Source organism: Niveispirillum irakense DSM 11586, from assembly GCF_000429645.1.
Lineage (GTDB): Bacteria > Pseudomonadota > Alphaproteobacteria > Azospirillales > Azospirillaceae > Niveispirillum > Niveispirillum irakense.
The window spans coordinates 1-57671 of sequence record NZ_AUCG01000022.1; the positions used below are offsets into that span (position 1 = coordinate 1).

The 57671-nt window shown below is 63.7% G+C and carries 32 protein-coding genes; 5 read left to right on the top strand and 27 right to left on the bottom strand.

Going from position 1 to position 57671, the window contains the following annotated elements; all coding sequences use genetic code 11:
* From G473_RS0110740 to G473_RS0110760, 5 genes are all read right to left on the bottom strand, one after another.
* A partial coding sequence (locus G473_RS0110740) for a two-partner secretion domain-containing protein (RefSeq protein ID WP_029013097.1) occupies positions 1-5912 on the bottom strand: 5912 nt, incomplete at its 3' end.
* Positions 5913-5926: 14 nt separating this feature from the next.
* Complete coding sequence (locus G473_RS26350; RefSeq protein WP_051330146.1) at positions 5927-7435, bottom strand: ShlB/FhaC/HecB family hemolysin secretion/activation protein; 1509 nt, start codon at positions 7433-7435, stop codon at positions 5927-5929.
* Between the two features lie 948 nt (positions 7436-8383).
* A complete protein-coding gene (locus G473_RS0110750) occupies positions 8384-8830 on the bottom strand; it encodes a thiol-disulfide oxidoreductase DCC family protein (protein ID WP_035706712.1) in 447 nt (148 codons plus the stop codon).
* On the bottom strand, positions 8827-10194 hold the full coding sequence (locus G473_RS0110755; protein ID WP_029013099.1) for a sigma-54-dependent transcriptional regulator: 1368 nt from the start codon (positions 10192-10194) through the stop codon (positions 8827-8829). Before G473_RS0110755 ends, G473_RS0110750 begins: the two co-directional genes overlap by 4 nt.
* On the bottom strand, positions 10191-12023 hold the full coding sequence (locus G473_RS0110760; RefSeq protein WP_210163284.1) for a sensor histidine kinase: 1833 nt from the start codon (positions 12021-12023) through the stop codon (positions 10191-10193). The genes G473_RS0110755 and G473_RS0110760 overlap by 4 nt, the downstream gene beginning before the upstream one ends.
* Before the next feature lie 180 nt (positions 12024-12203).
* Between G473_RS0110760 and G473_RS0110765 the strand changes: the two genes are divergently transcribed.
* From G473_RS0110765 to G473_RS0110775, 3 genes are read left to right on the top strand one after another with little or no spacing between them, the layout of a single operon-like run.
* Complete coding sequence (locus tag G473_RS0110765) at positions 12204-12548, top strand: hypothetical protein (RefSeq protein ID WP_035706713.1); 345 nt, start codon at positions 12204-12206, stop codon at positions 12546-12548.
* Positions 12548-13846: an SDR family oxidoreductase gene (locus G473_RS0110770; RefSeq protein WP_029013102.1), complete on the top strand. Its 1299-nt coding sequence runs from the start codon at positions 12548-12550 to the stop codon at positions 13844-13846. Before G473_RS0110765 ends, G473_RS0110770 begins: the two co-directional genes overlap by 1 nt.
* The gene (locus tag G473_RS0110775; RefSeq protein ID WP_029013103.1) at positions 13839-14306 is read left to right on the top strand and encodes a DUF2269 family protein; all 468 of its coding nucleotides are present in this window, start codon (positions 13839-13841) and stop codon (positions 14304-14306) included. Before G473_RS0110770 ends, G473_RS0110775 begins: the two co-directional genes overlap by 8 nt.
* A 222-nt stretch (positions 14307-14528) precedes the next feature.
* Here the strand turns inward: G473_RS0110775 and G473_RS0110780 are convergent, their stop codons facing one another.
* The 6 genes from G473_RS0110780 to G473_RS31180 all read right to left on the bottom strand — a co-directional run bounded on the left by G473_RS0110780 (position 14529) and on the right by G473_RS31180 (position 24208).
* Positions 14529-17201 (bottom strand): glycoside hydrolase family 2 TIM barrel-domain containing protein, encoded by a 2673-nt coding sequence (locus tag G473_RS0110780; protein WP_029013104.1) that lies wholly within the window; start codon positions 17199-17201, stop codon positions 14529-14531.
* A gap of 48 nt (positions 17202-17249) precedes the next feature.
* Positions 17250-19529 (bottom strand): TonB-dependent receptor, encoded by a 2280-nt coding sequence (locus G473_RS26355; RefSeq protein WP_051330147.1) that lies wholly within the window; start codon positions 19527-19529, stop codon positions 17250-17252.
* A gap of 987 nt (positions 19530-20516) precedes the next feature.
* Positions 20517-21557 (bottom strand): SGNH/GDSL hydrolase family protein, encoded by a 1041-nt coding sequence (locus G473_RS0110790; RefSeq protein WP_029013105.1) that lies wholly within the window; start codon positions 21555-21557, stop codon positions 20517-20519.
* A gap of 31 nt (positions 21558-21588) precedes the next feature.
* Positions 21589-22953 carry an MBOAT family O-acyltransferase gene (locus tag G473_RS26360; RefSeq protein ID WP_051330148.1) on the bottom strand — a complete coding sequence of 455 codons (1365 nt, stop codon included), beginning with the start codon at positions 22951-22953 and terminating at the stop codon, positions 21589-21591.
* Positions 22954-22964: 11 nt separating this feature from the next.
* Positions 22965-23963, bottom strand: a complete 999-nt coding sequence (locus tag G473_RS0110800) for an SGNH/GDSL hydrolase family protein (protein WP_154667365.1) — start codon at positions 23961-23963, stop codon at positions 22965-22967.
* 92 nt (positions 23964-24055) lie between these two features.
* Positions 24056-24208 (bottom strand): DUF5989 family protein, encoded by a 153-nt coding sequence (locus G473_RS31180; RefSeq protein ID WP_425411571.1) that lies wholly within the window; start codon positions 24206-24208, stop codon positions 24056-24058.
* A 42-nt stretch (positions 24209-24250) separates the two neighbouring features.
* On the opposite strand from G473_RS31180, the gene G473_RS0110805 reads away from it, so the two are divergent.
* Both G473_RS0110805 and G473_RS0110810 read left to right on the top strand, forming a co-directional pair.
* Complete coding sequence (locus G473_RS0110805; protein ID WP_154667366.1) at positions 24251-24760, top strand: SxtJ family membrane protein; 510 nt, start codon at positions 24251-24253, stop codon at positions 24758-24760.
* Between the two features lie 39 nt (positions 24761-24799).
* Positions 24800-26653 (top strand): carbamoyltransferase family protein, encoded by a 1854-nt coding sequence (locus G473_RS0110810; protein ID WP_029013108.1) that lies wholly within the window; start codon positions 24800-24802, stop codon positions 26651-26653.
* Between the two features lie 12 nt (positions 26654-26665).
* Here G473_RS0110810 and G473_RS0110815 read toward each other — a convergent pair whose 3' ends face one another.
* The 16 genes from G473_RS0110815 to dksA all read right to left on the bottom strand — a co-directional run bounded on the left by G473_RS0110815 (position 26666) and on the right by dksA (position 57569).
* Entirely contained in the window at positions 26666-27403 is a 738-nt protein-coding gene (locus G473_RS0110815) for a thioesterase II family protein (protein WP_029013109.1), read from the bottom strand.
* Positions 27400-27735, bottom strand: a complete 336-nt coding sequence (locus G473_RS0110820; RefSeq protein WP_029013110.1) for an STAS domain-containing protein — start codon at positions 27733-27735, stop codon at positions 27400-27402. The genes G473_RS0110815 and G473_RS0110820 overlap by 4 nt, the downstream gene beginning before the upstream one ends.
* 48 nt (positions 27736-27783) lie before the next feature.
* Entirely contained in the window at positions 27784-29988 is a 2205-nt protein-coding gene (locus G473_RS26365) for an ABC transporter transmembrane domain-containing protein (protein WP_051330150.1), read from the bottom strand.
* 33 nt (positions 29989-30021) lie between these two features.
* On the bottom strand, positions 30022-30291 hold the full coding sequence (locus tag G473_RS0110830) for an acyl carrier protein (protein ID WP_029013111.1): 270 nt from the start codon (positions 30289-30291) through the stop codon (positions 30022-30024).
* Positions 30288-32120 carry a fatty acyl-AMP ligase gene (locus tag G473_RS0110835; protein ID WP_051330151.1) on the bottom strand — a complete coding sequence of 611 codons (1833 nt, stop codon included), beginning with the start codon at positions 32118-32120 and terminating at the stop codon, positions 30288-30290. Before G473_RS0110835 ends, G473_RS0110830 begins: the two co-directional genes overlap by 4 nt.
* Complete coding sequence (locus G473_RS0110840) at positions 32117-33115, bottom strand: LLM class flavin-dependent oxidoreductase (RefSeq protein WP_029013113.1); 999 nt, start codon at positions 33113-33115, stop codon at positions 32117-32119. The genes G473_RS0110835 and G473_RS0110840 overlap by 4 nt, the downstream gene beginning before the upstream one ends.
* Complete coding sequence (locus tag G473_RS26370) at positions 33112-34164, bottom strand: 1-aminocyclopropane-1-carboxylate deaminase/D-cysteine desulfhydrase (RefSeq protein ID WP_084437964.1); 1053 nt, start codon at positions 34162-34164, stop codon at positions 33112-33114. Before G473_RS26370 ends, G473_RS0110840 begins: the two co-directional genes overlap by 4 nt.
* Positions 34161-35345 carry a hypothetical protein gene (locus tag G473_RS26375; protein ID WP_210163285.1) on the bottom strand — a complete coding sequence of 395 codons (1185 nt, stop codon included), beginning with the start codon at positions 35343-35345 and terminating at the stop codon, positions 34161-34163. Before G473_RS26375 ends, G473_RS26370 begins: the two co-directional genes overlap by 4 nt.
* Positions 35342-40036, bottom strand: a complete 4695-nt coding sequence (locus G473_RS0110855) for a non-ribosomal peptide synthetase (protein WP_210163286.1) — start codon at positions 40034-40036, stop codon at positions 35342-35344. Before G473_RS0110855 ends, G473_RS26375 begins: the two co-directional genes overlap by 4 nt.
* A gap of 17 nt (positions 40037-40053) precedes the next feature.
* A complete protein-coding gene (locus G473_RS0110860; protein WP_029013115.1) occupies positions 40054-43965 on the bottom strand; it encodes a non-ribosomal peptide synthetase in 3912 nt (1303 codons plus the stop codon).
* Positions 43962-45023, bottom strand: coding sequence for a TauD/TfdA family dioxygenase (locus tag G473_RS0110865; RefSeq protein ID WP_035706718.1), 1062 nt, complete (start codon positions 45021-45023; stop codon positions 43962-43964). The genes G473_RS0110860 and G473_RS0110865 overlap by 4 nt, the downstream gene beginning before the upstream one ends.
* Before the next feature lie 26 nt (positions 45024-45049).
* A complete protein-coding gene (locus G473_RS0110870) occupies positions 45050-53938 on the bottom strand; it encodes a type I polyketide synthase (RefSeq protein ID WP_029013117.1) in 8889 nt (2962 codons plus the stop codon).
* 17 nt (positions 53939-53955) lie between these two features.
* On the bottom strand, positions 53956-54639 hold the full coding sequence (locus G473_RS0110875; protein WP_029013118.1) for a hypothetical protein: 684 nt from the start codon (positions 54637-54639) through the stop codon (positions 53956-53958).
* Positions 54640-54728: 89 nt separating this feature from the next.
* The gene (locus tag G473_RS0110880) at positions 54729-54956 is read right to left on the bottom strand and encodes a hypothetical protein (RefSeq protein ID WP_029013119.1); all 228 of its coding nucleotides are present in this window, start codon (positions 54954-54956) and stop codon (positions 54729-54731) included.
* Between the two features lie 164 nt (positions 54957-55120).
* On the bottom strand, positions 55121-56683 hold the full coding sequence (locus G473_RS0110885; RefSeq protein WP_161630971.1) for a peptide ABC transporter substrate-binding protein: 1563 nt from the start codon (positions 56681-56683) through the stop codon (positions 55121-55123).
* Positions 56684-57137: 454 nt separating this feature from the next.
* On the bottom strand, positions 57138-57569 hold the full coding sequence (gene dksA / locus G473_RS0110890) for an RNA polymerase-binding protein DksA (RefSeq protein ID WP_029013121.1): 432 nt from the start codon (positions 57567-57569) through the stop codon (positions 57138-57140).
* Between the last annotated feature and the right edge of the window lie 102 nt (positions 57570-57671).

Here is a 57671-nt window from a genome sequence, read left to right on the forward strand (position 1 = left end):
TGCGCCGTGCCGCCATAGGCCAGCGTACCGCCGAGGACGGCGGCGGTTTCACCATTGACGAAACCAGTATAGGTAACGCCGTTGCCGCCGCTATAGGCCAAGCTGTCATAGGTCTTGGTCGCGTTATTGACGGCAACGGTGAGCGCGGTGCGGTCGATGGTCAGTGTGCCACCAATGGCCTGGATGTCATATCCAAACTGGGTCGAATAGAGCCCGACCAATGCCAGATTGGCCGCGTTATAGGTGCCGGCATTAGCGCTGTTCGCGATATAGCTGGCGGTGCCCAAGACCTGTGTGGCGTCATACAGGGTCACACTATAGGTGAGGGTGCCGACACCACTGTTATTGGCAGAGCCGTCATAGCTTTTGCTGGCCGTTCCGCCTGTTATGGACAGTGCGGTCATGAACCTGCGCAGCAGGGGAGCAGTATTGCCATCATAGATGCGCCAGGGTGAGGCGCTGCCGCCATTTGTCGCGACGGTCCAGCCCGCGGTGGTATAGCTGCTTGCCTTTGTCATGTCGGCGGCAGTGAGGCCGGTCACATCCGGAGAAGAGGGGGTGCTGCCGATCCCCGTGGATTGCCCGGTCCCCGCCAGCGCCCAGAAATTATTAGTGAGCAGACCGGAAACCTGATTGCCGAGCAAACCACCGATATTGGTACCGCCACCAGAAACCGTCCCGCTGGCATAGGTCTGAGAGACGGCACCCTCGTTCCAGCCGATCAACCCCCCGACATTATCGGCGGCGCCGGTCACGGTCCCGCTTGAATAGGCGTTCGTCACGGCGGCACTGCCACCCTGATTACGTCCCAGAAGCCCGCCGACCATATCGCCATCGCCGACGACAGTCGCGGTGCTAAAAGATTCGGTGACGCTACCCATATTGTCGCCGATCAACCCGCCGGTGACAGTGCCGCGTCCCGTCACGCTGCCCGTGACAGCAACCCCGGCAATGGTTCCGGAATTGGTCCCAGCGGCACCGCCAACATGGGTCCGGCCGATAATATTGGTATTGATCAGCCGAATGTCATTCAGACTGCCGCCCGCCGCCAGAACCCCGAACAGGCCGATATTATCCTGGGCCGGGCGATTGATGATAAGGCCGGTGATGCTGAAACTATTGCCGTTCAGGCCGCCGGAGAACGGGCTGGCATTCGTGCCGATGGGCTGGAAACCGGCCCCGCCATTCCAGGTGCCCGCGCCAGAGGCATCGATATCATTGGCCAGCTTGAATTGCGAAGTCAGCAAGCCAGCGGACCCCAGCCCCTGCAGCCCGGCCACATCATAGATAAGATAGGGGCTGATCGTGCTGCCCGCCCCGCTTGCGGCCCGCAGGAAGCTGGTGCCGGCATCCAGTACCAGATCGCTGATCTTGAAAACCGGACGGGCCGCATCCACCTGCTGCCAGGTTCCCGCCTTTAACTGGAACCGGTTCACCTCAATCATGCTGCTGCTGGTGGAGATATCGCCAGACAGGGTCAGGGTTCCGCCCGTCGCCGTAATATTATTGTTGAGAGCAATATTCTTGTTCGCCGTGACAAGGTTAAGGCTGTGCGCGCCGTTCCAGGCCAGCGGCGCGTTGATGGTCATGACGCCGCCGCTGGCGGTCAATGTCCGGTCGGCGTTGATCGCCAGGGCAGCAGTGCTGTCCAGCACCATGCCCCCGCCTGAGGTAAGATTGGTATCCAGCATCATCCCGCCCGACCCGGTGGCGGTCAGCCGGACATCGAAGCTGCCCGTCGTCAGGGCATCAAACCCGGTTCGGGACAGGAAATTGATGTCGCCATCGGTATAGCTGCCAAGGGCTGCCAGATAATTTGTCTGCAAGCCCGTCAACGTGCTGCCAGCCGTCGTCAGGCGGATGACGGAACCGTTTATATCCAGGCCCTGCACACCGTTGACACCAGCACTATCGCTGAAACTTGCCCCATCGGTAGCATTGTCATTGATATAGGCAATTGTGCCGCTTGCCGCGAGCGATCCGCCCGGTGCCAGGATATAGTAATAGCCATTGTCGCCGGTAATGGCGCTGCCCAACGTCACCCCGTTGGACAGGGCCGTGATGGTGACGTTCTGCAGCGCGCTGACGCCGGTTTGATTGCGGACGATGCCGCTGATCGCCACCGGCGTGGTGGCGTAATTCCAGGTAAAATAGGGATAGAGATTGGTGCCCGTTCCCCAGTTTGTGGAGGAGAAGCCGACGGGCAGGGACCCTTGCAGCTGCGCCGTGGTCCGCCCCGTAATGCTGCCGGCAGCCCCGCCACCCTGGCCCAGCGACTGGCCGCTGGTCTGTGTGTCCCAATAGGAACTGGTGATGGCGGAACCAACGGCATTGTTATAACCGAGAAACCCGCCAAAACTGGTACTGCCGGTTACCCGGCCGGTGGAATAGGCACTGGTGATTGTGCCGTTGATAAAATTAACCCCGACGAGGCCGCCGATATTGGTGGCGGTGCCCGTTCCCGTGACAGAGCCTGTGGCATAGGCGTTGGTGATCGAACCTTCATTATGGCCCACCAACCCCCCGACGGGGCCGCCGGCGCCCGTAACATTGCCTGTCGCATAAGAGAGAGAGATGGAGCCGCCATCGTTGCCGGTATAGCCATTGCCGCCAACCAGCCCGCCGACATAACCATTGCTGGAATTCGTGCCGGTGACATTACCGGTGGCATAGGAGCGAGTGATGGAACCGCCGCTGGCCAGATAGCCGACCAGCCCGCCGACCTGATATCCATCGCCCGTGACGGCGCCGCTGGCAGAAGAACCGCTGATCGCACCACCGGCGTTGGTCCCGACCAGCCCCCCGGCATTACTTTCCCCGGCGCTGGTGCTGTTGACGGTCGTACTGGCCGTGGACCCGGTGAGGGCGCCACCCAGCATATAACCGATCAGGGCGCCAACACTGCTGTTGGCACTCACGCTACCGCCGGACAGGTTGATATTGCTGACCGTCGCCCCGTTGGTATAGCCGAACAGGCCGATATAATTGCTGCCAGTGCGGTTGACGGTCAGTCCGGTAATCTTATGGTCTTGGCCATTGAAGGTGCCGGTGAACGGGGTGCTGTTATCCCCCAGGGACACGAAGCCGCCTGCTCCCCAGATACTGGCATAATTGCCGCTGGCATCGGCAGTGAAGGCTGAAGTCAGGTCAATATCCGCGCCTAATCTGTAACTGGCCGCGAGGTTGAGCCGGGCCAGTTGCAGGGAGGTCGGGGTATAAATGACCTTGGCATATTCGTTGCGCAGGACCGGCCGGGTCTGGCCGGCGATCATCGTCCAGTAATTGGTGAAATCGAAGCCGGCATAGGTGGCCTGGGTACGGGCGTTGGCCGTGCTGATCCCCGTACCGCCGCTGGCACTGACCGTCTGACCGGTGGTGTCGATATCCCAATAGGAGTTGGTGACGGTAATCGCGGTGGCATCCACCGCGCCGATGAGGCCGCCGATCCCGGCCCCCGGCCCCGTGACTTTGCCGCTGGCATAGCTGGTCTGGACATCGCTGCCCTGTACCGTAGTGCCGATGAGACCACCGATCCCCGTACCCGTTCCCGTTACGGCGCCCGTAGCATAGGCATTGGCGATATTTGCAGCGCGATTGCGGCCGACCAGTCCGCCAACCTCGCTGCCCCCGCTGACCGCGGCGGTGGAGGAGGAAAGGACAATGTTGCCCTGGTCGCTCCACCCCACCAGTCCGCCGATCAGGCCACCGGTGGAAGAGACACGACCGGTAACATGGGTGTTGATCAAAGCGGCGCTACTACCGCTGAGACGGGCGACCAGACCGCCGACCGTGCCGAAACCGGTCACATTGACGTTGGCGACCGTCAGGTCGCGGATGGTCCCCGACATCAGGCCGAACAACCCCACCGTTGCCTCACCCGGACGGTTGATCGTCAGGCCATTGATCGTATGGCCCATGCCGGCAAAGATGTTGCTGAACCCGTTGATGGGCGCAAAGCCTTGACCGCCGTTCCAGCCGGCCGTCGGCGCCGCGTCAATATCCGCCATCAGCGCGTAATTGCCATTGCTGCTTGTTACAGCCTGAAGCTCTGTCAGATTGCGGACCAGAGTGTAGGCAAGACCATTGATGGTCAGCCCAGCGGCCGATCCGGTAACAGACAGCCGGGCACCATTGCGCAATTCATAATTCAGAATGGTGTTATAATTCAGTGCCAGTTTTGCATTGGCACCGGTCAGGGAGATATCCTGGTTGATATTGATGCCAGCCGCCGCCAGCAGTTTGATATCGGCATTGGCGTTATTATCGACCAACGGTGCATCAATGGTTATGTAGCCGGATGTCGCGCGTAGCGTGGCGGCGCCATTGGTGGTCAGCGCCCCGGCCAGTGTCAGCGCCTTATTGCTGGTCAGCGCAAAGGAACCGGCCGCCGTGGATGCAGCCAGATTGCTGATGCTGTTGGTCGTGTTCGACAGGTCAACCGAACCGCCATTGCTCACCGTGGCCTTGATCGTCCCGACCGTGATGGCGGTGCCACCGGCCTGGGTGATACCACCGGCACCAGCCTCCAGCACCAGGCCGCTGCTCCCGTTGCTGCCGTTGATATCGGCATTGAAGATGATGCCGCCGGTCGTGGCATCTGCCTTCAATGTCAGCGTATTGGCTTGGTTCCAGCTTACAGCCGAATTGACGGTGATGTTGCCTGCCTCCGATCCGGCGCCAACGGTGGAGATGGTGACACTGGTGGAGTTCAGATAGGTGCTGATTTTGCTGCTGTCGATGGTGGCGCCAGTGCCGGTGGGGGTCAGAACAAAGGGATTGCCTGACGTATTCTCGCTTATGCCATTCTGCGTCGTGTTGGTGATGACCACATCATAAGGGTCGATCAGCCACTCACCAGACTTGCCACCGTCGACTGCCAGCGTCGACACTTCAAGGTCGTCCGCGAGGGTGACGGTGGCAGCCGAGGTCTCGATGAAGCCGCCATCGCCACCATTGGGGGCGGCAGCCGTCATGCTGCCACCGGCCTTCACCTGGCCGCCTTCCATGTCTGCCAGCAGCAGGATGCGGCCCGTCTCGGTGCCCATCGTGTTGGCTTCCAGCGTGCCGGTATTGGACACGACAGAGGAAATGGCGGCGTTCGCCGCTTCCGCCCGCAAGAGGATACGGCCGCCATCGGCGGCGATCAGGCCGCCATTTTCCACCAGGGTCGCGGTGGTTGCGCCATCGACCTCAATCTTCAGGTGACCATTGGCACCGGCATCCAGCAGCATTGTGGCGCCGGCTGCCAGGACGGCATCGCCGCCATCGGCGCGGATGCTGCCCTTGTTGGAAACGACCGTGCCGCCGATCAGCACGACGGCTCCACCATCCCGAGCCGTAATCTCCCCCTCGTTCACCACCAATCCGGTGGCGCCATCGCTGACGAAACGGTCGGTGCCGGCCAGGAAGTCCTGATCGGAAATCCCTGCGGTGGAGGCCACCAGCCCGCCGACGTCAACGCGGGCGCCCTTGCTGAAAAGGACGCCGTTGGGATTGATGATATAGACTTTGCCATTGGCGTTGACCGTGCCGGCAATCGTGCTGCCATTACCCCCGGTGACCCGGTTCAGGGTGACGGATGCTGCATCAGGCTGGCGAAAGGTGACACTGGCATCACTCCCGACATCAAAACTCTGCCAATTCACGATGCCGCGGGCCGTTGCCTGATCAATCACCATGGCATTGCCGCTGGTCCCGATCGTGATCTGTCCGCTGGCGACCTGCCCCCCCGAAGGCAGCGCGCCAGGATCTGCCGCCTGCGCGGCCCCAAACGGTGCCAGCAGGGCAAGGGCCGATACGGCCGTTACAGCCATGCCGCGCCCGCGTGCCCGTTCGGGCGCCACTGTCCAGCGGCCCTTGGCCCGGTTCCAGATCAGACGATAGGCCCTGTTGGTGCCGCCATGGTTGAACATCGCCTAACCCCTGATCAGAATTGCACGCTTGCGGAAAACCAGATCCGTGGATCGGACTTGCTGCCATCCTGGTTGAAACCGGACGGCGCGCCCTTGTTGGCCCCAAATGGGGCGGCCGCCACCAGACGGAGCCCCAGGCCATTCCCCATCACATAGCCGGCACCGACGCCGGCACCAAACAGGGGGTAACTGTTGGTATCATTGCTGCGGGCATTCCACCCGGTCCAGGGAACGGCATGGCGCCGCACCAGACCGGCATCAACAAAGCCGAAAAGATCCAGCCCCTGCGCCCAGCCGGCAGCGACCGGATAATGCAGTTCCAGGTTGGCCAGCAGCCCGCTGTCGCCGGAAGCTTCATTGACCGGGTACGCGCGCACACCGGCAGGGCCGCCGAGGGAGAATTGCTCGGAACTGTCCAGGTTCCGCCGGCTCCATTGGCCGGCCAGTAAGGCACGCAGGAACAGGGCGCGACCGACCGCCTGATCACGCTGCAATTCCCCGTAAAGCTTGGCGAAGGGGCCGTCCGTGCGTGCCGTGGCAACATCAAAGGCCGCATCGACCGCCAGACCGGAGAGATCCAGTTTACCGGCTGTCATGGCGAAGCTGTACCGGAGCATGCCGCCGCCGCCCCAGCCATCACTGCGGTTGCCTTCCAGGCTGATCGTACCCTTGTCCAGGCTTTTACGATGCAGTGCCTGTCCCAAGGCATCATCATCGTAGCGGCTATGTTCATAGGCCAGCCGGGTGCGGAGTGTATGCCGCTCCGCCCTCAGGATGGGATAGGAGAGATCCGCCCGCTGGGTGATCGCCGTACCTTCGGCGTCCAGCGCCTTGAAAGCGCCGACCAGATCATAATTCAGTCCGGTCAGCGAAAGACTGGCACGCAGCCCATCAACGCCCAATGGGAAATCCAGGCCAACCTGCCCGTAATTCAACCCCTCCGAGGCCAGCCCAAGCAGGGAAAGACGGTCCCCATAGCCGGTCAGCCCGTTCAGGGACAGCCCCGCTGTGCCGCGATACCGGCCAGAGGCGCGGGAACCGCCATTATCCCCATTGGCAAAGGCGCTCAGTAAGGGCGTGTCGCGTATTTCCAAAGCCAAGTCGCTGGTGCCGGTTTCATCACCCGCTTTCAGAATGCCGTCGACGGAAACACCGGGCAGATCATTTGCCAGCAACAGGCCACGTTCCAGATCATCAAGGGAGTAGGGGGCGCCGGGTCGCAGCCGCGATGACGCAACCCCGGTTACAAAATCACTATCAGCCCGGTTCGGGCCCGGCTGTTGGATCACCTTGCCGAAACGTCCTTCCACGATCCGTATGCGAACGATGCCTTCGCTAGCATCCTGGGCAGGCAAATAAACCCGGGCGAAATAGCCGCGCTGGCGGTAGGCCTCGCTGATAGTCAGGGTCAGACGTTGAAGATCATTGATGTTCAGTTCCTGACCGACCTTTTCACGTAAAAGGCTCTGCAGTTCCGCTTCCGGTATCAAAGCGGCCCCGTCCAGGATGAAGCCCCTGACCAATACGCGCGGCCCCTGTTCCTGGGGGCGGACCTGTGGCTGCGATAGAGGCGGGCGCTGCTGTTCAAGCCGGAACTCCGGTATCCCTTCACGTAACTGTCGTTGCAGGCTACCGGCGTCAGGAACAACCTGTGCCATAGCGGGGAGGGACGTCAAAGCGGTTGCGGCCAAGGCCAAACCCAGTAAGCGCCGCGCCAGATGACCCTTTTCCTTGGACTGATGGTAACGGCCCCCACGCCCCGGACGCTGCCGAGCACACCCCATCGACATCAAGAAACCCCTCATCCCGACACCCTGATACGGCTTCACGCCGTTTCCTGGCGGGAGAAATACAATACTGATAATATCTGGAACAGATTCTTTTGATCTGAGTCTGAGGTTTTTGGTAAAAAAATACTATGAATTTATATTCTATTGCCTATTTGGCCTGAAGAATTATGCCTTTCGTGTGTGTGCCAGTGGCGACATTTTCCTCTTTATCTAATTATAAAACGCTGGGCTGATACATACCCTATTAGTATTTGCATTGATATAATTTCCATAACACATCTTCTCAATCTAAAATCTGTGGGGCGATGTGTAAATGCCATGATGTGTAAATGCCATATAGAAATGTCACGCCTCTGCCGGACAGAAATGTCACCCAGCGGCAGATCACGGAATCCAGGCCGACCGGTACGATCACGTCACATTACGACATGGCCGCATCGTTGGGGCAATCGCTGCGCGCCTTCTCCCCAGAACGTAACAGAATGCCCGCTCCCGTGTCTGATTACCCTACGTAAAACGTACTTTCGTGTGGTGCCCCCCTAACGTCCGAAGCTGCTTAATTTGGACAGAAAGTCTTTATTTCCCCCGCCTGAAACAGAAAACCTGTGTTCCTCAGGGGTTTTGCCGCCCGCCCTCAACCCTTTGACCGTCTTGGCAGGAGGATCGGGTAGCCTCCTCTCTTCAACTGACAAAACGCTGCGACTGGCCAGGTGTTGGCACCAGGCACAACTCTCGCTTGCCGAACAGACGATAGCGATTGTCCGCAAGCCGATTATAAAGCCAATCCGTCAGCTTTGTCGGCAGAAGCTGGAACAGCCGCACCCACGACCAGGGCGCCCGTAATCGTCGGGCCAGACGGAATGCCGCCACCGAACGCAAGGAAGCCACACCCTCATCAATATAGACGAAGCTATTGGTCAGATCCGGCATACCGATGGCCTCTAATACCCGCCTGCCCGTCGGCGATTGTACAGCCACAAAAAGGATTTCATGGTCTTCCTCCGTCGCCAGGATGAAGCGGACCGACCCGTTACATAGGTTGCACACCCCATCGAACAGGCAGGTCGGCCCGAGCAACAACCGCTCCAGAACGGCGGGATCGGGCGTGTTATCATTCAGATCACTCATCGCAGTCCCATCCTGTCCATCTTCTTCAAAAGTCCCACGCGGGAGAGGCCCAGGAGTCTGGCCGCATGGGTGTGGTTATGCCCAACCTCATCCAGAGCCTGGGTAATCAATCGATGTTCCAGTATTGCTACCTCCTGCTCCAGCGTTCGGCGGCCGGTCGCGGCGACGTCGATAGCCGGCACCGCCATCCCTTCACCCGCTGCAAAAGCCAAATCCGCCGTGTCGAGCAACCGTTCTCCCGCCTGCTCCGGCCCCGCCAGGGCAGCGGCGCATTCCACCAAGGCCCGCAACTCGCGGACATTACCGCGCCAGTCACGGCCGCCCAGCCAGTCCAGCGCGTCGGCGGTGAAACCGGCCCCCCCACCCGTTGCCCGGCGCAGGAACAAGGTGGCCAGCACAGGCACGTCTTCCGGCCGTTCCGACAGGGATGGGGTACGCAACACCATGCCCTTCAGCCGATAATAGAGATCCTCGCGGAAGGTGCCCTCCCCCACCATCGCTTCCAGATCACGATGGGTGGCCGCGACGGTGCGGACATCGGCCTTGCGCATCTCCCGCCCACCCACCGGCTGATAGGTGCCTTCCTGCAGGAAGCGCAGCAGCTTCACCTGCATGGGTGCAGGCATCTCCCCCACCTCATCCAGGAACAGGGTACCGCGATGGGCGGTTTCGACCAGACCCGGCCGGTCGGCGTGGGCACCGGTGAAGCTGCCTTTCAGGTGGCCGAACAGTTCGCTTTCCAGCAATTCAGCGGGAATGGCGCCGCAATGGACGGTGACAAAGGGCTGGTCGCGCCGCGGCCCGCCATCGTGCAGGGCGCGGGCCACCAGTTCCTTGCCGGTACCGCTGGGGCCCAACACCAGGACCGGGATCTGCGTTGGCGCGATACGGCGCACCAGATCACGCAGGCGGGTCAGGGCAGGACTGGTCCCGACGATCCCCAGATCATCGGTCACCCCGGCCACCGCGCGCAGGCGCCGCAGTTCCGCCACTAATCTCCCGCGCTCCAGCCCCCGGGCGACCACGACGCGCAGCAGGTCGGGGTCCAACGGCTTGCCCAGAAAATCCCAGGCGCCGCGTTCCACCGCCTTCAGGGCAAGCGCATGGTCGGCATGGCCGGTGATCACCACCACGGGGGCCGGCGCGAAACCGGATATCAGCTCCAGTCCCGCCACGGGGTCATGGTGCGGCGGCATTGACAGGTCCAGCAGGACCAGATCGGCCGGCTGCCGACGGAACGCGGCTTGGGCCGCCTCCCCGTCACCCGCCACCTCCACCTCATGGCCGGCAGCGCGCAGCCAGGCGGCGCCCAGGCGCTGGAACGCCGGCTCGTCATCGACCAGCAGGATGCGCGACGGGTTCATATCCGGTTCTCCATACGATCAGGAAAGGTCAGGGTCAGGCAGGTGGACCAGCCCGACCGGTTGCCCAGGGCCACCGTTCCGCCATGGGCCTCCATGATGCGGGCAACGATGGCCAGGCCAAGGCCCGTGCCGCTAGGACGGCGCGATACGAAGGGTTGAAACAGCCTGTCACGGATATCGGTGGGGACGCCCGGGCCGTCATCGCAGATATGGATGCGCACCGCATCTCCCACCTCTTCCGCCATCACAGCCAGACGCTGGCCATGGGCGGCGGCATTTTCCAGCAGATTGACCAGCACCTGACGCAGCCGGCGGGAGTCCGCCCGAATGGACAGTTCCGGATCGATATCGGTCTCCACCCGCAACCCCGGCAGTCCCGACATGGCCAGCGCCACAGCGTCCGCAACCAACAGAGGGCTTAGTTCCAGCCGGGCAGTACCAGCATAATCCATGACATCGCGAACCAGCATTTCCATGCGGTTCACCTGCTCGGCGATCTCCGTCCGCACCTCCAGCGGAGCGCCCGTGGCGGCCATGGTGATGATATTCAGCGGGTTACGCAAATCGTGCGCCACGGTCGCTGCCAATTGGCCAAGCTCGGCCAGTCGCGCTTCCTGCTGGCGTTCCCGTTCTGCCCTGGCCAGCACTTCCGCCCGGTCCAACCGAGCGGCTGCCTCTGCCAGGCAACTGGCGAAAAGGCCAGCCGCGTAGCGGGGGCCGGGCGGGGCATCATCCCAGCCGACCAAATGGCAGCACCAACCCCGTACATCCCGCGACAGAACCAGGGCTGGCATCGGCCCCTCCGCCGCCTCCAGCCGCACATTGACCGGCAGCCCCAGACGCAAGCCGATCAGCGCGGAGGCCCGATCCAGCAACGCCGGCCAGTCGGCGGGCACTGCCAAATCCTCGCGCCAACGCTTCAGATCGGCCGCGGAAACCTCCCCGCCGGGAAAGACCAGACGATCGGCAATGAAACGCAAAGGCTTTAAAATAGCGAGCATGATGAAGGTCATGCCCATCATCAGCAGCCAGGTTTCCAGCCCGGCAAAGGGGGTGCCCGCCGCCAGCGGCCATGCCATCACCAGCGTCGCGGCAGCGGCCATCAAACCCATCAGCAGCAGCCAGACCAGCATCCGCCGCACCCACAAGTTCACATCCATCAACTGGTAGCGCAGGATGCCATAGACCAACGCCACCGAATAAAACGGCAGGCCCAGCACAGGCCAGGGATAGGCATCGATGCCCAGGGGCGGAAAGGCGAAACCCGTCAGGCTGATCAGACCGATCAGGCTGGAACAGCAGATGGCCGCCGCCTGCCGCCGCCGTAGCCCTGTCAGGTCCAGCCAGCCCTTGAACAGCCGCAGATGCCCGGCGACCGACAGCAATCCGCAGACGCCGATCACCACCCAGCCGGCAGTGCTGGGGATGAAGACACCACGGAAGCCGCGCCACGCCACCACCTGACCAGGATCGACAACCATGCCCAATATCGTCGCCGCCACCGCCAGCCCATAGGCAACACCAACCAGTGGCCCCGTGGCACCACAGCGCACGAAGGCCAGCACCAGATGCACGAACACAGCCGAGGGCAGCGGCGCGAGCGCCAGCAAGGTGCCGACCGCCCCGTCGCTGACCGGTCCGAACAGGGGTGGCAGGGCTTGCCCACCGCTCCAGATCGCTACACCGGCCAGAAACAAGGCCAACAGCCGCGCACCCGGCACCGGCGCGGCCTTCAACAACAGCAGCAGGGCCAACGCGATGCCGGCCAGCGCCGACAGCACCAAAGCGCCGACATAGAACAAGGGGGGGATCATGGCTTCTGTAAACATCGTTGACAGCATCCTATCAGGAACTGTTCACGCCGTTAACGCCGCTACCGCCCTGGATAGGGCGATAAGCGCCGGAAACCGGCCTGAACACTGCCGATACAGCACATGGCATGCCAATCGCAATGAAGGTCCCGGGCGCCCCGTTCGGTGGCGCTGATATGAACAGACAGGAGATTGGCCATGGCCTCGCTTTCCCTGACCCTGATGGGCTGGTTTATTACGCTTGCCCTTTCCTCTATCGCAGCCGCGGCCTTATGGCGGCCCCTGCTGGTGTTGCTGGGTGACCTGTGCGGCACCGAACAACGGTCGCGCTTCTGGACCATCTGGTCTGTGGCGATGGTGATCCTGGTCCCGCTGCTGGCAGTCTCAGCCGTCAATCTTAATGGCGACGTCGTGCAGGTACTGCGCGGCGTGGTGTTCTATGCCGTGGGTGGCATCGTTATGGCGTTATTGGGGATGGGGGGCGCCATCTGGACACGCACGCCCCGTGGGGAGGATCTGCCGCCCCGGCGGGAGGTGATGTGATGCGCATTCTGATCGTCGGTGCCGGCGGCTTCGTTGGCCGGCACCTGCTGGCAAGGTTGGCCGGTGGTGATGATGGGGTGATCGCGGCGGGCCGCAATTCCAACCGGTTGCGCCGCTTGTTTGCGGATCTCCCTGTCATGGAATGCGATCTGGTCCGCGACACGGCAGCCGAATGGCATCCAAGGCTGGCTGGCATTGATGCCGTTATCAACCTGGCGGGCTTGATCCGCGACGGGGCCGGCGGCTTCCATGCCGTGCATGAGCAGGGCGCCAACGCCCTGTTCGATGCCTGCCTAGCCACCGGCGTCCGCCGTGTCATCCAGTTGTCAGCCTTGGGTGCCGACGAAACGGGAACCAGCAGCTATCATCGCAGCAAGAAAGCAGCCGACGATCACTTGGCGGCTCTGGACCCCACGGGCCAGCGCCTGGATTGGGCCATCCTGCGCCCCTCGCTGATCATCGGGCGCGGCGGGGTCAGTACGGAGATGTTTGCAGCGCTCGCCGCCACCCCCCTGCCCCTGCGGTTGGGTCCCGGTAACTGGCAGGTACAACCAATCCATGTTGACGATGTCATTGACGTGATCCTGGGCCTGCTTCACCGCGCGGAGCCCTTCGCCCGACGGCTGAATCTGATGGGGCCGGCACCGATGACAACGGATGAGGTCACCTTGACTTTGCGCCGTTGGCTGGGCCTGCACTCCGCCCCCTTCATTGCCCTGCCCGCCGCATTCCTGACACTGGGTGCGTTGTTGGGGGACCGGTTCGGGCTGGGGCCGGCATCGCGTGACAGTCTGGTCATGCTGAAGGCCGGAAATGTCGGCGATGCCGGCCCGATGCGCGAAGTCCTGGGCCGGCCGGCGCGGGCCTTGCCTGTGGCGCTGGCCCGGCACCCGGCAATGGCGGCGGACCGCTGGCGGGCGAGGTTGCTGCCACTGGCAATGCCGCTGCGCCTGCTACTGGCCGCAATCTGGATCTGGACAGGCATCGTCTCGCTGGGGCTCTACCCCGTGGCGGACAGTTACGCGCTGCTGGCACCACTGGGGCTGACAGGACTGTCGGCTGGCATAGCACTCTACACGGGAGCGGTGCTGGACCTGGCGCTGGGGCTGGCCCTGCTTTGCCGATGGCGCCCGGTGGTGGTGGGGACCATGCAACTGGCCCTGATGGCCGGTTACACCGTCCTGATCAGCCTGTACCTGCCTGAATTGTGGCTGCATCCGTTCGGAGCGATCACCAAAAATCTGGCTGTCGCCGGCGCCACGCTGGTCATGATGGCGATGGAGACCGAAAATGGATGAGTATATCCTGCTGAAATATGTCCATATCCTCAGTTCGACGCTTCTGTTCGGCACGGGCCTGGGCACGGCCTTCCATGGCTGGATGGCCAACCGGTCGGGCAACCTCTCAGCGGCGGCTGTGGTCAACCGCAATGTCGTCTGGGCCGACTGGTTGTTCACAACGCCAGCCGTCATCGTGCAGCCGATAACGGGCATCTGGCTCGCCCGCATCACAGGATATCCGATGGATAGCGGCTGGCTGCTGGCAGCCATCCTGCTCTACCTGCTGGTAGGGGCCTGCTGGCTGCCCGTGGTCTGGCTGCAGATCCGGATGCGACGCCTGGCCGAGACCGCCCTGGCCGCCGGCACGGGCCTGCCGCCGCTCTACCACCGCTATGCCGCCATCTGGTTTGCCCTGGGATGGCCCGCCTTCATCGGCGTACTCGCCATTTTCTATCTGATGATCGCCAAGCCGGATTAGATGTCAGCGCAAACCGCAACAGTCGCCTTGAACCTTTTCTGAAACTTGCTGGCGACGGGGAAACCTGAGCGGCCTGCACCACCTTGGGTCAAAACTGGCGCATGCTATTGAAATTGCATTGAAGTTGCGTTGAGAGGGCGATTCCAAGGTGTTGACTTCTGACTTGAAGGATTAACTGCAACCAATCCAGACGGTCAGGACAGATGCGATGGCCGGCTGAACTTATAGTGCTTCCACCTCTACGGCCGATACGATGGCTTGGCCTTTGACCGGGACGAATTGCAGTGTCAGATTTCCGTCCTTGACCTTCACCTTGAATTCCCGCTTCACCATCGTCATGGGCGCCCCGGCAAGGGCGGCGACGTCCAGAGAACGGAGCTTCTTCTCACCATTGGCAATGACGTCGAACTGCCGTTCCCCCGCTGCGGCGGACGGTTCCACAAAGGACAGGGTGACGCGATAGGTGCCATCCGCCACTGGCAGGCGATAGGTAAAGTCGCCTTCGCGATAGGTGGAGATCAGGTTCGTGTCGGCTGTCCCATGCACCTCCTTGCGCGGACGCGGCGGACCATAGCCGCTGGGCGGCTGGACGCTGCCAGCGGTCCCACCGATGAAGAAGGCATCCGACCCGAACCGCCCACCAGCACTTTCCGCCGCCACCAGCGCGCCGCTATCGATCCGGAAGGCACGCGCGGAACCGGCCTCCAGGGTCCAGTTTACGCCATCTTTGACCGGCCCTTCTGCGAACAACCCGACGGCGGTCAGCGCATTGTTACCCTGGTCCAACTGCACATTCTCCCAGATGCAGATCTTCTGGGGGCAGTCCTTACGCATGCCCAGCGCACGCCCGTTCAACTGAAGCTCCGTCGCGGGCGCGTTGCTGTAGACGCGAATATGGGTGACCGGGTAGGCCCGGTTCACATAGCGGCGACCGGTAATATGCACGGTCGGGGCCGGGTTCCAGTTGGCCTTGTAGAAGAAGAACGCATCCTTCTTGACCTTCCGGTCATAGGTGACGAGGCCCTTGGTATTGATATCCTGCGCATCACCCTCCTTGCGGACCAGCGTCGCAAAGTCAAACGCATTCCACAGCCAGGTCGCCCAAAGGTCCGTGCGTGCACCCAGGATGGCCCAGCTTTCTTCATGAAAATAGCTGAGATATTCCTCCGGCTGGTCACGGCCACGGGCATCCACGGGGCCACCCATCACATCGTCCGTATGGATCGTCACCGCCCCGCCGGCCCCATATTCCGTGATGGAAAGCGGCTGGTCAGGCCGGGCGGCACGAAGGGCGGCAATGTTTGACCCCAGATCGGAGGGCTTGCCGTAATACCAGCCGAAATAGCGGTTGGCTCCGCCCAGATCGGCCTCCGTCGCGACGATGGGGATCTCCGCATCACCAAACATGCCGCCTTCACAGCAGGTGGCCAACACCGTGGGACGGCTTGGGTCGGTCGCGGTACTCAACGCGCGCAGTTCCCGCAACAAGGGTGCAGGGTCGGAACCGGACGTGATGCCAATGAAGGGCGCCACAGGCGTGGACCCGAAATCCACCTCATTGGCGATGCCCCAGGTGACGACGGCGGCATGGTTATGGTTCTGCCTGATCAATTCCTGCAATTGCTGGCGCGCGTTGGCAATCAGGCCGTCGGTCGCCACCATCTTGCCAGGCGGGGTCCAGGCGGACACCAGCGGGATTTCATCCCAAAGGATCAGCCCATATTTATCGGCCAGTTCATGGATGGTGGGACCATGCTGATAATGGGTCAACCGGATGGTATTCGCCCCCATCTCCCGGATGATCTCGACATCTTTTGCGATGTCCGCCTCATCCATGGCCCAGCCCTTGCCTTCCATATCCTGGTGCAGGCCGACACCATGCAGGCGAACCGGTTTGCCGTTCAGGATCAGGCCCTGGGCGGCATCGATGCGAACTTCACGAATACCGAATTTCTGTGTCACGCGGTCCAGGACGCGGCCCTGCGCGTCCTGAAACTCGACCACCAGATCATGCAGATAAGGATCGGCGGTGCCTTGCCATAGCCGGGCATTCTTCACCGATAGGGGCTGTTCCAGTGTAACGGTACTGCCAGGCGCGAGATTGGCGCTCTGCGTCCCCTCCGCCACCACCTGACCGTCTGCGTCAACCAGCTTCGTGACGATCTGGACCTTGGTCTTGCGGGCACCGCTGTTGCGCGCATGAATGGCGACCTGCACCTGGGCGCTGGTCCCATCTACGGCCCTGGTGGTCGCATAAATGCCGGGCCCGCCATGGTCCATCATCTCCGCATGGATATCACCGGTCGCGATCAGGGCCACCTTGCGATAGATACCGCCATGGACGAAGAAGTCACCAGCCAGGGGCAAAATGTCTGCGGTCGTGCTGCCGGGCGCCGGCTTGCTGTTATCGGCCTTCACGACCAGCAGGTTGACGGCACCCGGCTTCAAGGCCGCCGTCGCGTCCAGTCGGAAACGGGAGAAGCCCCCCTCATGGCGGCCAATATACTGGCCATTCAGCCAAATCTCCGCCCGCCGGCTGACCGCATCAAATTGCAACCATGCCCGCTTGCCCTTGAAATCACCCGAAGGCGTGAAGGACAGCCGATACCAGCCCGTCCCCTGGGTCTTGTTGATCGTGTCTGGCGTGTTCACACGATCGGGCGAGGGTGTCGTATAATAGCCGACCCTATTCCATGTATGGGGTACCGCGACCTGGGCCCAATCGCCGTCCGGGAAATCCACCCGTTCAGCGGACGGCGCCTCCCCCAGATGAAAGCGCCACCCATCCTTCAGATCCATCGTGATCCGCGGTTCCACCCCCTGGGCGAACGCCCCAGCTTGGGTGCCCAGGGCAAGGGACATGGCGACAGCAGTGGCGAGCAGGTGACGCTTCATGAGGAGAGCTTTCGTCAGTTTGGGTCCAGTCGCGGGAGACGGTACGGGTCAGTATTTCACGGAGAAACGGGCCCCCATATAGCGGCTGGCGTCCCGCGCTCGACGCCCGCGCAGATCAATCACCGTTGACGGGTTCGGATAGGGATTGGCGATCAATCCGTTGGTCAGGTCGTTCACACTGGAAAAATAGTGTTTGTCGAACAGGTTGCGGACAAACAGCGTCAGACGGTAGCGGCCCTGCTCCTTATCCTCGAAAGCCACGCTGACATTGGTGATGCCATAGGCATCCTGCACCGTGTTGGGATTGCCCCTGAGGTCGAAATTGACCTTGCTTTGCCAGCTATAACTAGCATTGACGAAACTGGTCACGGGCAGATCGCCCAACGGCACCTCCAGATCGGCGCCAACATTGAATTTCCATTCCGGCGAATTGGCCAGACGGTGGCCGGCGAGATCCTGGGCGCGGCCCCCCGTGGTGCGGAGCGTGCAGCCCAGTGCCGCCGTCTGCCCGAAATAGCATTCAGCATTGGGGAAGGAACGGATCGTTGCATCGGTATAGGCTACGCTGCCATTCAGGGTCAGCGTCTCGGTAGCCAGCAAGGAACCCTCGGCTTCCACACCCTTGGTCCGCAGTTTGCCGACATTGGCCAGGAACAGGCTGCCGCCGAACTCCGCTACCTGTGACTGCGCCTGGAAATCATCATAATCGGTCAGGAAGCCGGTCAGGCTCAGGCTGGCGCGGCGATCCAGAAACCGGCCCTTGAGACCCAGTTCGTAGCTGTTGGAGGTCTCCGGACGGACCGGATTGCGCGCCGGATTGGTGGGCGTGGAGAAGGAGGATGTCAGGTCGTAGGCCTGCCCCTTATACCCACGGGCATAGGTGGCGAACGCCATCACATCGTCAGCCAGTTCCTGCTGGATACCGGCCTTGCCCGTGACCACTGTATCGCTGGCAGATCCACTCGTATTGAAGGGCGGGTTGCCGCCGGCATTGTTATAGCGGTCATAGACGAAGCTGATATTCTCCCGGCCCCAGCGCAGCCCCCCGATGAGCTTGGTGCCCGGTACGATGGTGTAATCGGCCTGGCCGAACATGGCATAGGCTTCCGACCCAGCCTCGCCCCGCCAGTCACCGGGCTGCGCCGGACCGGTGCGGGTGAAGCGCCGGGTGAAGGTATTATCGGCATAGTAGAGGCCGGCAACATATTGCAGATCCCCCGATCCCGGCGAGGTCAGGCGCAGTTCATTGCTGAACGTATCGCCACGGAAGAACCCGAACTGCATCAGGCCGTTCGGCTGGCCGAGCAACGGACCCGTGGCACCATCGAAATCCGAACTGTCGGTCGCGAAATAATGGTTGCGGGCGGTGATGTTAGTGAGGGTGTGTTCCCCCAGGTAAACATTGACCTTCAGGCTGCCACCATAATCCTTGGCGTCCGACACAGGTTCAGGATCAACACGTGCAGTGAAATTATGGGTGCCGGGGGTAATGCCCTCCAACTGGGTATTGGTGGAAACGCCGAACAGGTTGCGGATACCGGGCGTTCTGCTGATCGCGACATACTCGCAGCAGTCAGCCTCAGTCTTCGCATAATGGCCTGACAGGGTCACATCAAAGCGGTCAGACGGTTCCCACAGGAATTTTGCCCGATAGTTCTCACTGTCGCGGCCATTGATCATGCGGCCAGTGGTCAGGTTGCGGATATTGCCGTCGTACCGGCCGATGGCGGCACTGGCCCGGAAACTCAACCCCTCGGCCAGCGGGCCGGACAGGCCGGCGGAATAACGCTGCTCATCATCATCGGTGACCATAACCTCCGCAGAACCGGTGAACCTGTCCGTCGGCGCCTTGGTGGTGATGTTGATAACGCCCGCCGACGCCGCCTTGCCAAACAAGGTGCTTTGCGGACCCCGCAGGATTTCGATCTGCTCGATATCCTGCAAATCGTTGAAACCCTGGCCAGGCAGACCGGCCGCCACATCATCAATGACAACCAGCACGCTGGCCTCAACCCCGATGGAGAAGGCGGACGTGCCGATACCGCGAAGGATGACGGCATTATTGTTCTGATCCGCCCCTTGCGTCACGGTCAGGCTCGGCGAAAGCTGTGTCAGGTCCTGCAGCCTGCTGCCGCCGACAGCGGCAAGGGCATCCGCGCCGATCACTGTCATCGCCACCGGCACATCCTGTGCGCTCTGCGCCCGTTTTTGGGCGGTAACGACAATCTCATCCAACACGAGTGCGGAACCAACCGTTGCTTCTTGCGCCACTACCGGTGTTGCAAACCCCAGAATGGCCAGCGCAGAGCACGTCATCGAACGGATCATCTTTTCACTCCCTAAGGTCTTTATTGTTGGAGGATGGCGATTGCATCCACGTTAGACACAGCACAGCCTTTGCATGCGCGTGACAGGGCAATGCGCCATTGACGACACGCCCACCCGCGCAAACATTGAATTTTTTGTGTGCGACTTTACGGCTGATCAGCCTGCAACGAGCATCCTTACTTCATCGCAGTGTTCTTGGAAACCATTAACTGGCATTACCAATAAGGCGCAAGACCCCTCAGCGTCAAGGATGTGAGATGAGCGGGAAGCAGCACCGGCGGTGCAAAATCATAAGTACGGAGCGATCGCTAAAAGCACGATAACTTATTGATACAAATCGATTTTTGCACAAAAATTTTTAAAATCACGGCTAATATCATTTTTACCGATAGAACGTATCAGAAATTAGGCGACATCAAAAGGTCTGACCTTTCTCAAGACTCCACTGTGGGAGGGCGCAAGAAGGGCTACAAGATGTTGGGATTTTGCTTCTGTGCCAGCCACTTCCGTAAAATTCTTATTTTCAGCAAAGTGGCCTTACCATTTAGGCTGATGGTTTGCCAAGATGGCAACTGAGATCATCAGGCGTCTCTTCCTCTGCCTGCTTCAGGATGCACGCGAGTTGCGACACTGTGAATTTCGACGTCTGCATGGGACTGTCCTTGCCCACCCTAGCCCCCCATCGCAACAGTACCTTTGACTGGGGCGCAGAGTTTGTGGGTCCCTGGCGCTCAGTTGGCTCTGCGATCCGTACAGCCCTGGCAGAAGAGCGTCATTGAGAATGCCAAAGAACGGGTTCGCTGCCGGTTACCGCTCATCAGTCCGGCAATGGTCGCGCAGATGAGCGCAGCACCCCGCAAGGGCTTAGGCTGGCAGAAGGAAGCGGCGCCAGTCCTGTCGAAGGAGGTTTGGCCTGGAAGAAATCTTCACCCCTTCATTTATATGAATATCAAGAAAGGGGAGCGGAACGAAGAAGCTTCCCTTCTTTTATTCCTTATTTTCCTTCAGCATTTCTGTCTTCCCCGCTCCAGGAACACCGTAGGACATGATCAGCGGGCCCAATTGATCAGCAATGGCACGGTGGGCGGCCGGGGAGAAATGAGATAACTCGTCAATAAAAGGCTTATCAACCGCATCCAGCGCGTTAGTGAGGTCAATAATACGATTTTCACCTCCCTCCGCGATCAGGCGGCGGAGAGCATCGTAAATAGGCCGGAAGGCCAAATAATGACTATCGCTGAACTGATCAATCGCCGATTGTTCCGCTGTAAGCTGCCGGCTGAACAGGGTTGGTGAAAGAACGACACGCGCCGGCAGATTGAGGCGGTCGGCGGTCGCCAGGGCGGCCAGCATCTCATCATATATAGCGTGAACAAGTGCGTTGGCGCGCTCTGGTTCTGTACAGGCGGCAATTCCCTCCAAATCCGCCGTTTCCGAGGTGGTGACTCGCCGTCCGATGGCCTCAAAAAGCCGCTCAAGTGCGGTTGTGGCTCTTGGCTTGGGGGCCGGTGGCGGTGTCATGCAACGGTCCGCAATTTCCAATATGCTGGCCATAATCAATACTTGGTCGGGAGCAAGACCGCGCGCCGTCAGAAAGGAAAGGCGGATGCGGTTGTTGAACAGAGTCTCACCCGGTACCGCATAATTCATGACCTCCCACTCCGGGTGATCGTGTTCTATCAAGGTTGACAGAATCTGATCATCTGTCACTCCCATCCCGAAAGTCTGCGAAGCACCAAGCAGAAGAATCCGACGATTTGCAGGTGGGTTTGTTGCCTGCCGTGGGGCGCGGCGACCATCCTGCGCGATGGTAAAATTCGGTAATGTGGTTGCAATGGGGGTTTTTCCCATCCCAGGTTCGAAGGCCATTTTGAGATTTGGCCTCACCAGCCCCTCTTGGTTCAACTGCAATTCAACGATTGAATTCCGTATCCATCGCTGGGCGAACAGAGCACCATCAACCATCCCATTCAGCAATGCCAGCAAGATCAAGGTCTTGAGCAAAAAGTCAAAGGCTCTGGCGATCATTGCGGGTCTTTCCGATACGGGAGTGTAAGGATCAAAAATCGAAATAATAGAAAGATGCGGGTTGACTTGAGGCAACTAGGGAGCAAGTTGCAATAATTGACAAGCAAATAGGTGCAGCAATCCAGGCCGGGATTATAGCTGCCAGACCGGTGATCCTGTCGCGTGTGTCCAATCCGTGAAGTATCAATGCTGTTGCGCACAAACCGAGCAGCAAAGGCCAGCCAGCCGGCGCCAGGCCCCAGCCATTTTTTCCAAAAAAAGCGAGCACCATGTCCCCGGCGATGCCCATTGTCGGCGCCCTGAACATAGTCGCTGTCAGGGCAAAAAAGATACACGTATAAAGAACGCCAGATATTCGTAGCCATAGGCGTCCATTTTGGGCTGATCGACTGAAGCCTGTCCAATGTTCAATTACCAAAACTGCACCGTGGGCCGCCCCCCAAAGAATGAAATGCCATGCGGCTCCATGCCAAATGCCTGACACCACCATTGTAAGGAAAATTGCCATGCTGGGCAGGCTTCCGCGCAGCCGGCGAAACAAAGGCATGAAAACATAGTCACGTAACCATAACGTGAGAGTGATATGCCACCGTCGCCATAACTCGGTCAATGATGTCGCCAGATAAGGTGAACGGAAATTTTCTGGGAAAGTGACACCAAACAGCATAGCCAAGGCAATAGCCATATCTGAATAAGCACTAAAATCACAATAAATCTGCACCATGAAGGCCAGTACTGCCAACATAGCCTCAGCGGTCCCCAATATATCTGCTTTCAAATAAGCGGCATCTACATAAACAGCAAGCGGATCAGCGATGACAACTTTCTTCACTATTCCGGCTGTGAATAGGTACAGGGCTGGTATCACGGCAGTACGATCTATGCGCATGCCCGATAATTGGGGGAACATCTGATGGCCGCGCAAAATGGGGCCAGCGATCAGGTGAGGAAAGAAAGTCACATAAACTGAAATTGCCAGGAGAGATGGTGGTTGAGCGGCCTTATCGCGCCGTGAATCCAGGATCAGGCTGACGATGGTAAACGTGACGAATGAGACCCCTAACGGCAATGTCCAAGGAGGCAATGTCCATTCAGTGCCAAGTAACCCATCAACCACAGACAGGAGGAAATGCGTATATTTAAACGCAGCCAGCGGGAGAAGCGTTATGATGATGATGGCGGGGAGCAAACTTGGCCACCGTCGTACGGCGCGTACGCCCGCCCACGCCATCAATACAAAAACAACGATCAGCAGGGCATAAGGGGGATACCACCAAGCATAGAAAAAAAGGCTGGCAAGCGTTGTCCATCCAAGACGAACATTTCCCCTGGTCAGCGCAAAAATAGGGGTAAAGGCAGCCAGAAAAATGAAAAATTCATAATGGTGAAATAGCATCGTTTATACCCTCAATTGCCACCCTGTGAGAGCATACTGAGGATCTTTTCTGCAACAGGCTCTTTTATTTTTGTGAATGCAGCACCATTCAGATGGATGTCATGTCCTGATACCCAGTATTTTTGTGACTCCTCCCCTTTAAAAAGAGGGAAAAGATCGACAAATTCCCAGCCATATGATTCCGTACGGCGTTGGATAATTTCAGTTGCAAAATTGTAAGGATAATTAACAAAGTCATTCGTTTCAGGCAGCATGGCGAAGAGTACTTTATATTTTCCGGCTTTTTGTTCGGATGCGATAGTGATGAATGCACGATCTAATGATGCCGTCATTTTTTCACCGGTCCAATTACGCCGGTAATAAGTAACGAGATCTTCGTGTCCACTTGTCCCACCGGCGACCCGTGTAAAGAAGGCCGAGGCCAGAGCCGCCAGCTGGCTTTTGCGAACCAGCAGGGAGGCGCGGCCCTCTTGCTGAGGATCGGTTGCGCGCATCGTGGGTAGAACGACCAGCAGGTCAGGAGAAAGCCGAGCATTCAGATCATGCCAGCGGGCGGCAAGCTGCTCGAGATTCATATTGCCAATGCCGGCATTCAAAATGACAAAATCCGAACCCAATCGTTCCTGTAGCTGGCCAGCCAGGGTCTCCGCCTCCGGCACACCCCAGCCGAACGTTATTGAATCACCCAGCAAGACGACGACTTTTTTGTCCTTCAGCATGTCTGCGTCAATATCCGGCCCACGTAAGCCCAGATTATTGATGCGGATATTGACATGCTGCAGATCAGCCGATGTTCCTGGGCGATGTTCATGCCCAGGCAAAAACTCAGGTGTCGTTTGTTGCAAAAGATTGGCGTAACGCCACATCTCAATGACGTAATGATCCTGAGATGATGTCGCGACCCGAACCAACATCTCCCCCGCTGCAAAGGCGAGCGCAAAGCTTAAAAACAGCTTAACTGCCTGGAGACCGATAGATTTGACCGCAGTCCCGCCATTGCCCGAAGACATTATTTACCCCCCTCCGCGCAAACGGTTCTCAACCATTCGCGCCTGCCCGAAATGGCAATACTTTGCCTTCATCTGCTGCAAAAGTTCTGAAATTAAAAAACGGTATATATAAACGGCGCCCACGCCGTACCCTGACTTGCACCAAGCAGAATAGATGCGATAAGGAGGACGATGATTGCGGGTATGAATATTATACGTGTTTTTTTGCTAAACAAAAAACGGAATATTTCAAAAAAATTATTCATTTCATCTCTCTCATTTTTATTACGTTAACATCGGATTTTTAGATGCTTAAGATAGAACATTTTTCAGCTTTATGTTTACAAGGGTTTTGGGATTGGATCAAGATAAGTTTGGTTTCTGTGCGATATGCGGGGTGCGCGATGATTGATCCGGTGTCGGCTCGACCAAAGGTGACGATGGGTTCCAATCGGTCGTTTGGGCTGGTTTTTACGGTCGTATTCGCGGTCATTGGGCTTTGGCCGCTGATTGGTGGGAGTGAGCCCAAATGGTCAGCGCTTTATGTGGCTGGTGCGATATTGGCCCTGGCGCTTCTGGTCCCCCGCATCCTTTATTGGCCCAATCGTATCTGGTTCCTGTTTGGCAACCTCCTGCACCGCGTCATGTCTCCGGTGACGATGGGTGTTGTGTACGTTTTTTCGGTGTTGCCGCTGGGTATCCTTTTTCGGTTACTCCGCAAAGATCCACTTCGGCTGCGTTGGGATGCGAACGCGGATAGTTATTGGGTTCCCCGTGATCCGCCATCGGCTTATGGCTCAATGCGGGATCAGTTCTGACAATTCAACGCACTTGTAAGAAAGAACAGGCGGCATATTGTGCGGATATTGGGGATTTCGGCTTTTTACCACGACAGTGCGGCAGCACTGGTCGAGGATGGACGAGTGGTGGCAGCCGCGCAGGAAGAACGGTTTTCGCGCATCCGGCACGATGCCGCTTATCCCGCCCGGGCCATTGATTATTGTTTGGCCGAGGCGGGATGCAAGCTCGCGGCGATTGATCATGTCGTGTTTTTCGACAAGCCGTTTTTGAAGTTCGAGAGACTGTTCGTCACCGCCGTTGCCACGGCGCCGCGTGGCTTTGAGATGTTTCGCACCGCGATGCCGGTCTGGTTGAAGGATAAATTGTTCCAAAAGGACCGGCTCCGCCGTGAACTTGCCGAGCGGGAACCGGAGGTCGATTGGGCATCGCGCCTACTTTTTGCGGAACATCACCAAAGCCATGCCGCGGCCGCCTTCTACCCGTCACCGTTTGAGGAAGCGGCGATCCTGACATTGGACGGGGTGGGCGAATGGGCTACTACATCCATCGCCATTGGCCGGGGCAACCGCATTGAGCCGCTGAACGAGATCCATTTTCCCCATTCGCTGGGCCTGCTCTATTCAGCCGTAACCTATCATCTGGGGTTTAAAGTTAATTCCGGTGAATACAAGGTTATGGGCCTGGCTCCCTATGGGCAGCCCCGGTTCAAGAACCTGCTGATGGAGAAGGTCATTGATGTGAAGGCGGATGGCTCATTCCGCCTTAACCTGGCCTATTTCAGCTATTGCACGGGCCTGCGCATGACCAATGCCAAGTTCGATGCGCTTTTCGGGCGGGCACCCCGGGCAGGTGGCGACGAGCCGTTGGAGCCGTTCCATATGGATCTGGCCGCCAGCGTTCAGGCGGTGACCGAGGAGGTGGTACTGCGCCTGACCCGGTCGCTGGCACGGCAGACGGGGCTGCCCAATCTGTGTCTGGCTGGTGGCGTGGCCTTGAACTGCGTTGCCAATGGCAAGGTGCTGCGCGACGGTGCCTTCCGGAATGTCTGGGTACAGCCGGCAGCAGGTGATGCTGGCGGCGCACTTGGCGCGGCCCTGGCCGCCTGGCACCATCATCTTGACCGGCCCCGGATCGTCGATGCGTCGGCGCAGGACGGGATGGCCGGCGCCTATCTGGGGCCGTCCTTCGATGATGAGGAATGTGCCAAACGGTTGACCCTTGCCGGTGCCCGGTTCGAACGCGCGGTTGATGAAGCCACGTTGATGGCCCGTACCGCTGACGCTCTGGCCGAGGGGCAGGCGGTTGGCTGGTTCCAGGGTCGGATGGAGTTCGGACCCCGCGCCTTGGGCAACAGGTCCATTTTGGGCGATCCGCGCTCCCCAACAATGCGGCGTGATCTCAATCTGAAAATCAAATTCCGGGAAGGATTTCGCCCCTTCGCTCCCGCGGTGCTGCGGGAGGCAGCGGGAGATTGGTTCCAGCTGGAGGGGGACAGCCCCTATATGCTGATCACCACCCCTGTGCTGGAGCGTCACCGGCGTTCGCTGTCCGCTGAACAGGAAGCACGGAAAGGCTTTGATGCGCTATCGGTTGAACGTTCAACCGTGCCGGCCGTGACCCATGTGGATTATTCGGCACGGGTTCAGACGGTTGATGCGCGCACGAATCCCCGGTTCGCTGCCTTGCTGCGCGCTTTCGCGGACCGAACCGGTTGTCCGATGGTTATCAATACCAGTTTCAATGTGCGGGGCGAACCCATCGTCCACACGCCGGAGGAAGCCTTCGCCTGCTTCATGGGCAGTGGCCTTGATATATTGGTGGTTGGGGATTGTATCCTGCGCAAATCCGACCAGGACCCAGACCAACTCAGTAAATATGCTGATCACAAGACACGCTTCGAAGCGGATTGACACATCCACCCTTCACAGCCCCGCTACGATATCGGCGATCAGGCGGGGCCGGTGATCGGACAGGTAGAAATGCCCGCCCGGATAGATCAGCCGGCGGAACGGCCCTGTCGTATGGTCGGCCCAGCCGGCCAGTTCCGCAGCGCTGACCAGCCCATCCTCCTGCCCGCCCAGGGCTGTCAGTGGGCAATTCAGCGGCGGGGCGTTATCGTGCTGATACCCTTCCGCCAGGGCAAGGTCGTCCCGCAACACGGGAAGGATGAGGGACAGGAGTTCCTCATGCGCCCGCACGGCAGCAGGGATGCCGCCATGGCGATCCAGTTCCTCCAGCAGATCGGCCTGCGCCAGACCGGACAGGGGGGCACGGGACAGGGGCAGGTGCGGCGCCCGGAAGGCAGAACAGAAAAGATGGGTCGGCGCCCCTGCCCCCTCCGCCACCAGGGAAAGCGCTGTGCGATAGGCAAGCAGCGCGCCCAGACTGTGCCCAAACAGGGCGAAGGGCCGATCCAGCAGCGGCGCCATGGCCGCCCGCACCCCGTCCACCACCTGCGCGGGATCGGCGCAGCGGGGCGCGCCATAGGCCGCCTCCCGCCCGGGCAAGCGGATGGCAATCAGTTCCACATGGCGCGGCAGCTCCGCCGCCCAGGGCACGAAGAAAGCAGCACCACCGCCGGCATGGTGGAAGCAGAACAGCCTGATATCCGCCTCTGGCCGGGGCTGCGGGCGGACCAGCCACAAGGGCGTCGGTGTCACTTCAGCACATCGACCGCGGCCGCGCGGTCGGGCCGGATGGTGAACAACGCCAGAAACCCGCTGACCCGGAACACCTCCATCACCGGTGCGGCAAGGCCGGCAAGGCACAGCTTGGCCTCCGCCGCCTTCATGCGTTTGGCGGCGATCAGCAGCACCCGCAGTCCGGCGGAGGAAACATAATCAAGGCCGGTGCAGTCGATCACCAGGCCTCCCTGGCTGCCATCGGTCAGCCGCAGCACGGCCTGTTCCGCCAGGGGAGCGGTATTGCTGTCCAGGCGGCCGATGAGTGTCAGGATCGTCACGCCGTCGATCCTCTCTTCGCTAAGGTTCATGTCTCCATATCCGTCATGGCAAGGGGATGCGCGGCCCACCAGCCTGCTTCATATCTCGATACTGTCAAGGATCGCCTCCTTCAGGGCCGCCATCCGGCCATAGGCGGTTGCCTCCACCGTTTCGCGCAGCTTAGGCGTGCTGTCCAGCAGGGCCAGGAAATGTTTGCGGTCAAGGGTCAGACACACCGTATCGGTGATGGTGCGCACGCACCAGGTGCGGGGTACGGGCTCAATCAGGGCCAGTTCGCCGAACCAGTCGCCATCCTCCATCACGCCCAGCACATGTTCCCGCCCTTCACCCCACTGGACATAATTTTCCAGGCGGCCCCGGGCGATGATGTAGAATTTATTGCCGGGATCGCCTTCCTGAAAGACGATGCGGCCGGCGGGAAAGGTTTCCGTCACCAGTTGGCCGGAAAGGGTCCGCAGCACCCCCTCGTCGCAGGCCGCCAGGAACGGGATGTTGCGCAGGCGGTCGGGGGTGATGCTGGCGGTGCCGTCCTGGATGGTGAAGCCGCTCTGCTTGGCCCAGAGGGCGGCGTAAAGGCCATCCTTTTCCAACAACTCATCATGGGTGCCAAGCTCGGCCAGCCGGCCCTTATCCATTACCAGGATCAGATCATAATCGGTGATGTGTTGCAGGCGGTGGGTGACTGACACAACGGTCCAGCCTCCCATCACCTGTTTCAAAGTAGCGTTGATTTCCGTCTCCGTCACCGCATCCAGGGCCGATGTCGCCTCATCCAGGAACAGGACATTGGACCGGCGCAGCAGGGCGCGGGCGATGGCCACGCGCTGGCGCTGCCCGCCCGACAACAGCCCCCCTTGCGAGCCGACGCGCGTCTCGTACCCGGCCGGCAGGTCCAGGATGATATCATGCAGGTTCGCCGCCCTGGCCGCCGCCTCTACTTCCTCATCAGTGGCATCCAGCCGGCCCATGCGGATATTCTCACGGATGCTGGTGTCAAACAGGGCGGTGTTCTGCAAGACGATGCTGGTCTGCTGGCGGAAGGATTCCTCCAGCGTTGTGCGCAGGTCGGTGCCGTCATAGGCGACGATGCCCTTGACCGGGTCATACAGGCGCACCAGCAGCGACAGGACCGTGGATTTGCCGGAACCGGAACTGCCGACAATGGCCACCGTCTTGCCGGCGGGGATGGACAGGGTCACCCCGCGCAGGATCAGATTGTCCGGCGTATAGCCGAATTCCACATCCCGCAGGGTCATTTCCCGGTTAAGCGGGGCCAGCGGCTGCGCATCGGGCGGGTCCACCAGATCCGGCTTGTGGGACAGCACGCCCCGGATACGGTTAAGGCCGCCGGCCCCGTTCATCAGCAGCGGGATGGCCTGGGTCAGTTGGTCCGTCGCCCCGCCGATATTCAACAGCAGGCCGATAAAGGCGATCAGCAGCCCGGTGGTCATATAGCCGCTGGTGGCCAGCCATGCGCCCACCCCCAGCACGATGATCTGCAGCAGGCCTGCCGCCAGCACCGCTGCCCGGCCGACCAGCGATGTCATGTAATGCGCCCGGAATCCCACCCGCCGCAATGTGTCCAGCCGGTCCATAAGCTGGCGCATCCGCTCCCCCCGCAGGTTGAAAGTCCGGATGGCGAGATGGGTCAGGATATTTTCCTGCACGAAGGCGGCCACCTGGGCCTGCTGGTCATCCCGTTGGCGCCCCATTGCCCGCGCGGCGGGTGAAAAGGGGCGCGGCGCCAGGAACAGCAGTGGCATCAGGCCAAGGGCGACCAGAGCCAGCCGCCATTCAATGGCGAACAGCACGATGGTGCTGAGCGTGATGGTCATGAAGCGCATGACAAAGCTGGGAAAAGCCCGGACCAGGGCGGTTTCCACCGCCGCCACATCGGGGCCGAAGCCGGCCACCACATCCCCCTCCGGCACCCTGGCATAAAAGCCCGGCCCCTGGGCCTGGATATGCCGGAACAGCCGTTCCCGCAGGGTGGCGGCATGGTTGGCGCCGATCCGGGCGGTGGTATAATCCTGCACCAGCCCGGCCGCACCATTCAGCGCGTAAAGCCCGCCCAGCAGCAGCAGCAATTCCACCAGAAACGCCATGTCATTCCGGGCAATGGCCCCGTCGAAGATGAATTTGTAAGTCACCGGCAGGGCCAGGTTGAACCCGACCTGGATCACCAGCCCCAGCCCCAGCAGCAGGCCCAGATGCGGCTTGGCAAAGGCGATACGGACCGCCTCCCCCAGGAACGGCACCATGGTGACCTCAGTCTTGCTCATCGGTTTGGTTCCTCCGGGAGGGGCAGGGTTACGTTACCGCTGGGGCAGCGCCATCGCCAGATATGCTGCCAGCCCGGCAATGGTGGGATGGTCCCAGACGATGGTCGCCTCCACCGGGATATGCAACCAATCCTCCAGCTCCGCACTCAACCCCACCGCCATGACGGAGGTGAGGCCGTAGCCGTCCATGGGCTGGTCGGGGTCGATCATATACGCCGGACAGCCGGTCAGGGCGGCGATCCGGTCGATCAGCCGCTGTTCGATCACCAGGGCATCGGGCGGGGCTGTGGGTGCCATATTCATGCTTCCTCCTGGCGGGGGCGTCGTTCCCCCACCGATAGCGGGCTTTTACCGATCATGTCGCCCAGCAGCCGCATCTGTGCCCGTAATTCGCCATAGCGGGTCTTGCCGCTGGTGGTTTTCAGGATCGCACCCGGCAGGGCGATGCGGACATGGTCCAGCGGCAATTCACAGGATTGGGCGGCAACCGTGCGGGCCGCACGCGCCAGGGCCTGAAGGCTGGATTCTGTTTCCCCATCGGGCTGCAGGATCAGCTTGCGGTGGCTGCTGGCAAGTTCCAGCACCGCCACACAACGCTCCCGCCCCTCTCCCGCCCCCTCTGGCATGACCATGGCAAAGACGGCGGCATCGCGGATTTCCGCCAGGGCGGCGCGCAATGCGTCTTCCACATCATGAGGATAGAGGTTGCGGCCATTAACAATCATCATTTCCTTCAGCCGGCCGGTGACCTGGATGCCGCCATCCAGCAGATAGCCCAGATCGCCGGTACGCAGCCACGGACCGGGATCGGCCTGTGGGCCGGCAATGCGGGCGCCGAAGGCGGCGGCCGTGGCGCCGGGATCATTATGGTAGCCATCGGCAACATGCGGCCCCACCACCCAGATTTCCCCCACCGTGCCGTCGGGGCAACGGTGTTGCGTTGCAGGGTCCACCACGGCCAGCCGTGCCCCTGTGGGGGCCCAGCCGCTGCACACGGCGGTCAATGATGGCTGGCCCGGTGCCGGTGGTATGGCCCGGCCCTGGGCCAGGGCGTCGGCGGCAATGGTGCGCAGTGTCGCCCCCTGCCCGGCCCGGCTACCACCGGCCAGCAAGGTCACCTCCGCCATGCCATAGCAGGGATACATGGCGTGCGGCTGGAACCCGGCCACCGCGAAATGGTCGCAGAAGCCCTGAATGGTGGTGGCGCGCACCGGCTCCGCCCCGTTGAAGGCGATCTTCCAGCAGGAAAGGTCCAGGCCCGCCGCATCCTCGGCGCTGGTCCGCTCCACACAAAGCCGATAGGCGAAATCCGGCCCGCCGGCCAGCACGGCGCGGGCATCGCTGATGGCCCGCAGCCAGCGGATGGGCCGCTTCAAAAAGGTGGTGGGCGCCATGGTGAGGGCAGTCCCGCCGACATGCAGCGGCTGAAGCAGGTTACCGATCAGGCCCATATCATGATAATGCGGCATCCAGTTGACGCCGATCAGGTGCCGGTCCATCGCCATTGCCTCGGCGATCATCAACCCGTTGGCGCGCAGGTTGCGGTGCCGCACGACCACGCCCTTGGGCCGGCTGGTGGAACCGGACGTATATTGCAGAAAGGCAATATCCTCCCCCACCGGCGCTGCCGGCACCGGGCGGCCCGTCCCCTGGGCCACCAGTTCATCCACGCTTAACAGATCCAGCCCGGCCAGGGCGGGGGTGGCTGCCATCAACCGGCCGATGGCCTCCCCCTGCCCGGCGGCGGTCAGGATCAACCCTACGCCGGCATTGTCGGCCAGGGCGCCCAGGGTGGTTGCCGGGCGGCCCGGCCGGGGCATGGCGGCGGGAATGGCGATGACCCGCCCGGCCAGACACCCCCAGAAGGCGACCAGGAAATCCAGCCCCGCCGGGAACAGCAGCAGCGCCATGCGCGGCTGGTCCGGGCGGGTGGCGAAATGGCGGTCCAGGGCGGCGGCTACGGCATCGGCACGGCCCATCAGCCCGGCATAATCCAGCCGCTCCACCACACCCGTTTCCAGTTCCGGCAGATAGGCATAGGCGGGGTGGTCAGGCTGCAGCCCGGCATGGGCGCGCACAATATCCAGCATGGTGCCGTCATGATGGGGGTGTGGCGACAAGGCGGGGATCATGCGGGCACCGGCAGGGCTATGGGATGGATCAGGGATGCCATGGCCTCCACCGCAGCAATCCGGCGGGCATGGTCGTGCCAGAGATGGAGCAGGATCACCTCATCAGCCTGGAAGCGGGCCGCCAGGTCCAGCACCTGGGCGCGGCATTCATCCGGGGTGCCGGAAATCACGACGCGCATATCCTCCTTCAACCAGCCTTCGACCAGATGGCGCTGTGCCGCCGCACCCTCTTCTGTGGGCGCGCAGATGCAACTGGCGGCGATGGCCACGCGGCCGCCAGTCTGCCGGGCGCGGAAGGCGGCAGGCACCGAAGGGTCCAGCCGGCTGCCACGGTGGAACAGGGAATAGGCGTAATGGGCGCCCTGATCGGCAGCGGCTGCCGCACTGCCGGGGCCGGACCCCATCACCCAGACCGGCGGGGGTGCTGCGAAAAGCGGGGTGGCAGCATTCGCAAACCGGTGGCCCGGCGGGAAGCGCCCGTGCAGATAATCCACCAGCCGCGCCAGCCGGGGGGCAAACCCGGCCATCAGGCCGGCAATGTCGGGCGCCTCGCCCTCCCCTTGCTGCCCTTCCGTCCCTGCCAGGGCGGCCAGCGCCATATTATCGGCCGGCACGCCGGCGCAGACACCCAGGTCGATCCGGCCCGGTGTCAGTGCCGACAGGGTGCGGAAGGTTTCCGCCACCAGCAACGGGTTGCGGATGGGCAGCAGCAGGGCGGCAGTGCCGATACGCAAACGCCGCGTGCGCTGCGCCAGGGCGGCCACCATTACCTCAGGTGCTGTCCAGCAGAAATGCGCTTCATGATGTTCAGACAACCAGAGCCGGTGATAGCCCAGCCTGTCCAGCCGGTCGGCCAGATCCAGACTGTCGGCAAGCACCTGCGGCCCCGACTGGCCAGGGGCGACAATGCCGAAATCCAGCACGGATTGCAGCAGCGGCGCCGGGGGTGATGGGGGGGATGATGCGTGTGGCACTGGGGGAGATGATGCGGTCACGCCGTTACCTCTTCCAGGCTGCGGGCTTGCATGGCGGTGGATTGCAGGATGCGGTCAAGGTCAGGCTCCACGGCGCTGAACGTGTTCCAGAACAGGACGCGCCGGTTGGTCAGCCCGCCATCGGCCAGCATCGCCAGGGTCTTGGCGGTATAAGTGGTTTCAGTGCGAAAGGCGCCCAGACCGGCCACGTCTTCGGCGGCCCTGTCCGCCACCGGGCCGGCCAGCCCGTAACCGGGGCCGGCGAAATCATCCACCCAGAGCAACTCCCCCCAGCGGGGCGGGGCGGTCAGCCCATGGCGGCGCAGCAGCCGGTCGGTCTCGTGGGCCATGCGCACCATCTTGCGCGGGCCGGTGACGATCATCGGCACCATGCGCACCGCCACCATCCGCACCGGCACCCCGGCCAGGGCAAAGCCCAGATAGACGCCAGCCGCCGTGGCGCAGGTGCCGGTCGGGACCACCACATCATGGGGTAAGGGCAGCCTTCCGGCCTGGATGTCGGCCGCCACCTCCAGCGCGCCCTCCACCACCCCCATCACGCCCAGCGGGTGGTTGGACCCTGGCGGTATCCAATAGGGGCGGTTGTGGCCCAGCCGACCCAGCCGCGCCCGCAGCATCGCCAGCGGCACGGCGGGAAAGCTGGCACAGCGCAGCACCTCCATCCCCAGGGCCGGCAACAGCCGCCGGTTCAGCGCGATTTCCGCCACGTCCGGCTGGGGCGTCAGCACAGCGCGGGTGCGGAACCCGGCCTGCCGGCCAAAAACCGCCGTGGCCAGCACCTGATGGCTGCCATAGGGCCCCATGGTGGCGACCCCGTCGGCACCTTCGCCCTGCGCCTGCCCCAGGAAAAATTCCAGGTTGCGCACCTTGCTGCCGCCATAGACGGGATTGGTCAGGTCGTCTCGCTTGACCCAGAGCGCGCTCTGCCCCCAGCGGCGGGCCAGGGCCGGCTCCTCCGTCACCGGGGTGGCGCTGGCCAGCAGGTCCAGGGGGCGGACGAAACCGTCCAGATCCGGCACAAGGCGGGGCAGATGGCGGGTGCGGCTCACCGGTGGCCCCCCGTCGCCAGGGTGCCCAGCCCCGCCAGGCGCGCCAGTTCCCCCGGCAAGGCAGGGGCGGCGGGGCGGGCGCGCAGCACGGCCAGGATACGCGGATCGGCCCCGCCCAGCCCTTCCACCCGGGCGGCCAGATCGGGCAGCAGCCGGTGCAGCAGCAGGACCATGACCAGCGACGGGTTGCGATATTCCGCCTCCACATCCGGGCTGTCACCCAGCAGAAACTGGCGGCAGGTTTTGGCAAGATCGGCCAGGGCTACCATCAATGTCTCCAGGAAGATGCGGTCTTCGGCCACCGTCTCCACCCGGCAGATGGACCCCATATCCACCAGCCCGCCATCAATCACGGCATTTTTCATCTCCAGGCAATGGCCCACACCGATGCTTTCCACACTGCCCGGCAGGAAGCCCAGCACCAGCAGCCGGGCCAGCAGATCCAGCCAGCCTTCCAATGCGGCTTCCACCCCGGTCAGGCCGGACAGCCGGGCCTGCCAGCCGTTACCGGGTCGCCCTGCCAGCAATTCAGGCAGATGGGCCACCCGCAGCGGTACGGCCGGGTAATGATAGATCACGCAGCCCAGCCCATCGGCGGCCACCCGCTCCACCGTGCGGCGGGCACGGCCCGACAGAAGCGGGCTCAGACGGCGCAGATAGGCATCCATCACCGCATCGGGCCAGCGCAGCGCCAGCAGGGGCAGGGGCACGCGGGCCAGGGTGCCGAAACGGGCCAGATGGGCCTGCTGCACGGCGGCGGCGGCGTGGACATCCTCCAAAGCCTCCTCCACCGGCAAAGCCAGCGGCACCTTCTGTTCATTCAGCGGGAAATGTTCCAGGGCGGAGAAGAGGGACCGGCCGCGGCCCGGAAACTCAATCCGGTAGCTGCCCAGCATCCGCAGATGCGTATCTACATCGCCGGCCATGATCTCGCTGCCCTTGACCGCAATCACCCCATCCGGGCGGCGCAGATAAAAGGCGCGCAGATGGCGATAGGGCCGCACCGCCCCGACCCCGTCGAAGGGGGAAATGCTGTGCGCCACCGGCACCGCCGCCCGCAAGGGGGCAATGGCATTGGCCAGTGCCGGCATGGCGGCCAGCAGGTCGGGAGCGGCGGCCGCCACATCCCACAATACCGCCCCGACCGGGTGGGGCGTGGTATCCGGATCGGCCATCATCATGCCTCACCCCCTGGCCGGCGAAGCTGGCGCAACCGGTCCAGCCCGGCGCGGCGCAGGGTCTGGCGGCCCAGTTCCGCCCGCTGCGCCTGCCCCGCTGCCAGCAGGGCAGCAAGGTCGGTGCTGGTCACGGTCGGGCTGCGCGATACCAGCGCCAGCACGGCCTGCATGTCAGCCACGATCCCGTCCGCTGTAGCAGGGGTGAACAGGTCGGTCGCATATTCCAGCGTCCCGGTCAGCCCGTCGCGCTCCGTCAGGGTCATCAGCAGGTCATATTTGGCCGTCCCCGTTTCCACCTCCACCGGGTCGATGCGCAGATGCCGGCTGTCCAGCGCCGCAAACGGCGTGTTCTGCAGCACGAATTTGACCTGGAACAGGGGCATGCGTCCCGGATCGCGCGGCGGGTTCAGGGTGCGCACCAGCGTGTCGAACGGCACATCCTGGTGGAAAAACCCGTCCAGCACCCGTCGCCGCACCGCGCGCAGCATGTCGCGGAAACTGGCGGTGCCGGCCAGATCGACCCGCAGCACCAGTTGGTTGACAAAGAAGCCGATCATCCGTTCGGCCGCCGGATGGGTGCGCCCGGCAAGGTCGGTCCCGACCACCAGATCATCCTGCCCGCTGCGTTGCCGCAGCACGGTCAGGAAGGCGGCCAGGGTGACCATGAACAGGGTACATCCCTCCTGCCGGGCCAGCAGCGCCAGATCGCCGGCAATGGCGGCCGGCACCTGAAAGCGGGTGAGCGCGCCGGTAAAGCGCTGCTGCGCCGGGCGGGGCCGGTCGGTGGGCAGGGCCAGGGTGGGCAGGCAGGCCAGGGTTTCGCGCCAATAGGCCAGTTGGCGTTCCATCTCCCCGCCCGCCAGCCGTGTGGCCTGCCACGCGCCCAGATCGGCATATTGCACCGCCAGCGGCACCGGATCGGGCAGCATCCCTTCAACGCCAGCATCATAGGCGGCCAGCAGTTCAGCCGCAAAAATGCCGATCGACCAGCCATCGGCCGCCGCATGGTCCATCAGTACCAGCACCAGGGCGCGGTCAGGCCCCGTCAGCGCCAGCAGCACCCGGAAGGGCAGTTCCCGCGCCAGATCGAAGGGCTGGCGCGTTTGTGCCGCCGCCAGGGCCAGCGCCTCCCCATCCGGGTCGGCACTGGCGGTCAGGTCCACCACCTGCACGGGCGGCGGGGTTGCGGGGTCGGCGGGGACCAGCATGGGCCGACCCTCTTCCTCCACAATAAGGCTGCGCAGGATCTCATGCCGGGCCATGACATGGGCCACCGCCCCTTCCAGGGCCGCCACATCCACATGGCCCGCCAGCCTTGCCGCCAGCACGATGGTATAGAACGGGCTGTCCGGTTCCAGCCGGTGCAGGAACCATAACCGTTCCTGCGCCGGGGATAGCGGCAAGGGCCGGTCACGGCGCAGACAGGGGATTTCCCCGTCCAGGCAAGCCGTACCGGGTGCGCCGTTCCCGCCCCCTTGGGCACGGATGGCAGCACTGAGTGACCGGACATTGGGATGCTGGAACAGCAGCGCCAGCGGCAGGTCCAGCCCCAGGGCCAGGCGCAGCCGGGCAATAACGGCGGTGGCGCGCAGCGAATGGCCGCCCAGGGCGAAGAAATCCCCGTCCAGCGGCACCGTTTCCAGCCCCAGCACATCGGCCCAGATGCCGGAAACCAGTTCCTGCACCGGGTCGGTGACGATGTCTTTTTCCGCCTGCGCCCGCCGGGGGGCGGGCAGGGCCTTGCGGTCCACCTTACCATTGGCACTGACCGGCAGCCCGTCCAGCAGCAGCAGATGCGCCGGCACCATCGGCGGTGGCAGCAATGCCCGCAAATGGCTGGTCAGGTCGGATACAGACGGGGCCGTACCGGGGCGCGGCACGGCATAGGCCACGATCTCCCGTTCCTCCTGCCCGCCGGCGGGGCCGCCGCTGCCGGTAATGTGCAGGGCGGCCACGGCATCCTGCACATCGGGATGGCGGGCCAAGGCGGCCTCGATTTCCCCCAACTCAATCCGGAAGCCCCTTATCTTGACCTGATGATCGTCGCGGCCCAGGAACTCCATCGTCCCGTCGCCATCAAACCGGGCGCGGTCACCGGTGCGGTACATCCGGGCGCCGGGACGGTCGCTATAGGGATCGGGGATGAACCGTTCTGCCGTCAGTGCCGGCTGGCCGGCATAGCCGTCGCACAGACATTCGCCGCCAATATACAGATCCCCCGGCACACCGGGGGGGACGGGGGCCAGGGCCTTGTCCAGAATGTAATAACGGGCATTCTGGATCGGTCTTCCATAAGGGATGCTGCGCCAGTCCGGATCGACCCGATCCACGATATGGTAATTGGACCAGATCGTTGCCTCCGTCGCGCCCCCCAGGGCAACGACGGTGACACCCGGAAAGCAGGCCCGCATCCGGTCCGGCAAGGGCAGCGGCACCCAGTCGCCGCTGCAGAAGATCAGGCGCAGGCGGCTATCGGCCACGCGCTCGGGCAAGAGCGGGTGCAACTGCCACAGGGCCGCCGGTGCGCTGTCCCAGAAGGTCACCGGTTCGGTCGCCAGGATGTGGGCCAGACGGTCGGGGTCTTCCACCTCTCCATCATCGGCGATGCGGATCGACCCGCCGGCCGCCAGGATGCCGAATATATCATAGACGGAGAGATCGAAGGCGGGTGAGGTGACGAACAGCATCCGGTCGGCCGGGCCGACGGCGAAGGTGCTGTTCACCCATTCGATCAGGTTGATGGCGGGCCGGTGCCGAACCATCACCCCCTTGGGCCGGCCGGTGGAACCGGACGTGAAGATCACATAGGCCAGATCGCCCGATGCCCCCCGGTCGGCCTCCGCCGGCACCTCCTGCCCCGATAGGGCCGCCATTTCCGCCACCAGCAGGGTGACCGGCCGTCCCGGCGGGCTGCTGGCCGCATCGGCTTGCAGCGATACGGAAGTCACGATACAGCCGATATCCAGCGTATCCAGGATATCCCGCACCCGCGCCGGTGGCAGGCCAAGGGTTAGCGGCACATAGGCCCGGCCGCTGCGCAGGATGCCCAGCAGGGCTGCCACCAGATAGCGATCCCGCAGCATCCGCACGGCGATGGGTGCCCCCGCCGGCACGCCGGCCGCATTGATCCGCGCGGCGATGGCCCGGCTCAACCGGTCCAGTTCGGCATAGGTGACGGGACCGTCCCGATCGCTCAGCGCCTCGGCGGCGGGGGTGCGGGCGGCTTGTTTCAGGAACAGGCCATGCAGCGTGGCATCCTGGTCATAAGGGATGGCCGTATCATTCCAGGTGTGAAGGATCAGGTCGCGTTCCGGTGCTGTCAGCAGCGCCAGTTCTGACAGGTCGCCCGCCGGATCGGTCCCGGCTACGCCGGCCATCCCGTCCAGCAGAACCTGAAACTGCGCCAGGATGCGCTGCCCTTCCGCCATATTGATGCGGGTGCGATCCACGATCAGCCGCAGGGCCAGCCCATCGGGGCCAGGTTCTACCAATAGGGTCAGGGGATAATTCGCCCGCTCCTCCACCCGCGCGGCGGCAAGGCGCAGGGGGGCATCGGCGGGGGCGGCATCCACCGGATAATTCTCATAAACCAGGATACTGTCGAACAGGGGTACACCCGCCGGCAGGCCGGATACGGCCTGGATATCGGACAGGGCCGCCTGTTCGTGCGGGCGGGTCCGGGCCAGCCGGTCCTGGACCAGACGCAGCCAGTCCCCCAGATTGCCCGCCGCCGGGACGGCCACGCGCAGCGGCACCGTGTTGATGCACAGGCCAACCAGACGGTCAGCGCCGGCCAGATCGGCCGGCCGGCCCGCCACAGTGATACCGAAAACCACCTCCCCCACCGATGCCCGGCGGGCCAGCAGCAAGGCCCAGGCGGCAAATAGCGGCACGCCGGGCGACACGCCATGGCGCCTTGCCAAACGCTCCAGCCCCGCCCGCAGATCGGTGCCAAGCTGCCGGTCCAGGGGCACATAATCGCCCCCTACGGTCCCGCTTTCACGCCGCCGGTCACCCACCAGCGGGGTCGGCTGGTCGATCCCGGCCAGTTCTGCCCGCCAGAAATCCAGATCACCCTGCCGGTCCCCCCTTCCCAGACGCGCCACCAGATCGGCATAGGTCGGCGCCGGGGCCAGGGTGGGCGGCTGCCCGGCACAGCAGGCGGCATACAGGGCCACCAGTTCATTCAGCAGGATGCCCGTGGACCAGCCATCCAGGATCAGGTGATGGTGGCTCAACAACAGCAGATGCCGGTCGGGACCGCGCCGCACCATCGTCAACCGCAGCAGCGGCGCCTTGGCGGGATTGAAGGGCTGCGCCCGGTCCTGGACCAGATGCGCTTCCAGCCGCTGCGCCGCTGCCGCCTCGTCCAGCCCGGACCAGTCTTCCCATGTTACGGGCGCGGTGATGGTGCGTAAAATGACCTGACGCGGATCTTCCCGCCGTTCCCACAGAAAAGCGGCGCGCAGGGCCTGATGCCGGGCGATCAGATCAGCCCAGGCAGCAGCAAACGGGTCTGGCCGCACGTCCCCTTCCAGTTCCGCCACAAGCTGCTGAAAGAAGACGGCCGATGCCGGGTCCAGCAGGCTATGGAACAGCATGCCCTGCTGCATCGGCGTCAAGGGCAGCACCTGTTCGATCCCCGGCGGGGTGGGGCTGGGGCCGAGGGGAATGGTGGGGGTGAGTGTGGTCATGGTCATTTCCGGTGGCCTCACTGTCCCAACAGGGTGAAGAAGACGCGCTCGCTCATCTGCTGAAGCCGGTCGGCCTCCAGCAGGGCGTGGCGCATCTCGGCACCGACCAGGGCTGCGGCCGGTTCCTGCACAATGGAAAGATGATGGGCGGGGATGTCGCGGCGGCTGACCATCGCCACGGCACCCCAGCCCAGGTCGGGATCATCGCTGCGCTGCATCGCGGCGGCATCGCGCACCGCATCGGGCAGGGGTGTGGTGGCCCGCAGCAGCAGCACGCGGCGCGGATAGGCCCCTGGCCGATAGCGGCGGATCACATCGGCATTGCGACGGAAGACGGCGAACAGCCGGTGGATGCGCGTGGCCGGCGCGTCCGGCGGCAGGATGCCGGCGGTCACAGCCAGTTCGTGCAGGCGCCCCATCCCCGCATCAGCATCCAGGCCCGACAGGTCGGGCATATCCAGCCCCGCCTCGAACGCCAGCAGGCGGGCGACCGCGCCGATCAGATCGGTATCGGGGCGCGGTTCAGGCTCGGGTCCGCTGGCGGCCACGCTGTCAATCATGGCCAGCAGCCCCACCTCCTCCCCCCGCGCCAGAAGCTGGCGCGCCATTTCAAACGCGATCACCCCGCCGGAAGACCAGCCGGCCAAATAATAAGGCCCGCCCGTCGCCAGGGGCCGGATGCGGGCAATATAAAGGGCGGCCAGTTCTTCCACGCTGGTATAATCAGCACTTCCTTCCAGCCCTGGGTCCTGAAGGGCATAGACAGGCCGGGTTGTGCCCAGGCGGCGCGCCAGATCGCGGTAGCACAGCACGCTGCCACCGGTGGGATGCACCAGAAAGACCGGCCTTTCCCCTTCCAGCCCCCGGTTGATGGGCACCATCACCGGATCGGCGCTGACCTGCCGGCGGATCAGGTCGGCCTGGGCTGCCACGGTGGGCGCCTGGAACAGGGAAACCAGCGGCAGGTCGCAGCCAAATTCCAGCTTCACCTCTGCCATCAGCCGCACCGCCAGCAGCGAATGACCCCCGAGGTCGAAGAAGCTGCGGTCCACCCCCACCGGGTGGATATCCAGCACGGTTTCCCAAACCCGTTCCAGCCGCAATTCCACCGGATCGCGGGGGGCGAGGCCATCGCCCGTCTCGGCGCTGCTGATGCTGGCAACATGGGCGGCCACGGCGGCGCGGTCGATCTTGCCGCTGGCATTGACCGGCAGCGCCTCCAGCCGGTGGCAGAGGCCGGGCACCATATAGTCGGCCAGCGTTCCGGACAGCCAGTCGCGCAGGGCCGCCGGTTCCACCGCGCGCTGTGGCCGGCAGGCATAGGCGCAGACAAGCCGGTCAATGCCATTGGCATCCCGGTCAACCCAGACGATGGCATGGGCGACATCGCCATGCCGGCCCGCCGCTGCCTCCACCTCCCCCAGTTCCACCCGGTATCCGCGCAGCTTCACCTGATGGTCGGTGCGGCCAAAGAAATCCAGGCGGCCATCAAACCGCCACGCCCCCTGGTCGCCGCTGCGATAGACCCGGCCCGCGGCCGGATCGACGGGATCGGGCACGAAACGTTCCGCCGTAAGGTCGGGCCGGTTCAGGTAACCGCGCGCCGGGGCCGCCCCGCCGATCAGGATTTCCCCCCGCATGCCCACGGGCACCGGGCGGTCGTGATCATCGACCACATACAGGCGCACATTGTCGATCGGGCGGCCGATCGACACGGGATCGTCGGCCGGGTCCACCGGTTCGGCACAGATCTGAATGGTGGTTTCTGTCGGGCCGTAAAGATTGACAAGACCCGCCCCATGCACCGCGTGCAGTCGCCGCGCCAGCGATGGCGTCAACGCCTCCCCGCCGCAAAAGATCAGGCGCAGGGTCTGGGTCTGGGCAAAGGCCGGTTGATCCACCAGTACCCGCAGCAGGCTGGGCACAAGCTGCAGGATGGTGATCCCGCCTTCCACCAGCATCCGCAGCAAGGCAGGGATATCCCGTTCCAACCCCGTCGGGGCCATGACCAGCCGTGCGCCCTGCATTAATGGCAGGAAAAATTCCCAGACCGAGGCGTCAAAGCCGGTCGCGGTCTTTTGCAGCACCCTGTCATCTTGTGTCAGCGGGAAGGCCCGGCCCATCCAGGCCATATGGTTGGCCAGCGACCCATGGGTCACAACCACGCCCTTGGGCCGCCCGGTGGAACCGGATGTGTACAGGATATAGGCCGCCTGACCGGGACCGGGCACGGGGAAAGCATCGGCCAGCGGTGGGGCGGCGGCACCGGGCGGGGTATCCAGCAGGATGGTGACCAGGGCGGGATCATCCGGCAGGTTCACGGCCAGCGCAGCATGGGTCAGCACCGTGCCGGCCCCGCTATCGCCCAGGATGAAATGCAGCCGCTCGGCCGGCAAATCCGGCGGCAAGGGCAGATAGGCCCCGCCCGCCCGCAACACCGCCAGCATGGCGACCACATGGTCGGCCCCCCGCGGCAGGTGCAGGGCAACCACGGATTCCGCCGTCACGCCGGCCTGGGCCAGCCGTTGGGCCAGCGCCTGCACGCGCGCCTCCAGCACGGCATTGGTCAGGACAAGGGTGCCATCCTGCACACAAGCCCGGTCGGGATGGGCCAGCGCCTGGGCGGCGACAGCCAGATGCACCGGCTGCCACGGGCCAGGGGGCACCATGCGGCCCTGGAAACCCACCGTCACAAGCTGGCGTTCCGCAGGCCCCAGTATATCCGGTTCCCCCAGCAGGGCATCGGGCTGGTCCAGCATTGCCGCCAACAGGGTTGCCACCTGGTCGGCCAGAAATGGCAAGGCACCGTCCTGGACCGCATCACCATGATGGTCCAGATCCAGGCGCAGCAGGGTGCCGGGGCCGGTCAGTGCCGTCAGCTTCAGCAGATAGGGGGCTGTATCGGCGATCACCTCCACCGGGTATAGAAGGGTACCGGGCGCGTCCGGCGCCGTCAGCACCTCCACCGGGAAGGGGACGAACAGCTCCTCCCCTGGCGGGGTCAGATGGTGGCACATCTCCGACGCAGAGCCGCGTGCCGCCGCAACTGCGCGCACCAGATCGGAAAAGCGGGTGCCGGGGGCCGCCAATATCGCGAACAGGGCCAGCGGCACAACACTGGCCAGCGGGCCGGTCGCGCCAGCAAGCTCGTCGTAAGGGCGCCCGTCGGCCACCAGACTGACGGGAAGCGCCATGCCCCCCGACAGGCGCCAGAGCAAGGCCGCCCACAAGCCGGTCAACAGGTCCGCCGGTTCCACCCCCAGCGCCGCACAGCAGGCGTGAAGCCGCGCATCCGTGCCCGGCGGCAGCGGACAGGGCTGGCGGGTGGGTCGGAAGGGACCGGGTGCGGCTGCGCGCAGGGCCGGCAGGGTTGGCGGTGCCGTATCCACTGCCCAGAGATCGCCCGCCGGCCAAGTGCTATCGCCGCCGCCTTCCTCGGCCAGCAAATCATGCTGCCACTGGGCCAGATCGAAAAACTGCAGCGGCTCCTCCTCCGCCCCCGCCCCGTCCCCATTCCCGGCCAGCAACCCGGCCAGGGCTGATCCCAGATGCAGCAGCGTGGGGCCATCGGCGCATAGGGCGGAGAGGGAGAGGACAAGCGTTTCCCCCTCCATCCAGGCGTGAAGGCCGGGGGCATCCGGATCGGCGGGCACAGGGCCTTGGGCCAGGGCGAAGGGCGGCGGATCGCATGCGGCCTGCAGGGGCAGGCGCATTTCCGGCAGGCTGAGGAAACGGGTGCGCAAAATCTCGTATCGCCGGACCAGCCGGTCAAGCGCGGCGGCGATGGCAGCCGGGGCCGGCGGGGTGCCTGTCCAGGCGAAGCGGGCGCACACCCGCAGGTCGCGGGGCACGGTGCCCTGCATCATCTGCGACCAGAGCCGCTGCTGTCCGGGGGACAGGCGAAAGCCGTTGACCGCGTCCGCCATCATGCCAGCCGCTCCTTCAAGGCGGCCATCGCCGCTGCATCCAGGTTGACCGCATCGCCCATGGCGGCCAGCACCCGGCGTTCCCCCGTGAAGGGCGCGCGGCCATGGGCCACCAGCATATTGTCGGCCATCAGGAAATCCCCCGCCTGCCAGGGAAAGGCCACGGTTTCCTGGTCATAGGCATCGCGCAGATGGGCCGCGACATCATCGGGGATGATGCCGCCATCGCCGTAATAGGTGTTGTAGGGCAGGTTTTCCGTGCCGAAATCTGCCTGAAACCGGGTGCGTACCGGTTCATGCAGGCTGGAACTGTGCCAGAAGGCGATATGGTTGAACCATAGCTCATCCCCGGTGCCGGGATGGGTATGGATGGCGGGCCGCACCTGACGGGTGCGTAGCCAGCCATTGGGCAGCCATTGCCACGACACCTCCATCGCGCAGAGATAGCGCTCCAGCTCGGCCACCGTCTCCACAGCATAGGCATGCTGCCAGCTTGGCCCCATGCCGGAACCGAAACTGCGCACAAGCTGCCAGCCCCGGCGACGGAACTCCTCCCGCACTGTGGGATCAATACGGGCCAGCACCCGGCGGACATCGGCCAGCGGCGTTTCCCCCTGCGTGGCCGAAGGCACCATGCAGCCAAAGAAGATGCGCCCCGGCCACGCCTTCACATAGGACAATTCATTATGCAGGGCGATGGCATATTCCGGCGGGAAATAGGTGGATGTGTAGATGCCCTGCCCCAGATCCTGCCGGGGGGTGGCCTTTTCAATATAGTTCATCAGCACAACGCCGGTGGCGGCCACCACGCGCTGAAAAGCGGCATCATCGCCAAAATCAAACCCCCGGAACAGGATGGCGCCATGGCGGGGCAGCAGGCCGGCCAGCATCTCCCGGTGCCGTTCAATCCAGGCGGCACCATCCAGGCCGGTGACCGCCGGCTCCACCAGCAGCGGCAACGGCCCGTCGGCAAACAGGGGCCGGGTCCGGACCATGCTGTCCGCCGTCACCTGGATCGCCTGCCGGCGGGCCAGCTTCAAGGTCGGGGGCAAAGGGGCCATGGCGGTGATCCTTCGATCCGTTGGTTTCACAGGCTGGCAGCCAGGGCTGCCAGATCATCGGCATCCAGTGCCAGGGGGGAGGATGGGGCCGAAAGCGGTGGAGCGGTTTGTGTCGGGGCCATGGCAGCCGGGGCCAGACTGGCCAGCCGCAGCAGCGTTGCCGCCATGTCGGCCACCAGCTTTTCCATCACCGCCGGATCAAACCGGGCACTGTCATGGAACAGGTCCAGCCGCAGCCGACCTTCCACCAGCATCACTTCCACCGCCAGGGCGTGGGGCCGGGGCAGGTCGGCCGCCCGTTCCGCCCCGCGCAGGGGGCAGCCGGGCCGCCATGATACCAGGGTGAAGGGCGCATCGGTCACCGCCGGCATCCGCCCCAGCCAGTTCAGGCCAACAGCCGGGTGATGCCCTGCCGCCAGGGTCTGGCGCAGGGGTGCCGGCCCCAGCCAGCGCAGCAACCCGTAATCCTGTCCCCGGTTGGGGATCGACAGGCGCTGGTCGCGCACCGCCATTGCCGCCTCCCCCTCCTCAACCCCGGTCAGGTCAAACCAGGCGGGGTGGCGGGCGGTGAACCAGCCCACCGTGCGCGCCGGGTCCGGCATGCCATCGGGCGGGGTGCGGCCATGGCCTTCCAGTTCCACAAACAGCAGCGCTTCCCCCGTCAGCCGGCCCATCGCCAGGGTCAGGGCGGCCAGCAGCAGATCCTCCATCTCCAGCCCGGCCTGGATGGCGGGGCCAGACAGGACATCGCTCGTCTGGGCCATTGTCAGGGCGGTGCCGGTCACACGCTCCATCCCCTGCCCGTCCGATGCCGTTCCTGGCCGTTCCGGCAGGGCTGGCGGCGGCAGGTCGGTACATAAGGCCCAGTAATCCATCTGGTCGCGCACCGGGGCGGTATCGGCATAAGCCGCCAGCCCCTGCCCCCATTGGCGCAGGGACAGGGTTTTGGCGCCCAGGGATGCGGCCGGGTCGCGCAGCAGCCGGGCCAGATCCTCCAGCAGCAGGGCGCAGGACACGGCATCAACCAGCCAGTGATGCAGCACGATCAGCAATTGGCCCCGCCCGCCCTCCAGCCAGCCCAGCACCAGCGGGGTTTCAGTCGGATCGGCCAGGGCCTGCAGCCGGTCCAGGGATGCACTACGGTCGGGACCGTCGGGAATGGGGTGCAAGGGCGGCGGTGCCGGGGGCGCGTAAAACTGGACGATACCGGCCCCTTCAGCCCCATCAACGCGTGCCCGCAGGCGCAACCCGTCATGATGGGCGATCAGCCGGTCAAAGGCCGCCAGCACCCGGTCAGGCGTGATATCTGCCGCCAGGTCCAGCAACAGCGACAGGTTGGCATGCGGGCGCAAAGCCCCCCCCAGCGAAAGCCAGCGCTGCTGGCTGGGCAGCAGGGGGACGGGGCCGGTCAACAGCCCTTGTTCGGCCTCCAGCCCGGCGGGGCGGATCAGGGGGGCCAGGGCGGCCACCGTCGGGTGGCGATACAGATCGGCGGCTTTCAGCAGCAACCCATCCTGATGCAGCCGGGCCACCATCCGGATGCCCAGGATACTGTCCCCGCCCAGGGCGAAGAAATCATCATGCCGGCCGATGCCGGGCCGCGCGAACAAGGCCCGCCAGACGCACAGCAGCCGGTTCTCCATGTCCGTGGCGGCCGGATCGGCGTCCGTTTGCCCCCATGTCGGGGCCGCCCAATCGGGCACCGGCAATGCTGCCCGGTCCAGCTTGCCATTGGCTGTCAGCGGCAGGGCTTGGCAGATCATGATCCGCGCTGGCAGCATAGGCTCAGGCAGCCGCCCGCGCAGGGCCGCCAGCAGGCTATCGGGGTCGATCACCCTTTCCGGTGCCGCTGGCACGACATGGGCCACCAGGACTGGCCCCAGGGTTGGGTGTGGCACCGCCACCACAGCCGCCGCACCGACACCTTGCAGGGTGCGCAGGCTGGCCGCCACCTCCCCCGGCTCCACACGGTGGCCCCGGATTTTGACCTGATCGTCACCGCGCCCCACGATCTCCAGCCGCCCCTGCGCATCCAGCCGCGCCAGATCGCCCGTATCATAAAGCGGACCGTCAATACCGCTCTGGGCAACGGGCTGGAACCGGGCCCCCGTTTCCGCCGCAAGCCCGATATAGCCAAGGGCAAGCTGGGCGCCGCCAATATAAAGCCGCCCTGTCGTGCCGGGGGGCACGGGTTCCCCCTCTTCCCCCAGCAATGCCAGCCGCGCACCGGGCAAGGGGGCATCCAGGGTCAGGTGATCCGCCCCCCGCTGCCAATCGCCCATGGCCACGCCGATGGTTGTTTCCGTCGGGCCATAATGGTTCATGACCCGCAGGCTGGCCGGCATCATCCCGTCCAGCCGCCGCAATAAGGCCGGGCTTGCCCGTTCCCCACCCAGCACCAGCAGGCGGCGCGGCAGCAAGGCCGGGTCGGCCTCACCGGATAGCAGTGCGTCCAGATGCGATGGCACGATCTTCAACAGATCGACCGGCCAGCGCCGCAACGCTTCCAGCATCAGGCCGGGGTCGCGGGCTGCCGCTTCCGACAGGATGCACAGGCTGCCGCCATGGAACAGGGCCGGCAGCGTGGCCGTCAGCCCAAGATCGGCCGCCAGGGCGGAGACCAACCCATAGGACAGGCCGGCAGGCAGGGCCGTGCGGGCCAGCAATCCTTCCAGATACCATTCCACCGCCCGGTGCGGCACCGCCACTGGCTTGGGCTGGCCGGTGGAGCCGGAGGTGAACAGGATATAGGCAATGGCATCGGGTGCCGGAACAGCCCAGTCCACACCTAGGGCCTGCCCGCCTTCTGCTGGTGGACAGGGTGGCACGGGAAGGATGGGGCAGGCATCCGCCGCCGTCCCCTGCCCCTCAGCCGCAAGCGCCAGGGTGCAGCCGGCATGGCGCAGCAGCAGGGCCGCCCGGGCCGGGGGCGTGCCCGGCTCCACCATCATCCAGGCGCGCCCGGCTTTCCAGCAGCCCAGCAGCACGGGGGCCAGCAACTCTGTCCGGGGCAGCAGCAGGCCCACCGGGCCGGGGGGCACCTCGGCTGCCAGGATAAGGGCGGCTATGGCATCGGACCAGCGGTCCAGCATTGCCCGGTCCAACCGCTGCTGCCCATCCAGAATGACGGCGGGGCCGACAGGATCAGCCCGCAGATGGGCCTGCCAGCGCGCCACCAGTGGCAGCGCCCGCCGTCCCCCGGTCCCGTCCAGGGCCCAGCGGGCGGCGGCATCGCCCTGCCCATGGCGCAGGGACAGGTCGCCGCCCGCTGCCAGCAGCGACAGCAGGTCCAGATAATCAGCCATCAATCGTTCGGCCCGACCCCCGCCAAACAGGGCGGCATCGTAATCAAGCTCCACCGTCAGGCTGCCGCCACGGTCCACCACATTGCAGGCAAGGTCAAAACGACCGCTGCCGGCATCGGGACCGGCGGTGGGCGGGCGCAGCCGGGCCGTCACCCCCGTGCCAAATGGCAGTTCAGGCGGCACCCGATCCAGGTTGAAAGTGACGGGCACCAAAGGCGGCCGGGCCGGATCGCGCCGCACGGCCAGATCATCCAGCAGATGGGCAAACGGATAATCGGCATGGTCCAGCGCGTCCAGCAGGGTGCCGCGCACCCTGTCCAGCAGGGCATCGGTCCCCTTGGTCGCGTCGGGGCGCAAGCGCAGCGGCAGCAGATGGGTGCAATAGCCCACCACCTGTCCCATCCCCGGCCCCGCGACTGCACGCCCGGTATAAGGCACACCGATCACCATATCGGCAGCGCCATGGCGGTGCAGCAGCCAGACGAAACCGGCCAGCAGCACCGACAATAGCGACCCCCGCCCGGCCAGGGCGCGGCGATGCAGCCCTGATGTCACCCCTTCCCCTACCGGGCAGACCAGCCGCCCGCCGGTAAAGCCGCGCACCGGCGGGCGTGGGGCGGCGATATCCAGGTCCAGCCCGGCCGGCGCATCGCGCAAATCCTGCATCCACCGGTCACGCGCGTTCTTCCAGCGCCCCTCCGCCAGGGCGGCCCGGTGCCCGTCCAGAAGGGTGCGCAGCGATGGGGCGGGTGGCAAGGGCTGCCCGGCATAGGCTGCCGCGATCTCCCCCGCCAGAATCTGGAGCGACAGCCCGTCCAATGCCGCATGATGGCCCAGCAGCAGCAAAACCCGGTCCTCACCCCCCAGATGGAACAAGGTGGCGCGCAGCAGCGGCGGGCGGGCGGGATCAAAGGGCACGGCCAGCCGTTCTGCCACCGCCGGGGCCAAACCGTCCGCCGCGATGGTTGCCTGCTCCAGCGGCAAAAGGCCGGCCGGGGCGGGAGACAGGGTGCCGGCCAGGGGGTCGGGCACGGCCCACAGCCCGTCATGCCGGGCGGCCACCGTCGCCACGGAAGCCGCCAGCCTTTCGCCGTCCAGGGGGCCGGTCAGGTCCAGCAGCAGCGGAAGGGTATAAGCAACGGCACCGGCCGGGTCCAGTGTCGCCAGCGTCAGCAACTGACGCTGCGCCAGGGTCATGGGCAGGCTATCTTTGGGCGCCGGTTCGGCAGGCGCCGCATCCAGGATGCCGCCCTCGCGCAGGGCCGCCACCGTCTGCGCCACGGCATCGACCAGCCGGTCGCAATCGGCGTCTGTATGGGCACTGGACAGGAAACAGGTCCGCCCCTCCCACACATAGATGCCGCGCAGCAGCAGATGGTAGAAGAACAGGTCCAGATTGCGGGTGAAGACGAAGCGGAAGACGGAGCCGAACCGCGCAACCCGGATGGGTGTTCCGGCCAGCACTGCGTCCAGCCGGTCCTGCAGACGGGCGGCGCGCGCGTTCAGGTCGGTGTAAAGCGCATCACCCCGCCGCTCAATCTCCGCCAACACGGCCAGACAGGCCTCAATGGTCAGCGGGTTCTTGTTGAAGGTGCCGGCGAACAGCGTGGTCTGGGCCGTGGGCGCGCTGTCATCGCCATAGTGCCAGACGCCGCCATCCACCGCCGCCATCACATCGGCCCGGCCGGCCAGCGCCCCGATGGGCAAGCCGCCCCCCAGGATTTTGCCATAGGCAACCAGATCCGCCCGCACGCCGAAATAGGCCTGTGCCCCACCTGCGGCGATGCGGAAGCCGGTGATCAGTTCATCAAATACCAGCAACGTGCCCGCCGCCTGGGTCAATCCCCGCAGGCGGCGCAAAAAATCATCCGGCTGTAGATCGGGCCGCCGGCTCTGCACCGGTTCCACCAGCACGGCGGCGACTTGCCCCAGCAGGGGGGCGAGTGCCGCCAGACTGTCCGCCGTGCCATAATCAAGCACCAGCGTATCAGCAACGGCCCCCGGCGCCACGCCGGCAACCAGCGGCACGGCGCCGGCCTCAACATTCCCGTCCGCTGCTGCTTCGGCCAGGATACCGTCGAAATGGCCGTGATAGGCGCCGCGGAAGATCACCACCTTGGTCCGGCCGGTGACGGTGCGGGCCAGACGCAGCGCCACCATAACGGCTTCTGTCCCGGAATTGAGGAACGCTACCCGGTCCTGGCCGGACAGGCGGGCGATCCGCTCCGCCGCCTCCCCCGCCCTGTCGGATTGCGGCCCCAGGCGCAGGCCCCGCGACAGGCTCTCCTGCAGGGCCATATTCAGAAAGTCGGGCATATGCCCGAACAGATGGACGCCGAACCCCATGGAAATATCGAGATAGTCGTTACCGTCCACATCCTCCATCCGCGTGCCGGCGGCTGACCGGCAGGCAATGGGATACAGCATCTCCTTGATCGAGGGGCGGAAGCCGGCACTGGCCCGGCTATCGGCCAGAACAGTGCGATAACGGTCGGCCAGCGCCCGGGACCCGGCGGTACGGCGCGTATAGGCCGCGACCAGGGCCGCGATATGCTGGCGCTGGCGCGGGCCGGCGGGATCGTCGACCACCGCACGGGGGACCGGCAGGGGGCGCAGAGGAACGGCCGGCGCCAGCATGGGCGGGGCCGGTGTGGGCGGGGCCGCCTGCGGGGCGCATCGGCTGGCCAGATATCCGGCCAGGGCATCCAGGGTGGACAGTTCCTCAAAAAAGGCGCGGATCGGGATCTTCACCCCGAAGGCCGCTTCGATCCGCTGCGCGGCGGTCACCAGGACCAGGCTATCGGCGCCCATTTCCAGGAAGGGGGTGGCCGGGTCCACGCGCGGGGCCGTCGTTTCCAGGATATCCGCGACGATGGTGCGCAACCGATGCGAAATATCCGCCCCCTCCCGCACCGCCGGCGCCACGCTTGCAGCGGCAGGGATCGCCGTTGACGCGGCTGGCGGGGGGACAGGGGCGGGGACGGTGCCGACTGTCACCGTGCCATCGGCCAGCAGGGGGAAGGATGTTTCCTCAAACGGGTAGAGCGGCAGGGGCGACCGGCTGTTTCCCGGCCCGTCCACCCCGTTCCAGTCCGGCACCAGCCCGGCGGTCCAGACCGCACCCAGGGCCGAAAGCAGGGCCTGCGCATCCTCGCGCCCCCGTATCAGGCTGGGTACAACCGGCAGATCGGGGACGGTCAGGGGCACCAGCCGGGACAAAACCGCCGCCGGCCCGATCTCCAATCCCAGCTTCACGCCCGCAGCCGCCAGGGCGGCCACCCCATCGCCAAACCGGACGGGATCGCGCAGATGGCGCACCCAACTTTCCCCCGTCAGCACCGTGCCCACGGGCAGGATGGTGCCGGTGCGGTTACACAGCAGGGGCAGGCGCAGCGGGTCGAAATGGAAGCTGGCAAGCACATCGCGGAACGGGTCCAGAACCGGGTCCATGGCCGGGGAATGGAAAGCGGCGGAGACAGGCAGCCTTCGTGCGGTGATCCCGGCATCGGCAAGGCGCCGCAGCGTCTCCTCCAGCGCGTCGGCGGCGCCGGCAATGGTCAGGCTGCCAGGACCATTTTCCACCGCGATGACGATATCGGGGCTAAGCAGGGGGGGCACCGCCGCCGGCAGGCCGGTCACCGCCGCCATGCCGCCAGGCACGGCACGTTCCGCCATCAGCCGGCCGCGCGCAGCCACCAGCTCCATCGCCCGCTCAAACGGCAGCGCACCGGCCACCACGGCGGCCGCGTAATCACCCAGACTATGGCCGATCACAATGTCAGGCGTGATCCCCCATGCCGCCCAATGGCGGGCCAAACCGACCTGCAGCGCCAGCATCAGCGGCTGGGTCAGCTCCGTCCGGTCAATCTCCGCCCCCGTGGTCAGCAGGTCCAGCAGCGGCAGGCCGGTGACCTGCGCCGCCCTTGTCAGCGTCTCGCGGATGGCGGGGGACATCTGCACCAGCCCGCGCGCCATGCCGGCAAACTGCGCCCCCTGGCCGGAAAAAAGGAAGGCCGTCATCGGCCGGCGGCGGGGGGCTTGGCCTAACGCCACCTCTGGCGGGCGTTCCCCTTGGGCCACCCGTTCCAGTGCTGACGCCATATGCTCTGCATCAGTAGCGGCGATGGAAAGCCGATGACGCAGGGGGCTACGCGACCGGTGGCTGGCCCGCGCCAGCGTAGCGCCGGCATCCGGTTGCCGGCGCACCTGTGCCGCCGTGGCAGCCGCCAGATGCATAAGCGCGTCCGGCCCAGCGGCTGACAGGACCAGCAATTGCGGCCAGGCGGGTGCCGGGATCATATGACTAGCCGGGGGGCTGGCCGCGATCAGATGGCAATTGGCGCCGCCAAAGCCAAAGGAACTGACGGCCCCCACCGCTGGCCGCCCCTGGTCGGGCAGGCTTTGGGGCGCGGTGGGAACGGTAAGGTTCAGGCCAGCGAAATCAATATGCGGGTTGGGTGCCGCAAAACCCAGGCTGGCCGGCACCTGCCGATGGTGCAGCACCAGGGCCAGCTTGATCAGCCCGGCAATGCCGGCCGCTGCTTCCAGATGGCCGATATTGGTCTTGACCGATCCAACCGGCAGCGGCCCGGTGCGGCCCGGTGCCTGCCCCAACGCCCGGCCGATGGCCTTGGCCTCGATCGGATCACCCAGCAGAGTGCCGGTGCCGTGGGCCTCCACATAATCGACGGTGGCGGGCTTTATCCCGGCTGTCGCCAGCGCCTGCCCGATCAGGGCTTCCTGCGCCGGGGTGCTGGGTGCGGTGATGCCGTTGGACTGGCCATTATGGTTAAGCGCGGACCCCAGGATCACTGCCAGCACCCGGTCGCCGTCGCGCTGTGCATCCGACAGGCGCTTCAGCACCACGGTTCCAGCCCCTTCCCCCCGCCCATACCCGTCGGCAGCGGCGGAGAAGGTCTTGCAGCGCCCATCTGCCGCCAGCATCCGCGCGCGGGAAAAGGCGACCGACGGGTCGGGCCGCAGCATCAGCGAGACGCCGCCGGCCAGCGCCAGCCCACATTCCCCCGCCCGCAGCGCGGCACAGGCCAGATGCACCGCGATCAGCGCAGACGAACAGGCCGTATCCACCACCAGACTGGGGCCGGTGAAACCCAGCAGATAGGAAATGCGGTTGGCCAGGACGGCCGTGGAATGGCCGGTCGCGGTTGCAGGGCCTATGGCAGAAAGATCGGCATGGGCGCCGCCAAACTCGCCGTTGCTGGCGCCCATGTAAACGCCGACCGGCTGGCCCTTCAACTCCCAACCAGGGATGCCGGCATCCTCCAGCGCCCACCATGCAACCTTCAGCGCCAGACGCTGGCGCGGGTCCATGCCGCGTGCCTCCCGCGCGGACAGGCCAAAAAAGGCGGGATCAAACAGGTCCGCCCCATCGATGAAACCGGCATGGCGGGTGATTATGCGACCGGCGGCGGCGGGATCAGGGTCATGCAAGGCGGCACCGTCCCAACGGTCGGGCGGCACATCGCGCAGCGCAAATTCACCCGCGCATAACAGCGACCAGAACGCATCCGGCCCCACAGCCCCCGGGAAGACGCACCCTATCCCGATAATGGCGATCGGTTCCTGGGGATGATGCGTCGGTCCGTCCATCGGCGCCCCGTCAGCGATCAAGGCTTCTGGTGTCCGATATGGCGCAGGATGGATGTTTCCGTCTCCAGCAGCGCATCATGGATGCCGGCCCAAATCTGTTCCCCCTCCTCCGCGCCATAGCCAGAGACGATACGGCTTTGCAGATTGCCCACCAGTTCCAGATCGGCAATCTGGTCGCCCATGGCGAACCCATGCACACGGGTGGCACCCGCAAAGGTGCCGTAAAGGGTGAAAGGGCCGCCTGGCATCACAGCAGCGACACGGCGCACACCGTTTAAAAACTGCCCCGCCCCGCTGGGCGCGACCTTGAGATCGACATAATAGAGATACTCGGCCGGCTGCTCACGCGAGGGCGGCATCGACAGGCCAAGATCGATCCGGTTCAGGACGGATGTATTCATATCCAGGACACAGCCCTGGAAATCCCGGAGCTTCACCACCCCATCGCTGCCATAGACATCCGTCATGACGCGGTCGAGCGACAGCATCTGGTCCATGGCGCCCAGCCGGTCGAGCGGAATGATGATATAGACACCCAAGGACGGGCCGGCGACCGTGGCATAGGCGCTCCATTCCATCCGCGACGGATGTTGCTGGTAAGCAAAAGCGACCTGACGCGCCAGATCCTTGAAGTCTGAATATTTCTCACGCCGTATGGTGGCCCGCACAAAGACACAGAGCGGCGCCGGAAACGTCCACATCGATTATTCGTCCGTTGAATATTGGACCCATGATTCTGAACCAACCGCGGAAGGGCGCACGACACCGCCGTGCGCCCTTCCGCAGAGGCTTACTTCTCAAGCTTGAGAAGGATGGCGCCGCTCCAGTCTGCACCGGCATTGGCAACATGCACGTTCAGGCAGTTGGTCGACTCAACCCACTCCAGGCTGACAACGGCATTGCCGATGTCAGTCCCATCCGCCTTCAGGGTGGCGCTCGGGTCTGCGAGCAATTTTGCCCGGTAGGAGGGATCCTTAATCGCACGCCCCAGCGCCGCCAGAATGGCATCGTACAACATGTTTCACCTCTTGTTTGAAGATCTGTGGACCAAACGCAACCCAAAATAACCGAACAGAGACACACTCGCAACGGGATTCACGAAAAGTTAACTCAACTACATAAATTTTCATAATTTATATGGAATCAAAAAAATCACTCATGGAGAAATATACTAGAATAATATCATCGCCATTTAATATATTTGAATATGTGAGTGTCACGGATGTTTCCGTTCCAGCCGGAAACGCTCGGACTCACAAGACGCATCGTGGCACCAAACAAAATAGGGATCAGCGCGCCTTGGTTGCATAAATAGGTGTCCAATTTTGACAGGGCGACCTGCTGTGCTTCCACGGTCACGGCGCCATCCAGCGCTGTGACCAAGGCAACCAGTTCCGGATCATCGTACCGCAGGCCACCGGCCCCACCGGGACGAAGGATCTCCGCCGCATACATGAGCGTCGGGGACACCCATGACCGCACCACCATATCGCCGAAGGCACCGGTCCGGACCCGGTCGGCCAGGACGCGGGCCTCCTGCACCTCGATGGTGGTTTCAACCCCCAGCTTTTTCTTCCACATCGCGGAAGCTGCAATGACGGCATGGCGCGTCGTTTCATTGCGCGTGTGCAGGATGGTCAGCCGCAGGGGGGTCTGCGGACCATACCCGGCAGCGGCCATCAGGGCCTGGGCCTCCGCATCGCGCTGCTGCTGCGGGGGATCAGGTAGGACCGGCGGCGTATAACCGGCAAGGCCGATCGGGATCAGGGACAAGGCCGGGCGTGGAACATTGCCCAGCAGCCCGGCAATCGCCGACCGGTCAAGCGCCAAAGCCAGTGCCCGTCGCAGATCGCCGCGTCCGGCCAGCGGACCCGCCGCCATATTGATCTGGATATAGCTGAGCCCTGCAGCCGGATCGATACGAAGGCTCTCTGGCATTTCCCGGGCGGCAAAGGCGAGCTGCGACGCAGGAAGCGTATAGGTGACATCAAGATCACCAGCGCGGAACCGCTTCAGTTCAGCGTCCGCATCCTCCGTCACATGCAGGTGGATGTGGGAGATGCCCAAAGTGCGGGCAACTGGATGATGGTCATTTGGCTCCAGGAAATAAGCTTCCTGCAGACGATGTTCGGCCAGCCGGTAAGGGCCGTTGCAGATAAGGGCACCGGCGCGGGGAAAATGGACCCTGGCCGCCGGATGCAGCGGCAAGGCGAAGGGCAGCGCCAGTAGGTCCGGAAGGTCCGGTGCGGGCCGCCATAGCCGGACATGCAGGGTCCGGGCATCCGCCGCCTGCACCCCAAGGGCCTGTGTGCCCATCTCTCCCCGAAGGATGGCAGGCACGTTCTCCACCGCCGACAGCAGGTTGGCAAAGCTGGCAGCGGTTGCGGGATCAACCAGACGGCGCCAGCTTTCAACAAAATCAGATGCAGCTACCGATGTGCCATCAGCCCAGCGGGCATCAGGCCGCAGATGGAATGTCCAGAACAGTCCGTCATCGGTGACCGTCCAGCGCTCTGCCACCCCTGGTCCAGCCACCCCGTCAGGCCCATAGGCGGTCAGCCCTTCGCAGATATTAAGCAGAATCCAGGAGGCGGATAGGCGGGTACTGCGATGGGGATCAAGGGTATCAAGCTCCGCCCCCATACCAATATTCAAAATACGGTCAGGACCGCGGACAGGTTGCCCTTCCACTTGCACCGTCGCGAAGGCAGCCGTCAGGGATGCCAGAAGCGCGACTATCGTCAACAGCCTGACTTTCATCCGACACCATTTTGCTGACCCACGCGCCAAAGCATGCGGGCAGCAAAGAGAGTAGCTTTAAACGTAAGAGTTTTAAAGAGGTGATTTTTAAACAATCAAGAATAGCGTTGTCCATTCCGACGACAAAATGCATAAGGGCGCAGGCTTTTCAGATCACCAAATTTCAACGGAATCATACCAAGGTCGAGAAATCTTGGGCTCGGTATCCGCGCCGGTCGGCGCGGCGGCGGCCCATCACGCCGAAGTCAGTAAATGCTGGCAGGTCAGAATTTACGGACACGTGTATCACCTGTCGCTTCGGATGGCGCTGTTGGAAAAGAAAAAGCCCTGGATAATGGCCAGGAGGCCAATATCCAGGGCTTTTCCTGACTTAACCGTCAGGCATGCGTCTCAACTCCGTCCGGTGACCTTAACCGATCACCGGACATTGAACGCCGTATCAATCGTCGCGATGGGTGCGCTCCATCCGCTCGTGCCGTTCCTGGGCTTCCAGGCTCAGCGTCGCGATGGGGCGGGCCTCCAGCCGGCGGACGCCGATAGGCTCCCCGGTTTCCTCGCAATAGCCATATTCATCATTGGCAATGCGTTCCAGGGCGCTGTCGATCTTGGAGATCAGCTTACGTTCCCGGTCACGGGTACGCAGTTCCAGCGCGCGGTCCGTTTCCAATGTGGCACGGTCAGCGATATCAGGCTCTTGCAGGCCGCCATCATCATGGAGGCTTTGCAAAGTCTCGGTGGATTCCCGAAGCAGCTCAGCACGCCACTGCAACAGTTTCTGGCGGAAATACTGCTTCATCACCGGGTTCATATATTCTTCGTCTTCCGAAGGACGATAACCGGTGGGCAGCAGAGGCAACGATGATGACGACATCTTCAGCGGTCCGATCCTGGGCCTCGAAACGCGGCGGAGTATATGGAGACGCAAAGGCGCCCGCAACATTCCTGCGCACAGCTTTTAAATTCTCTCAGGGTC

What these genes read in the sequence shown, in the direction of transcription:
- G473_RS26355 (WP_051330147.1), bottom strand. Translation starts at nt 19,529, where the DNA reads ATGATCCGTTCGATGACGTGCTCTGCGCTGGCCATTCTGGGGTTTGCA.
- G473_RS0110830 (WP_029013111.1), bottom strand. Translation starts at nt 30,291, where the DNA reads ATGAATATGGCACCCACAGCCCCGCCCGATGCCCTGGTGATCGAACAG.
- G473_RS31180 (WP_425411571.1), bottom strand. Translation starts at nt 24,208, where the DNA reads ATGAATAATTTTTTTGAAATATTCCGTTTTTTGTTTAGCAAAAAAACA.
- G473_RS0110805 (WP_154667366.1), top strand. Translation starts at nt 24,251, where the DNA reads ATGCTTAAGATAGAACATTTTTCAGCTTTATGTTTACAAGGGTTTTGG.
- G473_RS26360 (WP_051330148.1), bottom strand. Translation starts at nt 22,953, where the DNA reads ATGCTATTTCACCATTATGAATTTTTCATTTTTCTGGCTGCCTTTACC.
- G473_RS0110780 (WP_029013104.1), bottom strand. Translation starts at nt 17,201, where the DNA reads ATGAAGCGTCACCTGCTCGCCACTGCTGTCGCCATGTCCCTTGCCCTG.
- G473_RS0110770 (WP_029013102.1), top strand. Translation starts at nt 12,548, where the DNA reads ATGCGCATTCTGATCGTCGGTGCCGGCGGCTTCGTTGGCCGGCACCTG.
- G473_RS0110800 (WP_154667365.1), bottom strand. Translation starts at nt 23,963, where the DNA reads ATGTCTTCGGGCAATGGCGGGACTGCGGTCAAATCTATCGGTCTCCAG.
- G473_RS0110775 (WP_029013103.1), top strand. Translation starts at nt 13,839, where the DNA reads ATGGATGAGTATATCCTGCTGAAATATGTCCATATCCTCAGTTCGACG.
- G473_RS0110875 (WP_029013118.1), bottom strand. Translation starts at nt 54,639, where the DNA reads ATGTGGACGTTTCCGGCGCCGCTCTGTGTCTTTGTGCGGGCCACCATA.
- dksA (WP_029013121.1), bottom strand. Translation starts at nt 57,569, where the DNA reads ATGTCGTCATCATCGTTGCCTCTGCTGCCCACCGGTTATCGTCCTTCG.
- G473_RS0110750 (WP_035706712.1), bottom strand. Translation starts at nt 8,830, where the DNA reads ATGAGTGATCTGAATGATAACACGCCCGATCCCGCCGTTCTGGAGCGG.
- G473_RS0110835 (WP_051330151.1), bottom strand. Translation starts at nt 32,120, where the DNA reads ATGATCCCCGCCTTGTCGCCACACCCCCATCATGACGGCACCATGCTG.
- G473_RS0110765 (WP_035706713.1), top strand. Translation starts at nt 12,204, where the DNA reads ATGGCCTCGCTTTCCCTGACCCTGATGGGCTGGTTTATTACGCTTGCC.
- G473_RS0110790 (WP_029013105.1), bottom strand. Translation starts at nt 21,557, where the DNA reads ATGATCGCCAGAGCCTTTGACTTTTTGCTCAAGACCTTGATCTTGCTG.
- G473_RS0110880 (WP_029013119.1), bottom strand. Translation starts at nt 54,956, where the DNA reads ATGTTGTACGATGCCATTCTGGCGGCGCTGGGGCGTGCGATTAAGGAT.
- G473_RS0110865 (WP_035706718.1), bottom strand. Translation starts at nt 45,023, where the DNA reads ATGGCCCCTTTGCCCCCGACCTTGAAGCTGGCCCGCCGGCAGGCGATC.
- G473_RS26365 (WP_051330150.1), bottom strand. Translation starts at nt 29,988, where the DNA reads ATGAGCAAGACTGAGGTCACCATGGTGCCGTTCCTGGGGGAGGCGGTC.
- G473_RS0110855 (WP_210163286.1), bottom strand. Translation starts at nt 40,036, where the DNA reads ATGACCACACTCACCCCCACCATTCCCCTCGGCCCCAGCCCCACCCCG.
- G473_RS0110820 (WP_029013110.1), bottom strand. Translation starts at nt 27,735, where the DNA reads ATGAACCTTAGCGAAGAGAGGATCGACGGCGTGACGATCCTGACACTC.
- G473_RS26375 (WP_210163285.1), bottom strand. Translation starts at nt 35,345, where the DNA reads ATGATGATGGCCGATCCGGATACCACGCCCCACCCGGTCGGGGCGGTA.
- G473_RS0110870 (WP_029013117.1), bottom strand. Translation starts at nt 53,938, where the DNA reads ATGGACGGACCGACGCATCATCCCCAGGAACCGATCGCCATTATCGGG.
- G473_RS0110860 (WP_029013115.1), bottom strand. Translation starts at nt 43,965, where the DNA reads ATGATGGCGGACGCGGTCAACGGCTTTCGCCTGTCCCCCGGACAGCAG.
- G473_RS0110755 (WP_029013099.1), bottom strand. Translation starts at nt 10,194, where the DNA reads ATGAACCCGTCGCGCATCCTGCTGGTCGATGACGAGCCGGCGTTCCAG.
- G473_RS0110760 (WP_210163284.1), bottom strand. Translation starts at nt 12,023, where the DNA reads ATGTTTACAGAAGCCATGATCCCCCCCTTGTTCTATGTCGGCGCTTTG.